Source organism: Ktedonobacter sp. SOSP1-85 (assembly GCF_016587415.1).
Lineage (GTDB): Bacteria > Chloroflexota > Ktedonobacteria > Ktedonobacterales > Ktedonobacteraceae > Ktedonobacter.
This window is the reverse complement of sequence record NZ_BNJI01000001.1, coordinates 6,040,262-6,097,932: the sequence shown is the minus strand read 5'-3', so window position 1 is coordinate 6,097,932 and position 57,671 is coordinate 6,040,262. Positions and strand designations below refer to the sequence as shown.

Below are 57,671 nucleotides of genomic sequence, written 5' to 3'. Positions count from 1 at the left end.
CGCATAGCGTCCGGTGCCCGCCCCTACATCCAGCACCTCACTCTCGGGCGTAAGCACCTCACCCATTCGCAGCAGCAACGAGTTATCGGATTGAACTCGTTGGCTTGAGCGGTGATAGTTGCGCGCACGCCGATCCCAGAAGTCGGCACTGGAACGCCCCAGACGAGCATATGCCTCGTCCATCTGACGCGCCCTCGCCGTCAGGATCTCTTGCCAACGCGCAAGCGCCGTTTGCATTGTTTCTACCTCCCTGAGCGCTGAGCACAAGGCCTACAACGCGGTTACTCGCCAGCTGAAGCGGTCTGTGGCTCCTGGAGCTTGGATTGGAGACAGCTAAAGAACTGGTTGGTCATCTTCTCGGCGGTGCCATTGATCAGGCGCGCGCCGACACTGGCGATGGAGCCGCTAATTGTCACCTGAGCATTCCAGTCCATCTTCGTCTGGTTGGCATCGATGGCGCTGAGCTGCATATCGCCCGCGAGGTCGACCGCGCTGCCAGGTGCTTTGCCTCGTGCCTTGACAGCCATAAACTCGGGTTCGCGCTTCTCAGGGCGCGTGACATCCAGGTTAAACTTGGCCTTGACTGGTCCCACGCCGACCGCGATCAGGGCCTTCCAATGCTCGTCGCCCAACTGCTCCAGGCTCTGAAAGCCCGGCGCACAGCTCGCCACATTATTCACATCTAAGAGAAACGCCCACACCTTCTCAATAGGGGCAGCGATCGTTTGCGAGCCAGAAAACTGCATAGCACATTATCCTTTCCACAATTCCTACTTGTCACGCAAGCAAAGCGTCGTTACCATCATATCACATCAACGCTGGGACTAAAGAAGCATATCCAGAGAGGCTCCACTACTTCCTGGCGCATAACTATCCAGTCGTGTTATACATTCTTGCAGAATCCTCGTATAGATCGATGGCTCTGCTACCGCTGGCTGTGAAATGGGGATAACTGGTGTGTTTATGTGGTACAGTAAGAACAAGAACGACGATTACAGCAACAGAGGTAGGTCAGTGAGCCTGCGGGAAGAGAAGATTGCCCTCATTCAAGCGGGTGACTTTAATGAGTATCGCGGATTATACTCTCTCGAACGCTTAGGATCGGCCTCCATCGCCACAGGACCAGCAGGCAAACGTCTTATTCTGGTTCTGGGGAAAATTACCCGCCAAGTGTCTATCGAGCCGCGCCGTATCCAGCCAATTCAGGGAGAGGGAAAGTGATTGCGTGCTTCGAGGAAGTCTGAAGCGCGGCGACAGAACAGGCCAATCCATTCATTACGGACAATACCAGGCCTTATGAGGGGCCGAATAAAAGAAAGGGGTAGATCGATATCATGGCAAGTATAACTCAGTTGAAGCGCAGCAGCCCGGAAGCCGAGGGCATCCCCTCCTCGGCGGTCCTGGACTTCATCCGGGCGATTGAGCAACACACCCACCCGTTGGACGCGGTGCAGGGCTTCATGCTTCTGCGCCACGGGAACGTGGCGGCAGAGGGGTGGTGGACGCCCTATGGGCCCCAATCCCCGCACTCGCTCTACTCGCTGAGCAAGAGCTTCACCTCCACCGGCATCGGCCTGGCGGTAGCCGAGGGGTTGCTCACGGTGGATGACCCTGTCCTGAAGTTCTTCCCCGACGACTCCCCGGCGAACCCTAGCGAGAACCTGAAGGCTATGCGAGTGCGGCACCTGCTGTCCATGAACACCGGCCACAAGGAGGACACGTCCAGGCACGTGTTCGGAGGCGAAGACGACAACTGGCCCCGCACTTTCCTGTCGCTGCCCGTGGAGTACCAGCCCGGCACGTGGTTCGTCTACAACACCGCGGCCACCTACATGCTCTCGGCCATCATCACCAGACTGACGGGTGAGCCCCTGCTAGACTACCTGCGCACGCGCCTGTTCGACCCGCTGGGCATCGAGAACCCCACCTGGGAGACCGACCCGCGCGGCATCAACATCGGCGGGTCCGGCCTACACATCAAGACGGAAGACATCGCCCGCTTCGGCCAGATGTACCTGCAGAAGGGCAGCTGGCACGGCAGGCGCATCCTGCCGGAGGCGTGGGTCGCCGAGGCGACGAGCGCCCATTCCGACAACAGCAATACCCAGGCCAACCCCGACTGGACGGTCGGGTACGGCTACCAGTTCTGGCGCTGCCGGCACGACGGCTACCGCGGCGACGGCGCCTTCGGCCAATACTGCATCGTCATGCCTGAGCAGGACGCGGTGCTGGCCATCATCGGCGGCGTGCGGAACATGCAGGCTGTACTGGACAAGGTCTGGGAGCATCTGCTGCCCACCATGCAGCCGGAAGCGTTGCCCACCGACCCGCAAGCCTATGGTGGGTTGTATAACAAGCTGGAGGTCCTGTCGCTACCGTTACCGAAGGGGCAGCCCTCGTCACCCAAGGCAGAGCAATGGTGGGGAAAAACGTACAAGCTAGAGAGCAATGATCTGAAGATGGAGAGCGTCGCGATCAAGTTCGGCGACGAGCGCGGCACGCTCATAGTGAGCGACGAACGCGGCGAGCACCCGATGCAGGTCGGCTACGCCACATGGCTGAAAGGGACCACCGACATGCGCGGGCATGGCGACGAACCCGTCGCCGCGTGCGGCGCCTGGACGGCGGAAGACACCTACGAGGTGAGGATCTGTTATTACGAGGGCGTGTTCTGTCCGGTCTTCCGCTTCCACTACACGAGCGGCGAACTGCAACTGGAAGTGGAACCGAACGCATCCTGGGGCTCCACGACGGTCACGACGATCACCGGTCGCGTGTTCGGTTGAAGTAACCCTAAGATCCTTGCCAAAATAGGCAATAGGGATGTGAGTGAGCTTCGCAAGCTGGCCAGTGTTGCCAGCTTCGCGAGCTATCTTACCTCGATTATGGAGCTCTCTCCCGATGCGGTTACGGGAAAGCCCGACTTGCAAGCCTCGCTTCTGGTGGCCATTGCGGAGGTCAAGGAGTACAACCGAAAGCGTGGGCGCTCACCTGGGCGAGGTCTGGAAAAAGCGCCTCCTCAATGGATTCATCACCGCACTGAGGTTCGAGTACGCAAAGTAGCCCCTGATGCCTCCGGGCCAAAGGGGGTAGAGGATGGTAGAGAGTGCTTGCATCTCTGGTAGTCCATCCGGTGAGGATTGTCGTTCCCCTCACGAAGCAAAAGGACATGCCTTGTCTCGTGAAAACAAGTGGCTATTGACATCCTCCCCACGGCTCAAGCCGGGGGATTCCTCGAGTCACCTCGAGGGTTTCCTGCTTCGCTGAGTCTTGCCAGAACGAGACAAAACCCGTCCAGGTCTTACAGCCTCTCCACAGGCATTGAGGACCGTGAGCCCCACGGACCTAATATTCTTGGCTGCGTTGATATCGCGGTCGTGCTGCACAGCACACGCTGGACACGTCCACTGACGGACATCAAGCGCTAAGGAGTCAAGGAGGTGACCACACTCAAAACACCGCTTACTGGAGGGATACCACTTGTCAATTTTGACAAGATCTCGACCGTACCAGTCGGCTTTGTATTCCAGTTGGGTCACAAACTCACTCCATCCCACATCACTGATGGCTTTGCTGAGGGTTGGATGCTTGACCATGTTCTTGACCTGCCAACGACTCGACACATACCACTTGGTTCTCGTGTATGAGTCGGGTCGAAAGTTTCTGCAGGCGCGTCACGGCGGCGATCAGCGATGCGGGCATGAATGCGAGCTACCTTGAGACGTGCTTTGTCTCGGTTCTTCGAGCCTTTTTTCTTCCTGGCGTGCCGGCGTTGGGCTTTGGCCAGGTTCTTTTCATCCTTGTGAAAGAATTTGGGGTTGCCTACCACTTCACCGGTCGAGAGCACCACAAAGGACTTCAAGCCAAGGTCAGCTCCAATCGCCTGCTCATTGGCGGGTACATGCTCAATCTCGTCTTCCACAAGGATGCTGATGCGCGTAGCGATTGGCACAGTCTTTGGAGAGGGTCACACTCGAAGGGGGTGCGTCTTTTGGCAGAGGGCGCGACCAGCGTATATCAAGGGGCTCACTCATCTTGGCAAGTGTGATCGTTCCATTGTGCCAGGTAAAAGCGTTGGCGGTATAGGTGGCGGATTGCTTGTTGCGTTTTTTGTGGAAGGTGGGGTACTTGGCACGCCCTTCAAAGAAGTTGAGAAACGCTTTGTCCAGATGACGAAGAGCTTGCTGCAAGGGCACGCTAGAAACGGCATTCAACCAGTGCGTCTCTTCTTGCTTTTTCACGTCAGTCAACAGGAGACTCAACTCTTTGTAATAGAGTCGCTGATGGTCGTTGTAATAGGCATCGGTTTTCTTGCGCAATGCCCAGTTATAGACGCGCGCGACAGCACCCAAAGGTTTGAGCAAGGATCTGCTGTTGTTCTGGCGTGGGATACACGCGGTACTTGAAAGCGCGTTTCTGTTTCATAGGTTACATTATAGCAGTTATAGTGTAAAAATGCAACAATTTGCACTGCCCTATCCACCTCAAAAAAGGAGCGCGCCATTCATCCCCATGTTTGAAAACCTGTCTTTTACCCACATTTTACAATCAGATTTTGTGGAACAGCACAGGAGGCCAACTTCCCCCTGTTGAGTGTTTCACAAACACATGTATAGCGATCGACTTGCGAAGCCCCTCCAAAAAGATGTGGGTAAAAGACAGTGTTTGAAAACAGGGGCCTTCTGGCGCAGTTAGATAAACCACGAGAAATCACTAGACAATGTTATGCCGTTGGAACTATAGTATAAAGGACATCAAGAGCGATGTCCGATCCTTTGCCTATTCGGGTGCCCTCGCACACGTCAGTGCGGGACTCGGCGCTGAGACCCATAGAGAAGATGGTACCTGAACACTCGCGACTTCAGCGCCAAGCCCTGTTTGCCTTGCAGGATCCTCGAACGGATCGATCTCTCTGCTACTAGCGGCAAGTTGTGGCATATCAGGCATGATAACGTACTTGCAGGATCCTCGAACGGATCGATCTCTCTGCTACGTACTTTCTCGTGACCCTTGGCGATGATCTCTAAGCTTGCAGGATCCTCGAACGGATCGATCTCTCTGCTACAATACCGGCATGGAAGAAGAGATGAGAGAACGGTGGACTTGCAGGATCCTCGAACGGATCGATGTCACTGCTACTATTCGCAATGATGTGTCCCTTGAGCTTGTCATGGACTTGCAGGATCCTCGAACGGATCGATGTCACTGCTACTTGTACTCTGCAATATCCCCAGCGTGTACGATAAAGCCTTGCAGGATCCTCGAACGGATCGATGTCACTGCTACTTATCCCCGCTGGCACGTTTGGTAGTCTGCTTTTAGTCTTGCAGGATCCTCGAACGGATCGATGTCACTGCTACGCTGACATGCAAACGCGCTATAGCTATGGAGATAACTTGCAGGATCCTCGAACGGATCGATGTCACTGCTACATTGATACAGCCGGCGCCGCTGGCGGCATGGCTACAACTTGCAGGATCCTCGAACGGATCGATGTCACTGCTACGCAAGCTCCCTCCTATGAATGCAACTTAGAGGCGTTTGCTTGCAGGATCCTCTACCGGATCGATGTCACTGCTACATCGATGATGATGGCAGTGGTGCGGGCATGGTGGCACTCTTGCAGGATCCTCGAACGGATCGATGTCACTGCTACCTCATGCCAGAACCTGCCACGCCCAAACGACTTTTGCTTGCAGGATCCTCGAACGGATCGATGTCACTGCTACTGCTGTAATACGCCAGATCAGCGCCTGCCTTGTGACTTGCAGGATCCTCGAACGGATCGATGTCACTGCTACAGAAAGCTACAGGAAGTAACAACTGAAGTCTTCCATGACTTGCAGGATCCTCTACCGGATCGATGTCACTGCTACATCATTGCTGACACTGGCTATGAGTTCAAAAAGACATCTTGCAGGATCCTCTACCGGATCGATGTCACTGCTACCGCAGGGCTTCTGTCAGAAGATCATCGATGCTCCGGACTCTTGCAGGATCCTCGAACGGATCGATGTCACTGCTACGCTCAGCCAGGTACATGACACACTGACCAGTCACGCTTGCAGGATCCTCTACCGGATCGATGTCACTGCTACTATCCGTGGATAGAAGCTCGCAAGGGCAAGAATAGACACTTGCAGGATCCTCGAACGGATCGATGTCACTGCTACCCAGACGAGATGCGCCAGACAGCAGCACTTGCACACGCTTGCAGGATCCTCGAACGGATCGATGTCACTGCTACCAATTCAGGCGGTAGCCCGATCACATTTGCGACTACCCTTGCAGGATCCTCGAACGGATCGATATCACTGCTACGAATACCATCGATCAATACCATGCTGCAATGATCGGCTTGCAGGATCCTCGAACGGATCGATGTCACTGCTACACGAGTCAGGTGGCAATCCAAGCGCGGTGAACAATTCTTGCAGGATCCTCGAACGGATCGATGTCACTGCTACACAACATAACTCCCGTTCCGTTGTTTCCGCCTGTGATCTTGCAGGATCCTCGAACGGATCGATTTCTCTGCTACGAATACCATCGATCAATACCATGCTGCAATGATCGGACTTGCAGGATCCTCGAACGGATCGATGTCACTGCTACTGGACGCGGCGGCGCGCCACCTGCTCGCCAGCGCAAACTTGCAGGATCCTCGAACGGATCGATGTCACTGCTACTAGCAACTGGAAGCCTTAGCCCCTTGTGTGAAATGTGCTTGCAGGATCCTCGAACGGATCGATGTCACTGCTACCTTATCCTTATATTCTGCTCTAATTTGTGCAAGAACTTGCAGGATCCTCGAACGGATCGATTTCTCTGCTACATTATTTTAGGTACGCCTGACACCTTATCATTGGCGCCTTGCAGGATCCTCGAACGGATCGATGTCACTGCTACAGAACAAGATGCTCCGGACTCTTTTGTGTTTGGGGGCTTGCAGGATCCTCGAACGGATCGATGTCACTGCTACGGCAATTTAGATGAAGCTGGGCTGGCGCGTGTTGAGTCTTGCAGGATCCTCGAACGGATCGATGTCACTGCTACGTCTTGCATTGATCACCTTCCTTGACTGATCAGCCACTTGCAGGATCCTCGAACGGATCGATGTCACTGCTACTACTATCACGGTGCCCCTGGGGGCTTTTGTGAGCAGTGGCTTGCAGGATCCTCGAACGGATCGATGTCACTGCTACCCTGCCGCGTTCCGTGTCGCGTGTCTCTTCGCTGTCATGCTTGCAGGATCCTCGAACGGATCGATGTCACTGCTACAGAACAAGATGGTGGTCACGAGCGCGGTAAGATCAAAGGCCTTGCAGGATCCTCGAACGGATCGATGTCACTGCTACCCACCACTTATTGTTATGTTATTCAATACACCATCGAACTTGCAGGATCCTCGAACGGATCGATGTCACTGCTACGTTAATAGTAGCACTGTCGTTGCCTCAAACATGAATTGCTTGCAGGATCCTCGAACGGATCGATGTCACTGCTACCATATCATGCCCCCGTCGTTATCCCACGCGAAAATACTTGCAGGATCCTCGAACGGATCGATGTCACTGCTACCCAATGGTGTCCTGGCCTGCATCCTTCTATGTGGACCTCTTGCAGGATCCTCGAACGGATCGATGTCACTGCTACCCGGGATGAGGTCTACAACGCTGAGACCGAGCGCAACTTGCAGGATCCTCGAACGGATCGATGTCACTGCTACAGATTATGGAGATGGCAGTGAATACCGCACTTGGGACTTGCAGGATCCTCGAACGGATCGATGTCACTGCTACAGTGATGGCATCGACTGAAGATGAATTTGGCTGATCCTTGCAGGATCCTCGAACGGATCGATGTCACTGCTACAAAGCGGTGCGCTCAAGAATGGTCTCCAGTTCCTGGTCTTGCAGGATCCTCGAACGGATCGATGTCACTGCTACGTCTCTGCGTTGCCATTGTCTTCGCTGTTCTTGTTGGCCTTGCAGGATCCTCGAACGGATCGATGTCACTGCTACGTTGGACAAACAGCGGTACATCCGCCAGCGCCTTCGTCTTGCAGGATCCTCGAACGGATCGATGTCACTGCTACCATTTTCCAGCCCACGGTAGCAGGCCCGCCACCGATCTTGCAGGATCCTCGAACGGATCGATGTCACTGCTACGCTATCCCCTATCCTTTGTCCAGCTCTACATACGACTTGCAGGATCCTCGAACGGATCGATGTCACTGCTACCTTGAGTTACTTCTACTCCGTTTTTGGCCGTGAGAACTCTTGCAGGATCCTCGAACGGATCGATGTCACTGCTACCGCGGGTTGGGAAATGGGAGTGGCTGGTGTGTTTTCATATTTTATTGGTTTTGGGCCGTTTGCTGAATGCCTCAGGGCTTCGGTTTTGTTCGATGTACCTCTGCTAGTATAGCATATCTGGTGTGTTTTCGAAAATCGTTTTTTGTCCAAAAAGTAGGGGGATTTTCGGACGCCTTTTGCCCGTTTATTATTTTATAACTTATTTTTCAGGTGTCTTTTATGGCATATCAGGGCCAGGTTGGCCCTCTTTTGCTTTGAGGCTCGGGGGATTTTCGGAGAAGGCTCGGGAAAGGGCAGAATTTATGGGGGTTGGGGAAGAGTGAGCTAGAGACGGTGGCTAAAAGTTTCATTCTCTCTTGCATGAAAAGATGCTTTTGCTTTTGGTTAAAGCATAGATTTGAAGATGAGGTAGCTATTCCTTCTGTAGCATATGGCAATTTTATAAGTGAAATTTTCCTTGCGACTTTTCCGCTGGTTTGGCGGAGACCAGGCTCTATACTACTTTCATAATCACAGCCTTTACCTGATTGGGCTGGATGAAGAGAAGGAACATCATGATCTGGTGGCAGGCTCTTTGGGCGAGACTAATTCCACACAGCTCATGCAGCAAGAGAGGAAGCGAGGTTTTCCCATATGGATCTGATCGTTGAAGGAAAAGGGCTTTTCATTGGCAAGCATCAGGGACGCGTTCGCGTCTACCGAGAACAGAAAATGGTTCAGGAAGCACCATTGATACATTTGAAACAGATTATGATTGTGGATAGCGGCGTTGGCATTTCAAGTGATGTGGTCAAGATGTGCAGTGAGGAGGGAATTCCGATCCATTATCTTAGCAGGCATGGACGAACTATTGCGGGACTCTATACTTCAGGCCTGGTGGGCACAATTCTTACGAGACGCGCGCAATTGCTGGCATACGACACACCGCAAGGAGTAATGGTTGGGAAGGCTTTCGTCAGCGGGAAGATCCAGAATCAGTTGAACTTGCTACGTTACTTCGCCAAGTCGCGCAAGGAGTCGGAGGCAGACTTTTTCCAGGTGACTCAGGCAGCGGCAGACACGCTCCGTGATCGCATGCTAGAGGTGGAAAGGCTCTCAGGCGAGACCATTCAAGAGATACGCGACCGTCTGCTTTCCGCTGAAGGACGAGCGGCACAGTGCTATTGGGGCTGTATCGCACGCATTCTTCCGGAAACTCTCCAGTGGCCTGGACGCGAAACGCAAGGCGCTAAGGACCTCTTTAACTCCTTGCTCAATTATGGTTATGGGGTTCTGTATGCACAGGTTGAACAGGCCATCCTCCTCGGAGGCCTCGATCCTTACGCTGGCTTTCTCCATGCTGATCGACCTGGCAAACCAAGCCTGGTACTCGATCTCATCGAAGAGTTCCGTCAATGTGTCGTCGACCGCACAGTGATTGGATTGATAAACAAGCATGTTCAACTTGAACAAGATGAGGAACGCCTCTTGACCGAAAGCACACGCCGTAAGCTTGCGGAAAAAGTGCTGGAGAGGCTTGACGGTAGCGCAGAGCTTTATGAAGGCAAACGCCAGGCGCTACGCTTCATTCTCCAGAACCAGGCTCGCCACCTCGCCAGCTTCTTGCGCGGTGATCGCGCATGCTACGATCCTTTTATTGCTGGCTGGTAAGGAAGAATGCCATGCGCTACCTACTCATCTACGATATCACGCATGATGGCACACGGAGCAAAATCGCCGATGTCTGCCTGGATTATGGCTTAAACCGCATCCAATATAGCGCCTTCCTGGGAGAGCTGACAGCGGCTCATCAGCGAGAACTCATGCTCAAAATACGTCAGCGCCTGGGAGAGCACGGAGCGAACATCCAGCTCTTTCCGCTCGACGACAAAGCATGGTCAGGGCGCAAGGCAATCGAACGCAAGGAGAAAAACTAACATGCAAGAAACATGGTTACTGGAGGTCACCGACCTCAAACAATACGTCTGCTGTCCCAGACTACTTTACTATCGCTACTGTCTGCCTGATGTCAGGCCCTTGACCTACTCTATGGAGGTAGGCATCCAGGGTCATCGCCAGGAGGAAGAGAAGGAACTTCGCCGCAGCCTGCAAAAATACCAGCTAGAACAGGGCGAGCGCTTATTCCACTTCTTCGCAGCCTCGGGAACCCTGGGCATCAAGGGGCTAATAGATATGGTCATCATCACCCCCTCTCAAGAAGCCATCATCGTCGACTATAAACATTCCGAACAGAAGGCCGGGCCACATTTCAAACTACAACTTGCCGCCTACGCGCTTCTGCTGGAAGAGAAACTACAGATACCTGTACAACGCGGTTTCCTCTACTCCATCCCACTACGCAAAGCCGAAGAAGTTTCCATCACGCCAGCCCTGCGCAAAAAGGTCAGCCAGGTCACCCAGGAGATTCATCACCTACTCGAAAAGGAAGATTTCCCGACCGCCACCAGAACACCGCGCCGCTGCCCATCCTGCGAATTCCGACGCTTCTGTAACGACATCGTGTAGGCGCCAGACTTCAAAAAACACAAAAGGACATCCATTATGATGCAACTTGTAATGGATGTCCTCTCGTTTAAAGCATGTCTATACACAGGATCCTCTAACGGATCGAAGGCTCTGCTACATCGTTGGCAACCATTGAACGGCGGGCACCGGACGCTCTTGCAGGATCCTCTAACGGATCGAAGGCTCTGCTACCAATCGCGCCATTCAGCATATCCCCATTCACCGTTGTTCTTGCAGGATCCTCGAACGGATCGATTTCTCTGCTACCAATACGGCCCAAGAGTACAGGCTGATCTGGCGAAAGACTTGCAGGATCCTCTCACGGATCGATTTCTCTGCTACCCACAGCCGCGTGCCACGGTCTAACCATGGCCGAGCTCTTGCAGGATCCTCGAACGGATCGATTTCTCTGCTACTTTCGAGCACATGATACCCCACTATAAGCGGGATGGGTCTTGCAGGATCCTCGAACGGATCGATTTCTCTGCTACGCCAAACCCGCACTTGCGGATTGCAACGATGTGGTATTCTTGCAGGATCCTCGAACGGATCGATTTCTCTGCTACTCCACCGCTGGGGCCTCATTGGCCCATTCCTCGATTATACTTGCAGGATCCTCGAACGGATCGATTTCTCTGCTACGGACACCGCCTGAATATACTCCACAAGGTCCGGGCGGCTTGCAGGATCCTCGAACGGATCGATTTCTCTGCTACTAATCGCGGTTATAGGATCATGCGGCAATTCAAAAACCCTTGCAGGATCCTCGAACGGATCGATTTCTCTGCTACGCCATACCGTCTTCCAATTTCGTAACACGTTGGATACTTGCAGGATCCTCGAACGGATCGATTTCTCTGCTACCCAGCGGCGTCCGTAGAGAGGCCAGACAAATCTTGCTTGCAGGATCCTCGAACGGATCGATTTCTCTGCTACAAGTTACCATCGTCCTCTGTCTCTCCTGTCTCCTGTTCTTGCAGGATCCTCGAACGGATCGATTTCTCTGCTACTCTGCTGAACTGGAAGAAGAAACTGAAGACACAGGCTTGCAGGATCCTCGAACGGATCGATTTCTCTGCTACAACAGCTTCAGGGGTACATATACATCCTGTGAACAATCTTGCAGGATCCTCGAACGGATCGATTTCTCTGCTACGATAACGTCACGTTTGGGCAGTTTTTCCATTGCAACTTGCAGGATCCTCGAACGGATCGATTTCTCTGCTACCTATATCGTTTGGCGTGTCCATTAGTAGCTGGAACACTTGCAGGATCCTCGAACGGATCGATTTCTCTGCTACGGTATGTGTACACCATTCTAAGACATGAAGCCCACACTTGCAGGATCCTCGAACGGATCGATTTCTCTGCTACCCAGTGCCTGCCGCAATGCGTACACTTCAGGGATAACTTGCAGGATCCTCGAACGGATCGATTTCTCTGCTACCTGCTCGATAACTGCTAGGCTTGTCGTGCTGATTGCGGCTTGCAGGATCCTCTCTCGGATCGATTTCTCTGCTACCTACTTCAATCTCTTCGCTCTCCTCATCATCGAAAAGCTTGCAGGATCCTCTCTCGGATCGATTTCTCTGCTACTCCGCTTTCTGAGAAAGCACGCCAATAGGCTGCACAACTTGCAGGATCCTCTCTCGGATCGATTTCTCTGCTACAAGGAAGAAAAGTTAGTAACGTACAGAAACTCAAGACTTGCAGGATCCTCGAACGGATCGATTTCTCTGCTACCTGGCCAGCTGGAAGAACTGGCTGGAGCCACGGGACTTGCAGGATCCTCTCTCGGATCGATTTCTCTGCTACCTTATCCTTTCTGCACAGCCTTGAGTACAGTTTGCCATCTTGCAGGATCCTCTCTCGGATCGATTTCTCTGCTACACGTTTGCGGAGATCGCGCCCCTGACTGGCCTGCAGATGCTTGCAGGATCCTCTCTCGGATCGATTTCTCTGCTACCTTATCCTTTCTGCACAGCCTTGAGTACAGTTTGCCATCTTGCAGGATCCTCTCTCGGATCGATTTCTCTGCTACACGTTTGCGGAGATCGCGCCCCTGACTGGCCTGCAGATGCTTGCAGGATCCTCTCTCGGATCGATTTCTCTGCTACTATATAGAGGTTGGCTTCATTGATTTTTAGCCAGCTGCTTGCAGGATCCTCTCTCGGATCGATTTCTCTGCTACCGCGGGCTGAGGAGTGGGGATAGTTGGTGTGTTTTCGTGTTTTATTGGTTTTGGGCCGTTTGCTGAATGCCTCAGGGTTTCGTTTTTGTTCAATATACCTCTGCTAGTATAGCATATCTGGTGCGTTTTCGAAAATCGTTTTTTGTCCAAAAAGTAGGGGGATTTTCGGACGCCTTTTGCATTTATTCTATTCTTTGTCCTGATTTTCAGGGCTGATTTACGTATTAAGAGGGCCATATTAATCCTGTTTTACTTTAGGATGAGGGCGATTTTCGAATGAGACCCAAAAAGAGCCAGATTTAAGAGGGGTCGGGAGGAAATCTTTATGCGTATTTCATGGTAGAGCTTTAGAATTGGCGCTATAATTGGACGGCATTATATGATTTGATATAACTTTATGCGTTCATGGGGAACCTGCCCGGGATATTTTTGCCGATCCGACAAAATTTGTTTTTTGGGCGGACTTTTCCGATGGTTTGGCGGTTTCAGGAATATATACTCTACTCATCACTTACAAAGGAGGTGGCATGGATGAATACCGAGGGGTGGAAGCGGTTGGACCGCATGCTCCATATTATCAAGCTCTTTCAAGTACCTGGCGGACGCTTTCGTACCAGGGAGATCGCTGAAAAGCTAGAGGTCAATGAGGATACGGCAAATAAGTATCTGCGCGACCTGAGCACGACGGGACTCCTGCCTATCGACAAGGATGGACATTACTGGTTCTTGCCGGAGAGGACGATACTGCCACAACTGGATATCTCTCTAAGCTATCCAGAAGCGGTCGCGCTCTACCTGGCAGGCCGACTCCTGGCGCAGACGCAGGATGAGCAAAACTGGCATGTCTCAATGGCCCTCAAGAAGCTGGTAGATGCGCTGCCCACAGCACTACGCGAGCGCCAGGAACTGTTGCGCGCACTTCTGTACTTTGACGAGGAGCAGCGCGTGGATAAGTCGCAGGTCTTCTTCGCGCTCGCCAGCGGGTGGGTGCTACAGCGACGCGTGCGCCTCTACTATGAGCCGCCGCAGAGTAGGAGCTTCGAGTGCTACTTCGATCCCTATCTGCTGGAGCCATCAGCAATTGGGCGCACGATCTATGCCCTGGGCTATAGCAGCATAGGTGAGAACCTGCGCACTTATAAGCTGGAGCGCATCGCACGCGCGGAACTCACCAGTGAGTCCTTTACGATTCCGGATAATTTTGATGGGGCCGCGAAGTTGCGCCAGGCCTGGACAGTGATGTATGGCGATGAGGAGCCAGTCAAGGTTCGCCTGCGCTTCCATGAGCGGGTAGCAAAACGCGTGCGCGAGACAAAATGGCATCCCACCGAGGAGGTGATGACAACACGCGATGGCTGCGTATGGAGCGCCTTGATCGGCGATACGCTGGAGATAGAACCGTGGATTCGCGGCTGGGGCAGCGACTGTGAGGTGCTGGAGCCGCCAGCGCTACGCGAAAGCGTCATCCAGCATGTACGTCGCTCCATGCAGATGTATGGCCTGGCCCTGCCCGAGGTACACAATCCCGGCACTTTTAACCCTAACCTGTTTCGCAAGAAGGAGTAAGCATGATGCTTGAGCTCTATCCATATCAACAGGAGATATTACAGGCCATGGCCAATGGGGAGAATGTTATCCTGGTCGTGCCAACAGGCGGTGGTAAGACGCTTGCGGCCAGTCTCCCCTTTCTACAAAACCTGGCCTTTAAGCATGGTTTGCTACCGACCAAAGCGCTCTATGCCGTCCCGACGCGCTCACTGGCAACCCAGTTTCTCAAGCTCTGCAAAGATTGGCTGGAAGAGCTGGATCCCGACCTGGTCGCCGAACTGAAGGAGCGCTATGCCTACTTTGGGCGCGATCTCTTCTCTATTCAGACAGGTGAGTCGCCAGAGGATCCACAATTTGAGTCGGTACTGACAGCCTGCACCATCGATCAGTTGCTAGCGAGCGCACTTGGCGTTCCCTACAGTGTCGATAGCTCACGCGCCAACATCAACGTAGGAGCCATCTGTAGTTCCTACCTCATCCTGGATGAGCCACATCTCTATCCAGTCGCGGAAGATGGCCGCAGCTACAAGGGTGGCTTTACAACCTGTGTGGAGCTACTGCGCCAGCTCAAAGATACGACACGCTTTGTTTTTATGAGCGCAACCATGTCGAATCCCCTGGTCGAGCAACTCGCCCAGATGTTTGGGGCCAGAGTCATTACGGTGAATGAGCAAGAGCTGGCCCTGCTCAACAGGGAACGTGAGCGCATCTTCGAGCGCTGCCTGGAACCCATGAGTAGCGAGCATATCCTTGCTAGTCACAAGCGCTGCTCCCTGGTGGTGTGCAACACTGTTCAGCGGGCGCAGGAAACTTTCCTGAAGCTTGATGAGGCCATCCAACAGGCGGGACTGGATATCGAGCTACGCCTGCTGCATAGTCGCTTTACCGATGATGATCGCAAAAACCAGGGCGATGAGCTCTCGCAGTTGCTCGGCAAAGAGCAGTGGCACGGTGACCTTTACCAGGGAGAGCGGAGTGTGATTGTTGTCGCGACGCAAGTCGTCGAAGTGGGACTGGACATCTCAGTTGAGACACTGCATACCGAGATCGCGCCCGCCAATAGCTTAGTTCAGCGTGCGGGGCGGTGCGCCAGGTTCGAACGGCAGCATGGACGTGTTGTGGTCTACCCCCTACCCCTGGACGAAGAGGGGCAGACGCTCTCCAGCCTGCCATATCCCGCCATACTCTGCGACCATACCTGGCAGGCCCTGGCCCAGTTCGAGGGGCGCCCCCTGGGCTTTCGCGAAGAACAGGACCTGGTTGACCAGGTACATACTGTTGGCGACCTGGAGCTCCTCAAAAGCTACGAGGAGCATCGCAATGATTTACGCGAAGCCATTACAGAGAGCCTGCGTACACACGAACGTGGCAACGTGGCGGCCTTGATTCGCGACATCACCCAGGTCCAGCTCCTCATTCATAACGATCCAGATGAGGCAATCAAGAGCGAGCCCTGGCGCTGGCAAACATTTGGCATTCATCCCGGACAGTTGCTGGGCAAACACTGGCAGCGCTTACGAGAGAAACAGGCAGAGGTTGGCCTGGAATGGCTCTGCAAACAGGCAGTCCCCGAGAAAACGGAGAAAAAAGAGGAAGAAGAAGAGAAGGATAGCCGCCAGCCGGCAACCTATACATGGGACCCAATCAGCACACCAGAGTTAATCCCCACTGCGCTGATTATCGCCATGCCTGAGCAGCTTGTAACCTATGACCAGACCCTTGGCCTCGTGTTCCTGGATGGTCGGCTAAAACTTCCAGAGGTGTGGGAAAAACGCCTGGCGGAGCAACACTACCAGAGCATGCTTTGCGAGCGTCGGACCACCGGAAACAAAGGCGAACCCACGCGTATACAGAGCTATGAGCAGCATATTGAGGGGCTGGCCGATGCCTACCATTATGTCATCTACCATGAACTGGCCTATATCATGCACCGCCTGGAACGGTTAATGGACCTGGAAGCCGGGACCATTGATCATGCCATCCAGATTGCCATCGCGACCCATGATCTGGGCAAGCTTGATCAAAAATGGCAGCTCTGGGCCAGGAACTGGCAACGCCTGCTCCTGGAGAAAACGCACTGGGGGGCGCACTATCAAGAACCAGCAAAGAATACCTTCCTCGCCAAGACAGATTATGATTGGCGCTCAAAGGAGCAGAAAAAATGGCAGAGAGAGGTACCGGGCAAACGCCCTCATCATGCCTGCGAAAGCGTGATGCTTGGCCGCAGCCTGATCCTCGATAGCCTGGCTGTCAATCGGGTGGACCACCCCAACCTGCCCGTGGCTCGCGCCATCTGCACCGCCATCGCCCATCATCACACGCCAAAGGCTCACACCTATGGCACAACCCACATTCATCCAGCCGCCAGGACCGCGATCGAGAAGGCCATCCACGCGGTAAGGCGCGACCAAACCTGGCATTACAACCTGGAGAAACTAAAGTTCGTGCTGGAGCAGGGAGGGGATCTCAATCCCGAGAATGTCCGCGACAAGGGCATCTGTACGCAGCCCAACGTCATGGCAGATGATGCCAGGCAGCTTGAAACCTGGTTGGTATTCGTAATAGTGCGCGCCCTACGCCTGGCAGACCAGCGAGCCGATCGCTACGCGCCACTAAAGCCATGATATGTTTACATTCACCAATACATGAGTTATAATCCCGAAACTATTGCATTTACAGCAGGTGATGATTATGCACACGTTCTGGGTCAATAAGATCAGTGGGACCGCCGCCGATACGCAGCTCGCGCTTGGTCTGGCAGACCTCCTACAAGAGGTCTTGCGGAAAATAGGTAAGCCTAACGGTCAACTTATCATCCATAACAAAGGAGATACGTTTGAGCTATCTCTGAACAGCGAGTTACGTGAAGAGGAGCTTATCAACGACCAGATTATTCCCTTCCTTGAGCCGCTGATCTCCCCGAAGCAGGATGAGCGCCAGGGAAAGAAGGGCCGCGTTTTACGCAATGGCTTTGAGTACGACAAGGAACGCGAGAAGCAGAAGCTATTGAGCGCGCAGCTTAAAGCGCTTCCACCAGCTTTACGCACACCGGATGCGCGTCGCCGCCATGAGCCAGAGCTAGAGCAGGTGCTTAGTGCGGGGCCACGCAAAGAGTTAGGACATTACCAGGCCATCAATATGCTCAAGGTTCCTGATACCTTCAACGAGATCGTGTTTCGCTGGCAGAGTCTCACAGTTCAGCAACAATGGCTGGCTATTGGCCTGCTCTACAGGCTCTTCTCCCAGCGCGAGAACGACGTTACAGGAGCGATCAAAGCCTGGGAGAAGCTGGCAAAGGAGCAGCACATAGAAGGCAAGGCGCTGGTGACCGCGGTACAGGTAATCAACCCAACAGCAGGGAAAGGCGCCAATACCAGCAAAAGCAGTCGACTCAATAGTGGAGGGCTGGACAGCTTCTGGCTCCTTGAGTTGCTCAAGTTCAAGGGCTTTATGCTGGGGGCCGCACCATACATTATCAAGGGCAGCAAGGATCGCAAGACGTATGTGATCGCGCCACAGAGGGTCGAGCTAGATACCCTCAAGGACATGATGAACCAGTTTCGCGCCATCTGCTGGTCCAGCACCGCTATCAAGCAGGACGTTCTCGCCTCTCTGCGCCTGGCCCAGGTCATGGTAGACCATCAGGAGCAAGAATTTACCAGCAGGCAGGGGCTTGAGGACTGGGAGCCAACGCCCATTACCAGTATCGCCCAGGGCCTGGATGTAGCCTTCTACAAGGATATGGGTAGCGCGCACGCGGTCATGAATGTCGCCACGATCAACGTACCAAATTGGTTTCCTGAGCTAAAGACACTGGCACAAATTCAACAGGCAGAGCTGCTACTTGAGGAACATATTCGTATCATCAGGCGCATCGAGGGTCCTCAGGGGAAGGAGAGCAATGAGGAGATCGACCTCCTGCGCACCTATCGCGACTTTCTCTCAGGGCATGACCTGCGCACCTTCTGGCAATTCGCCGCGCTCTATGGTTGCTACCTGTTCCGCAAACGCGAGCGCGAGAAAGACGTCAAACGCTGGCTCCCGCAATTAACGAAGAAAGGCTTGGATATACTCGTCATGAACCATCAGCACACGAGCAAGAGCAAGAGTTTAAGCACTATTCTGGCAACGCCTGGCTTTCAAAACATCGCCTCGGCCATCCGCGAGGCTACTGTCAGAGCGCAGCGTCGCCGCAGCCAGGAGAACGATAACAGGTATGAGGTTCGCTATGGCCTGGGCCAGGATTTAATGCGCAAGGCGCGCTATCGCGAGGAGTTTATGGCCGCTCTCAGCGAGTTTCTCTTTCTCTACAACGCCGAAACGGCGCGCGAGGAAGAGAAGCAGGCGAAGAAGAAGGGTAGTCGCCTCTCCAGCGAAGACTATAAGAACAACAAACTCCGCTATCCAGTAACAACAACAGATGTAGAGCAGCTCGGCGATCTGCTTGATACTTATTCTCCCGAGTTGATCGCCTCGATGCTGGTCGCCTATGGTTATGCACGCCTGGATACCTTCAAAAAGGAAGAGGCCCAAAACGAGGTTACATCAGACGACGTCGCAAATGATACCAACACTTCAGAAGAAGAATAAGAAACGACAAGAGAAGGAGTAAACATACAAATGGCAAACGAAAATAAGGCCCTGGTCTCACTCTCTATTGCCGCGCGCATGACGCTCAACGTCCACAGCCTCAACAACGAGGGCGGCGAGGGCAACCAGATCCAGACGCGTATGGTCGATATCGTTGGCGAGGATAATGTGCTCCATAACGTCAATGCTATCTCCGGCGATATGCTCAAGCACGTCTTGATGGAACATTACTACCGTCGCGCCAAAGAGGACCAGGTCAATCTCTGCGCCAGTTGCCAGCGCCTCAACGTCAACCGCATCAATGGTGATGACGCCTTTCTAAAGGAAACAAAGGGCATTCGCGATGCCGACTTTATCGATCAGATGCTGCAACGCTGTGCCATGGATGATATTGGGGGCATCCTGGTCACGGAGGAGAAACGCTCGGTTCCACGTAAGTCTATCTGTGAATTCGGTTGGGTCGTCGCGCTCCCAGAGATCTCACGCACTGAGAGTTACTTTCACGTCAAATACGTATCCGAGCGCGGCGAGAAGCAACGCAATGAAGATGCCAATGATCAGGAGAAAACGGGGGCGAATCGTGGGCAGAACATCTTCTATCGCCCGGCCTCCAGCGGCGTGTATGCCTTTGTCTGCCACCTGGAGCTGGGGCGCATCGGCTATAACGATATCACCCAACAATATGCCATCAAGGATGAGAAGGAGCGCCAGAAGCGCGCAGCGTTGCTGCTGGAGAGTGTGATGTATTCCTTTCTAGAACTTAATGGCGCGATGCGCTCAACCCAGTTGCCACACCTGGTCGCGCTCGAAGGCTTTATCTCCACAAGCAGCAGCGCCATTCCCGCGCCGCTTATCAGCCCTCTTGTTGGGGGCAGCGAGCAGCGCTTCGCCTACCGTGAGCAGGCTCAGGAGATCGCAACCGCTCTGAATGGTAAAAACAGCGGGCCTGTCCAACTCCATAACTTTGATACTCTGGGCCAGTTCGCGCAGCAGATGCGCACCTTGATTGATACGAGCACGCCACAGGCGCTCACATTCTAACATCTGGGAAGGAGCCATCCATGTGGATGATTGCACACTACCTGCCGGTCTCCTTCTTCTCGCTGCGACCAGCAAACGCAACCTCTTCGGGAGGCAAGACGCTCCTGATTCCAACGCCCTTCGCGCTGAAAATGGCATTGCTGGGTGCGGCCATCCGGACACGTGGTCTGGCAGAGGGGGAACACCTGTTCCCCTTCCTGCGTGACCTGGAACTCTACCTGGAGCCACCCGAAGAAATGATCGTGGTCAAAAGCTTTAGCAAGATTCGCCGTGAGCTGAAGGACAAGAGTAACGCCGAAAAAGCCCAGAAGGCCCGCGAGAAAAAAGAGTATCCCATGCAGCCAACCATTGCCTATCGCGAGTACGTCAATTACAAGGGCAGCATGAGTCTGGCCTGCCAATTGTCGGACGACTCACCTCTCGCGCCGATTTTGCCCGAGCTATTGATGTGTATTAATTACCTTGGGAAGCGCGGGGGATTTCTTCAGATGCTGGAGAAGCCTTACGAAGCTCAAGCCCTTCCAGAGGGGCGCTTTATCCACCTGACAGCGGGGCAAATGCAGGATTTTGAGGTCAGCGGAACACTCCAGATGCTGGATGATTGCGGCCCCAGCCTGACCTTTCAGAAGGCCGACACCTATAACGAGGCCAGGATCGTTTTGCATAAGGACCGTATTCTGCGGCATATCGTTATTCCTTATGCGCCGACGCGCTCGTCTCGTAGCTATAGCTGGTATCAGCGCCTGGATGCTTCATATTAGTAAGAAAGAGGATTAGGATGCAGCCCATACTTCGATCCGCCACTCTCACGACGACTCATCTGCGCTTCCTGGTACGTGCTCAGACGCCACTTGAGCTAGATGCCCATAGCGGCTCCTCCATCCGAGGTAGTTTCTTCCATGCCATCCTGGACCAGTTCTGCACCAACAAGAGCGCGCCCTCATGTAGTGTGTGTATCCTCAATGAGGCCTGTCCTGTCAGCGCGATTGCTGCGCCCCTGCGCGAGGACAATACCTGGGGGCAGGACATCCCTCGCCCCTTCGTCATCACCCCGCCACTGGGAGGGATCAAGCGCTATCAGCCAGGGGAGTACTTCTCCTTCAGCATGACGCTCATCGGGAGCATCGTCAAACTCCTCCCCTATATCATGCTCTCCATCAAACAGATTGAGCGAGAGGGCCTGGGACGGCGCCTGGACGAGAACCGTGGCCAGCGAGGGCTTCTACGTGTCGAGCGCGTCGAGGCCTATCACCCCTTTACACAGGAACAGCAGATTATCTACGAAGCTGGCAACGTACGGGTAAACGCGCCCGTTGTCAGCGTCAAACCCGAAGACTATAAACAAAGAGCAGAGAGCCTGGACAAGCGGCGCGTAACCCTGCGCTTCATCACCCCAACGCGCCTTATCGACCAGGAACACCTCGTACAACGCGCCAGCTTCCGCCCGCTCGTGCGGCGCCTGCTCGAACGCGTCATTGCCCTGGAGAAGCACTATGGCAGCCAGGACCTCTCCCTCTCCAAGGAGGAGCGAGACACCGTAGCACAGCTAGCTGACCAGGTAACGTGTAGCGCCGACCACACCCACTGGGAAGAGCTCAGCAGCTACTCCAACCGTCAGAAGCGCTCGACACCAACCAGCGGCCTGATGGGTGTAGCCACCTTTGAAGGCCAGCTTGAGCCATTCCTCGAGCTCCTGGCCCTCGGCGAACTCCTCCACATCGGCAAAAATGTCGTCAAAGGCAACGGCTGGTACCAACTCACTAACTAATGAGAGGGGAAGGAGGCAGGAGCGGTGCGCGGGTCGCGCACCGCTCCTGCCTCCTTCCCCTCTCACTACAGGATCTTCATCCGAATCGATCACACTGCTACGTATCACCGCTGGCAAGAAAAGGCCGCGTATCTGCCACTTGCAGGATCTTCTCCCGGATTGCTCTCTCCATAGGCCACTTTTGGAGGAATCCTTGGCACCAAGGATTCCAACAGTTCCCATTGGGCATCTCTTAGATCGGATGGACAAGCATCCCGATCAAGTATTCTTGGCAGACGATGTTGGCTTCTTTTCACAGCTTTTGCCTCTTTTCTTGAACACTCCTTTCGCTTTTCTATCGGCTAGGTAGCGGTAATCAAACACTAACTAAGGCAAAAATAAGGTATATAAGCAAATGAGTCCTGTATTCCCTATTTAGACGGATAAGTTGCTTTAGCTCTTAGCTTTTCTTGGAATCGCCGGATAATCCTTGATGCGGCAACACCATCCAGATCAAGCACATATGCATCTTCAATTTTAATCAACTCTTGATCTTGAAGTACGTAAAGTGGCCCAAGATATAGCTTTTGTGCCATTATGCGCCCATCTTCGGAGACGGTTTGTGCATAGATGCGCTTTATGCGCTTTTCAGGATACTGCTTGAGCCAATACTCTCCAATAGCATCGATAACCTTGCTAATCAGTTCTGGATAATCGGGGTGAACTACGGCACTGTTAGCTAAAACACAGTATTCTCCTGGTTGATCATAGGTAAGTATCTCATCTGGTGTAATTTCCTTTTCGTCTCTCTTGCCAGTGAGAACATCTAGAATAACCGATTCAGGGAGCGGAATGAGGCCGATGTAAGCATAGCACGTCCTACGGTCTCTTGCGTCAAAAGCGGCCATAGAAATATAGGGATTCTTTCTTCTCCATGCCATGTAGACTTCGGCTTCAGCTAGATACATCTCATGGTAAACAGTCTGATCTAATGCAAGTGATGCCGGTATATCTGTCGGTTGTAGCCAATCAGTAATGACCTCCGGTTGCTTGTCTATGCGCGATAACCTTTTGAGTAGGGAATTTCTCATGGCTATCACACTTTGCACCCCGTATAAAGTCTTTCCGCTTTCATCCTCTTTCGTAGCGATTTCTTTTTTGCGCACACGATAATTGAAGGCGTTCTTATTGAGCGGCTTAAACAATTCTAATGCTCTGCTAAACGAGACAAAGGCATCCGTCTCTTCCTGGTGAGACCTTCTATTCACCTAATACTCTCCCCCTAATGAAATGTGACTATATTGTACCATCATCCATTTCAACGTCAACTAAATTAACCTTACACGCGTAGCTCTCATTATTTTTTGTTGACAAAGTTGAAATTTTGTTTATTTAGGTTGACAAATGAGGTTTACTATTGTACACTTCTCATAACGGATAGTTACAAACTTGAAAGGTAGTTCAATCTCATTGAGAGAAAGCAGGTGACAGCAAACAAGAAAAAACTGGCTCCCGTCTGCAAACGAGAGCCAGTGAGTGAGAACACACAAAAACCTTTGCCAAGTCCTGGAGTTCTCTGCGCTCAGCATAGCGCAGAGAGGCTCCGCAGTCAAGAAAGAGATGCTGAAGTATGTCTCAAAGAGCCTCAATGGCATTACACCCTGGCCATCTGATGGATGCACCAGTCACCGTTTCGAATCTTGCCTTCTTTCGTGGTGTCCAGGCAGGATACCAGGCTTACCAGAACGAGCCAACACCTCTGAATGAGCATGATCTCTATGAACACTTTGTTCATCGCCTGCTCGCCTTTCCCGATTCGACCTGTGAGAATACCGGTTGGGTCATTGGATGGGTCAAGGCCTTGCTGGAAACATCTTCGTCTTGTCACCAACCTCCCTCTGCTTCACGTGGCAAACGGTCTGAGGTCCCTGCACCCTATGGGGATAACTTTCTCCCTGTAATCCCCAATGATACCCAACGGCATAGCATCACTAACCCGTTTTGTTTTGTTCCTTCATGTCCTTGTCATGAAGACATGAACAACATTGCTGAAGTTGCTCAGTATGTCAACGACGGCCTTCTGACTCTAGATGAGGCAACCGACCATGTGAACGGAAGATATATCTAGCAGAGAAGCTCCTCTTGTTGCCTGCCAGGCAACAAGAGGAGCCAGAGGAGAAAAGCATGAAGCAGAATAGAATGAGTATCCCCCCTCACGAGACAGATGAAATGCAATGGCAAGACGCTTCACGTCAGCGTGTCGAAACCTCGTTTGGTCCTCACCCAGAAGACACCCCCAGGCTGACAGACGAGACGAAACACGCAGGTATTGATACCATCCTTCTCTGTGCTGAGCCAGCATTTCATAATGGCGTGCAGTCGGGAAGATGCGAATTTCTCGCCCTGGCTTTCGCCAAGCGCGAGATTGTCGCCCAGGATGTCGAGAACGCTTTGCAATGGGCGATGTACGATACCTTACGCCCAGCACTTTGGCGCTATGGCTATGTGTGCGGCTGGAACGAGGAATTCTATCAATACGCGATGCGTAAGCGAGAGGAACAAGCCAACACCTCGAAGCTAGCACGCGACGAGAGGAGGAAACGCTAATGCCCCCATCTCGCTATCATCCAAACCTTGAAACCGAGCAGCCGCCCACGCACAGAAATCGTGCTACTAGAGCGCCGAGAGAGGATAGAGACACTCAAGACCAGATCGACGAAGACGCCTTATATAACACACGCACCCATACCAGTGTGGTACGTCAAAACACCTATCAGCCAAACAAGGAGAACATGCAGGCAACACGCCGTGTCAGTGTGCATGTCCACAACCAACCCAGGCAACAGAGGCAGCACCAGCAACCGCCCCTCTTGCCCGTTGGGACACCTCTTCATGTACCCCGTTGGCCTGCGTATATAGGACTGGCAGGCGTGTTGATGGTTGGGGGATGGCTTGGTATTGGAATGGCAAGTCAAGGTGTGCAAGCGTGGCAAGACGACCTGCATTATGGGCGCCCCCGTACGTACCAGATCGACGCCGTTGTCGGCCATAACCACGATACGAGCGCAAACCCATCCCACTTCCTTGTGCTCAATCTGCATAGTCAGATTACCGTCATAGAAATGCCTGCAGGCGACCCGAGCAAAACACATGTGTATAAGACAGGCGTTGCATTGGTAGGAAGAGGGCAAGACATGATCCCCGCACAGGTAACATTCAGGGACCTGGACGGTGACGGCAAGCCAGACATGATTGTCACTGTTGGAGATCAAAGCATCGCCTTCAAGAACCAGAACGATGTGTTTAGCTCGACGCCCATGAAAGAGGTCAGATAGTGATTGTCATACCAGCGTATCCCATCCACACCAAGCAACCACTGCCACCCCAGGAAAGCGCCCCCAGGGGAACGCACCGAACCATACGTATGTTGACAGAGCGCGTCAATCAACTAATGGGTATCACCTTTAGCGGGGAGGATGAATATGTCGTTGTCTCGTGTTCCGAGAAGATCACAGCCACCCTTGCTCTGAACTTTCAAACGACATTCCAGGCAGAACGCCCCGTACAAGCAGTGTTAGTCTCCTATGGCAGAGTCAACACGTCAGGCGATGGCTACATCGTCATCCGTTGGCGTGGGACCATCCCAGAGAGCTTCTTTGACCAGCTCGACCAGCTGAACAAAGAGGTCCTTTTCTACACGGCTTTTAGCGCCGGACCCCTCGATACCTGTAAAGCACCGTGGGATGGCATCCCAAACGCTTAATGTCTCAGGGAAGAGTGTCATCACCGTCTACTCTTCCCCTTCCTGTTGGAGGGAACCCTATGCAAGACAATATACAGAACGACCTGGAGCAGATTCTACGCGAGCTTGACCAGCAGGACCAGCAGGCACACACGACAGACGATATCCCCCACATCGAAGCAAAACAGGAATACGATCATGAGCGCCGTTTGTATGATGTTGAGATCCATATTTACCCGAGAGAGGAGCCAGAGGAGCCAGCCAATACGGTTGACAGTCTTCCACCCATCGACCATGAGCCAGAGCCAGAAGAGAGAAGGCCGTTCCAGTGGGTGAGAGAGCACAGGTGCCCTCTTTTGGCTCTCAGCATCATCGTATGCTCTTGTGCGCTTGTTATGGGGTGTCTGCTGTACGCGTTGCCTCTCTGGACAGCGACCACGACGGTGACGCTTGTTCCAGTCACACGCACGATAGAAACCCATTTTACCGTCACGATCGGAAGCGCCGACCCGAACCACCGCCAGGTGCCAGGAAGGTTACTTCCCACCCTCACAATGAGCCAGGCGCGCACTGTTGCCACCACCGGGAAAGCCCACCAGGACGCGCAGGCTGCACATGGGTACATCACGTTTTACAATAGCGCGACCTATGCGCAGACCATCCCAGCAGGAACCCTTGTCACCGCAGCCAATGGGGTACAAGTGACAACCGACCAGGATATCACTGTAGGCGCGGTCAATTATCCCACGCTAGGGCAGGCGAGCGTCAGCGCTCATGCGATCCAGGCAGGACCAGCAGGCAATCTCAAGGTGGGTGCGATCTATGGCCCCTGCTGCCGCGTCAATATCTCCGCAGTGAACGGAGCCTTTAGTGGAGGACAGGACGCACGCGACTACCAGACTGTGACCCAACACGACATCGATACCGCAGGCACGAGCCTGAAAGCAAGCCTTGATCAGAGTACCACCGCAGCACTACAAACCCAGGCCCAAAGCACAGAAACGCTTGTCACCCCGCTACATTGTCAGCAGAAGACGAGCGCCGACCACCAGCCGGGAGAGGAGGCGGCAAGTGTGCATGTGGCCCTGGACGAGATATGTACAGGCATTGTGTACCAGACACAAGCCCTTCAAACACTCATCACCCAGGCACTCACGGCCCAGTCAAGGCAGCAGCTGGGAACCAGGTACACACCGAGTGGAGAGATGCACATCACCACCACGGCGCAAGGCGCAGCCACCGTCCAGGCGACTGGAACAAGCATCTGGATATACCAGTTCTCGCAGACCGAGCAGGAGCGCATGAAGGCCCGCATTGCAGGCAAGAGCCAGGTCCAGGCCAAGAGCCTGTTATTAGCACATACGGGCGTACAGTCTGCGTCTTTCTCCAACAATGCGACCCTTCCAGGTGCCCAGCATATTCGCTTTGTATTCATTACCTATTGAGGCAGGAGAGAATATGCTGATAAGCAAGAAAATCAGGCTTGAAATAAGCCCGCGAGACGCCGCCACCCTGGAATTCATGCAGGGGAAGTGCCGGGGGTTGTACAATTGGTGGGTGATGCGTTTGCGGGATGGGGAGAAGTGGCCGGGGTGGGAAGAAGCGAAGAAGACCCTTCAACAGAGCAAGCAGTATGATGCTGAACTGCGCTTTGTTTATGGCAAGCTCTTGCAGGAAGTCTATTTCCGCTTAGATAGCGCAATGCAAGCCTTCCTTCGGCGGGTCAAGAACGGGGAAAAGCCCGGATTCCCGAGAGTGCGGGCACGGCATTGCTTTTTCACGCTCATCTACCCAGCCATGTACATCCAGGTGGAGGGGCTGTCTCTCCGGCTTCCAACGGGGGGCAAAGGCAAGAACAAGCGGTATCCCGACGTCGTCGCAAAATTGACGGAAGAAGCCCCAACCGGCTACAGAGATGTAGCAATATCCAGAGATGGGTGTGGACACTACTACGCATCGTTTGTCCACAGTAAAAAAGAAGAAACCATTGAGCACAATGGTGTGCTTGCGCTCGACTTAGGTGTGAAGACGCTGGCAACGGGTGCGAGCGACCAGGGCCGCTTCTATCACATTGGCGGGTTCAAGGGCAACAGGTGGTACAATCGCCAACTGGACAAAATCCGCTCAAAGCGAGATCGCTGCAAGAAGGGATCTCGTCGATATAAGCACTTGAGTAAGGTCTACAAGCGCGTTTCACAGCAGAAACGCAACAAACAACAGGACTGTCTGCACAAAGCAAGCCATCTCATCGCGCACACACTGGTTGAGAGAACCGTGGTGATCGGTGACCTTTCCCAACGGCAGATGGTCATGAAAGAGCATCGAGAGAGGAACAAATACCTGAATCGAGCGGTCTTCAACGATTGGGGGCTCTACAGCTTTGTTCAGATGTTGCTTTACAAGAGCTTACTTTATGGGAAAGAACTCATCATCATAGATGAACGTGATACGTCGAAAACCTGTAGTGGCTGTGGGCACAGGCAAGACATGCCACTCTGGAAACGAACCTATCACTGCAGTGAATGTGGACTCATCATGGATCGAGACGAAAACAGTGCCGTCAATATCTTGATGAGGTTCCTTGCCCGGCTTGGGCCACACACGGACGATTCCGTGCGGTGTGCGGACGTTTTCACCGCAATCGAAAATGTAGAACACATTTAGGAAAGCAGCATATGAATACTCAGTATACCAATACCATCCTTCTTATTCGCCATGGAGAAAATCTCGCAAATGTTACCGGGGAATTTTCCTATAAACGCGTTGACTACTCGCTGACGGCCAAGGGCGTGCTCCAGGCCCAACAAACTGCCACCCACTTACGCGATCAGCATATCGATGAATTCTTCTCTTCGCCCCTCAAACGCGCCCGTGAAACCGCCGAGATTATCGCTGAGCCACATCAGCTACCGGTAGCGCTCTATGAAGAGTTCCGCGAGGTCAATGTGGGTGATCTCGAGGATGCCGCGCCCACCGCTGAGAACTGGGATTACCATAACAGTATTGTCGCCGAGTGGTATCATGGGCGCCTCGATGCCAGCTTCCCCAATGGAGAGAGCTTCCTGACCCTGACCGAGCGCGGCAAACGAGGCCTGCATAAAGTGACCTGGGGCAAACAGGGACGTGTGATCGCCATAGCCGGACACGCGGCTATTTTTACCGCCCTCGTCTCGGCGATCTGTGGTCCCGAGAGCCTGGAAACCATTCGCAGAGGCAAAAAGCACAACTGCTCAATTAGCGAGATCGAACTCGCCACCAGTGAGCACGATGTCGTGGGCAGACTGGTACAGTGGGCGGCCTGCGCCCATCTCTCGGGCGAGGCCGCGAACTTCGTGCCTGCCGTTCCCGAGTTCAAGAAGCAGGCAGAAGAAATAATTCAGTAAAGAGTAGCACGACGCTGCTAAAGCACGCGTCTACATATGAGGTACGGGGGATATCGCGCCTTGATATGTAGACACGTGCTTTAGCAGCGTCGGTCGATAGCTAAAACGCCATCTTTCTGCACATCTCTTTAAACCTTATACTAGGCCAAAATCCGGCAAAAGACGGATTTGAGATAATTGGTCTCCGGCATCGCCAGGTTGGTAGGATGATCCACGCCATGGGTATAGGACTCCAGCAGTTGTACCGTGCGCTTCTGACGCTGGGCACTATTGGAGACGACCCCCAGCAGATCGTCCATACCAATCACGCCAGAGCATGAACAGGTCAATAGAATCCCGCCTGGACGCAAGACCTGCATGCCCAGGGTATTGAGGCGACGATAGGCTTTAAGCGCCTGCGTACGCGCACCCTGGTTCTTGGCGAAGGCCGGTGGGTCCAGTATAACCACGTCAAAGCGCTCCCCACGCTCTGCGGCCTGTTCCAGGTACTCAAACACATCCTCGGTATGAAACTCGTGCTTGCTGGCATCCAGGCCATTCAGGGCAAAATGCTGACGTGCCGCCTCAATAGCTGGAGCAGAGGCATCTACGCTCACCGTCTGTGTCGCTTCTGAGCTCAGGGCCGCATAGACTGAGAAGCCCCCGCTATAACTGAAGCAATTGAGCACGCGCCCACCTCGCGCATATTTGCGCAAGGCCTCACGCTTATCGCGCTGATCCAGGAAAAAGCCCGTTTTCTGTCCCCGCCAGGGATCAACAATGAAGCGCACGCCGTTCTCAACGATCTCGATCTGCTGGGGCACCTCTCCTGCTGCCACGCGTGGCTCCTCTATCTCCAGACCCTCGCGGCGACGTGCCTGGCTCTCGTTGCGCAAGAGAATTCCGCGTGCGCCCGTCTCCGCGAGCAAGGCTTCAAGCACCTGGGGCAGCAATCGATCCATACCTAGAGTATGCACCTGGGCAACCAGGATGTCGGCGTAGCGATCCACCACCAGGCCCGGCAGGCCATCTCCCTCCGAGTGAATCAGGCGATAGGCATTGGTCACACCCGGCACAAAGACCTTGCGCAGCTCCTGCGCCTCGCGCACACGCTTACGCAAAAAGTCACCATCGATAGACTCTGTGTTATCGCGTGTCAGGATACGGATCGCGATATCCGTCTGGGGATTATAGTAGCCGCGCGCCACAAACTGGCCTGTCGAGGACTTCACGTCCAACAGGTCGCCTGGCTCGACCCAGCGTGGTGGCTGCTGTAAGGCGCCAGAGAAGATCCAGAGATGGCCTCCAAGCAGGCTCTCATCACGATGGGGTTTTAAACTCGCTGTAGGATATTGCACAGATGACACTGGTAGAACTCGCTCTCTTATTTTATGTGTGGTATTAGTCTTGCTATTATCGCATACGCAGTGAAGTCGTTAAGTTGTAGGGTCCAAGCTGGCTTGGACTGAGAGGCCAGCAGGCCGATACCCAGACGTGGGGAGATCGCTTCGCTCGCAGTCCAAGCCAGCTTGGACCCTACAACCTTCTTCATTGGAACGAAGCATTCACGTAAAAAGGCATGAATTTGAAGGAGGACAATGCTCCTCCCCCAAATTCATGCCCATAATCGATTATGCATACAGGCTTTTTTTATTGGTTAACAGACTTTCGATGGAAAAGAAACCAGGACTATTGTTTGTTCAAGCGAATGGCTGCAATCAAAGGATCGGTATGATGCTCGGATTGACGAATCTCAGCTTTGCGCAGGTTGAAGGCGCTGTTGATAAGCGCGATATGCGTAAAGGCCTGGGGATAGTTCCCCAGCGCGCTGCTGGTATTGGCATCCACCTCTTCCGAGAAGAGTCCCAGGCGGCCAGCATATTTAAGCAAACGCTCAAAGAGCGAGCGCGCCTCGTCGACCCGGCCCTGCATGGCGAGATTATCCACCAGCCAGAAGGTACAAATGGTAAATGTCCCTTCGTGACCGGCGAGACCATCATGAGAGATATAGCGGAAAACAAAGCCATTCTCGTCCGTCAGGCCTTCAATGATACGGTCCACGGTTGAACGCATTCTCGGATCATCGGGCGGGATAAAGCCGATCAAGGGCAGCAAGAGATTGGAGGCATCCAGGGCAGTATCCCCATAAGATTGGGTGAACGCGCCGACGCTCGTGTTATAACCGTTGGCCAGGATGTCGGCACGAATCTGGTCTCGCACCATCAGCCAGCGCGGCAGGTCCGCTTCAAGGTTGAGTTGCTGCGCGGCACGAATGCCCCGGTCTAAAGCCACCCAGCACATCGCCTTGGAATAGACATAATGCCGGTCATCGCCACGGATCTCCCAGATGCCGCTATCGGGGTCCTGCCAGTGCGCACAGACATGCTCCACGAGGTCGCGCATTAGATTCCATAGCGGACCATCCAGTGTCTCGCCATAGCGCTCAAAGCTGCCCTGGCGCCGGTAGAGGTGGATACAGTCCAGCACCTCACCGAAGACATCCATCTGTCTCTGCCTGGCGGCCCCATTGCCAACGCGTACGGGGCTTGAACCGGCATAGCCCTCCAGGTGAGTCAGTTCTTGCTCGGCCAGGTCACGCTCGCCACGGATACCATACATAATTTGCAACGACTCGCCATCCGCGTATGTGAGGCGCCTGAGCCAGTGCGTAAAGGCGCGTGCCTCGTCGGTAAAACCAAGGACGTTCAGGGCATAGAGCGTAAAGGTCGCATCCCGCAGCCAGGTATAGCGGTAATCCCAGTTGCGTACCCCGCCCATATGCTCGGGCAGCGAGGTCGTGGGGGCCGCGACAATGGCTCCTGTGGGAGCATAGGTCATCATCTTTAAGGCCAACGCGCTCCGCTCCACCGCCTCGCGGTACGGCCCACGATAGTTGCAGGTCGAGAGCCACTCGCGCCAACAATGCAGGGTATGTGCCAGTTCAGAATCGAAATTGCGTTGGTGCAGTTCGCCCTCAACCAGTCTTCGCGTCGCCTGCATGTTGCGGCCCATACCCACCGCGAAGAGCAAGCGCTCGCCCTCTGAGAGTATCACGTTCAATACAACCGAAGGATGCCTATCTTCAGCGTCCTGTACGACATTGAGTGTTAAGGATGGATGCAGGTGTGCGCCAATAATAGCCAGGCCAACGTACTGGTTTCCACCTGAAACGAGAACACCTTTGTTCCCAGGAACCAGGCTGACCTCGCTGGGCGAGGCAGCATAATTTGGACTGACCTTGAGTGTCATGGTCACAGGCATCTCGCCATGTGTGCATTCGGCAATGCGCACCATGCAGTGGCATGAGCCATCTTCACGCGTCCAGGTATTATTATTCATCCCCTGATACGGCCAGGCGCGCAAGGTTTCTACCGGCATAAAGTCGGTCAGGAGTAGTTCGCCAATAGTACTGGTAAAACGGGTTTGTAAAACATTGCTACCTTTCAGGTAGCGCTGGGTCCCCGGCATAGGCTCGGAGGGGGCGATTTGAAAGTAGCCGCCATGCTCGTGATCAAGCAAACGACAGAAGATAGCTGGACTATCGAAGTCTGGCAGGCATCCCCAGTCAACTGACCCGTCGGGCGCGACCAACAAGGCTGAATGACAATCGCCAATGACTCCGTATGAATTAATTGGTAGATAAGTGCGATTGAATTCGGTCATCCCAACCATTTAGACTATACTTCCTAGAACTGTTCGGCGTTGAACTGTTCGCCAACATCCTTAAAATTCACTAAGTTTATTATTAGAAAGCCCTTAGAACTCCTGATTGGAGCCTTATATCAGGGTTAGACGCAGGACCCCGGAGAATAGTAACAGATTTTCCCATAAGTTTTTTTTATGGCTCATCACCCCCCCTGGCAAGTTGCTAAGGTCCGTCGTCATGCCTTCTCAAAACCAATGGTGACATATATAAAAATGACAAAAAATGATTATATATATGTCACCATATTTCACCCCTTTTTAGAGCCAGGCATGTATACTACTCGTATCAGTAATAACACCTGGACACTCTAATTTCTTCTCTAATAGAGCATATAGGAGGCCACATTTAGGAATCAAGGCATCTCCACGTTTTAATACTCTTCCACGTATCACTAAGGGAAGAAGTTACGCCAAAGATACCATAATTTGAGGAGTTTGTATGCAGATATTAGCACAAATGGTTCGCCATCCCGCGGGACGCATCGGCCTGACACTGGGTCTGACGCTCGGCGTTCTGGCAAGCTTGCGGGGCAATGCCAGTAAAATTCTGCTTTTCGCTGGCCTCTGCCATTTTCTCGCTGGTCGGACGGCGCGTACTTAAGATAGCAAGAAGCGATGTTTGCGGCTCTGCCAAAAACATCGCTTCTTGTTACCATCCCCCATCTTTCCTAGTCCTCGCGCCTGCGGCGCTCGCTTAGTAAGTAATGTAGGAATGGGCCCTGCTAGCCGAAGGCTAGCAGGGCCCATTCCTACATTACTTACTAGAAATACTGAGGGTCCAGGGTGTTCTCTTGTGTTGACTTTAGCGTGCGAGTTGTTCACAGGCATAGGTGATCAGGTAGAGGAGCTGGGCCAGGCCATCGGCAATGGGGGCTACAGGGACCCACTCCTCAAGTGTGTGGGCCTGCCTGCCTTGTGAGACGCCTACACATACGGCGGGTATCCCCTGACTCAAGGGTATATTGACGTCCGTACTGGAAGCTACGAGGCGGGGCTCAATCTCAATCCAACGCAGAGCCTCTTGCGCCAGGTGCACAAGCGGCGCGTCAGGCGCAATCTTTCCCGCTGGTCGCTCACCAAGGATGGTAATCACGCCCTGGAGTCCTTCGCCAGGCGCGGTCTTGACGATGGTTCGCACCTCGTCGGCAAGCCGGTCTAGCGCCAGCACATCCGTAGAGCGCATATCTAGCAGGGCCGAGGCACTGGCGGCAATTGTATTGACCGATGTACCTCCATCGATAACTCCCACGTTATAGGTAGTCTTGGGATCTTTTGGCACCTGGATCTCGGCGATCCGCGCGATAATACGCGCCAGGCCATGAATGGCGCTGGGGCGCCCAAAGGCGCCATAGGAATGGCCGCCAGGACCATTGACGGTAATGCGCCAGCGCAGCGAACCCACGGCTTCATTCACGATATACCCCAGGTTACCATCGATGGCGATCACGGCTCCCAGTTGCTGTTTATAACGCTCGACGGCCGCCCTGGCTCCACGCAAGTTGCCCAGGCCCTCCTCACCTACATTTGCGGCTGCCACGATATCGATGGATGTCTCCTGCTTGAGCAGATCAAGCATCTTGAGCAGCGTAAGCATAGAGGCCACGCTCAGGCTATTATCGCCAATACCAGGCCCATAGAGTACGTCACCCTCGCGACGAACGTTGAGCGGCGTGTCCTGGGGGAAGACCGTGTCCAGGTGCGCCAGCAGCAGCAAGACTGGGCCAGTCCCTCGACCACGTCGCACGTACACATTGCCGACTTCGTCATGCTCACAGCGATAACCACGCTCCTCAAACAGCCCGGTTACAAATGCGGCCCGTTGCTGCTCACTGCCGGTGGGGGCAGGCACCCTACAGATGCGCTGCGTGAGCGTGGCGACCTCTTCGACATATTCACGCGCCAGGCTTCGCATACGCTCCAGTTCGTCTTTTGAGAGTGTCATGAGTCCTCTACGCCTCCTTGAGCCATTGTGCGACCTCTGGCGCGAAGTAGGTGATGATCATGTCCGCGCCAGCACGCCGCAATCCTGTCAGTACCTCCATGATCACACGCCGCTCGTCAATCCAGCCCTGCTGGGCCGCGGCTTTGATCATAGAATATTCACCACTCACATTATAGACAGCAAGCGGCAAGTCGCAAGACTCACGCACCCGGTGAATGACGTCCATATAGGCCATCGCGGGCTTGACCATGACGATATCGGCACCTTCGCGAATATCCAGCTCCACTTCGCGCAGAGCCTCGCGAGCATTAGCCGGGTCCATCTGATATGAGCGCCGATCCCCAAATTGCGGAGTTGAACCCGCCGCCTCGCGGAAGGGACCAAAGAAGGCGGAGGCGAATTTGGCGGAATAGGCCATGATCGGAGTCTGCTTGTATCCTTGCTCATCGAGCACATGGCGCAAAGCTCCCACGCGTCCATCCATCATATCTGAAGGAGCAACAATATCCGCGCCCGCCTCGACATGCGAGGCCGCCATGCGCGCCAGGAGCTCCAGCGATTCGTCGTTGAGGACATCTCCATTATGGATGACGCCACAATGCCCATGGTCGGTATATTCGCAGAGACAGACATCCGTAATCACGAGCAGCTCGGGAACAGTGGCCTTGAGGAGGCGAATGGCCTGCTGGATAATGCCCTGCTCAGCATAGGCCTGCGAGCCAACGGCGTCCTTCTCCGCGGGGATGCCAAAGAGCAGGATCGCGGGAATGCCCAGTTGTACCAGGCGCTTCGCCTCTTGCTCCAGCAACCCCAGTGGCCACTGCACAATGCCAGGCATGGATGCGATGGGCTGCGGCTGCGTGATGCCTTCCGCAATAAAGATAGGATAGATTAACTGGCTGGTCTGCAAATGAGTCTCACGCACCATGGAGCGTAGCGCCTCGTTCTGGCGCGTCCGGCGCATGCGAACTATCGGAAAATTGGCTGTCATTATACCCAGGGCTCCCTTTTCTATGCTTGCTGACGTAATACGGTCTCGATGCTCTGCACCATCTCCTGCAACTGCGCCTCTTCTTGCGCTAGTGAGAGAAAGCAAGACTCAAACTGCGAGGGCGGCAGGTAGTAACCTCGCTCCAACATCTCCCAGAAGTAGCTGGCGAAGCGCTCGGTGCTGGCGCGTTTGGCATCCGCGTAGTTGTGAACTGGCTCGCGGGTAAAGTAGAGGCAGAACATGGCGCCGATACGTACTATTTGGCCATCAGTATTGGTATCGTGCAACACACGCGTGATGCCTTCGCCCAGGAGCTGGCTCTTCTGCTCTAATAGCTCATACTGGCCCGGCTTACGCAACTCTTTTAGAGTCGCGATACCTGCGGCCATCGCCAGGGGATTTCCCGAAAGTGTGCCCGCCTGGTACATAGGGCCCAGCGGCGCGACCACCTGCATAATTTCGCGTCGCCCACCATAGGCCCCTACAGGGAGACCACCGCCGATGATCTTGCCGAAGCAGGTCAGGTCAGGCGTGATCTGGACACGTTCCTGCATACCACCCAGCGCCACACGGAAACCTGTCATGACCTCGTCGAAGATCAGCAGAGCGCCATGCTTCGCAGTAAGCTCGCGGAGCAACTCCAGAAATCCTGGGACCGGAAGAACCAGGCCCATATTGGCCGCGACAGGCTCGACAATAACCGCGGCAATCTCATTGGCATACGTCTCAAAGACCTGCTTGATTGCTTCTTCATCATTATAGGGAACTGAGAGAGTATTGGCCGTGGTCTCGCTGGGCACACCGGGGCTATCGGGCAGGCCCAGCGTGGCCACACCCGAACCAGCCTGTACCAGCAGCATATCCGCGTGCCCATGGTAGCAACCGGTAAATTTGACGATCTTGCTGCGACCCGTGTAGGCACGTGCGACGCGGAGCGCGCTCATAGTGGCCTCGGTACCGGAATTGACGAAGCGGATCATCTCAACCGAGGGTACGCTCTCGATCACCAGGCGTGCCAATTCGGTCTCGGCCTGAGTTGGGGCGCCAAAGGTAAAGCCTCGTTTGCTGGCCTCAGTTACCGCCTCAAGCACGCTGGGATAGCCAAAGCCAAGAATCATCGGCCCCCAGGACTGAACAAAATCGAGATAGCGATTGCCGTCGGCATCATAGAGATAGGCGCCCTCGGCGCGCTCCAAAAAGACGGGCTCTCCGCCTACCCCACGAAAGGCACGCACCGGGCTATTGACGCCACCGGGCATGACCTGTTGTGCCTCCTGAAAGAGCGCACGCGACCTGGACAAATTGAGCTTGCGCTCACTCGCGCTCTGCTGACTCATGTTAACGTTCCTCTCTCTACACATGGGACGTGGTGTGGTAGTGTAACCCGCTACTTGCGTACGCGGCTACACTACCACACCACGTTCCCTTCTATTTCTATTCGTGTTCTACGCACCAATGGCGTCGAGGATCTGGTCGATCTCCTCCAGGACGCACATAAACATGGGGGTATCGCGCAGGGTGTACTGACTGGCCTCGGTCTCACGCAGCTCCTGCACCAGGTCGAGGAAATCAGCGATGCTATCCGACTCGAAAGCGACGACGAACTCCTGGTCATCGATACCGAAGGAATAGGTGGTGTTGAGTTTGATCTGCGGATATTTCAGACCCACACGAATATGCTCGTTCATCATGCGCTTGCGCTCTTCGAGCGAGAGCATATACCAGGGACGCGTCTTGACGAAGGGATATACAAAGAGGTACTTGCTATCCTCGGGCGAGATCACCAGGCGTGGATCGTGCGCGCCACGCGCATTTTTCCCCACATAGACCGAACGCTTGGTCATAGCCAGGAAGGCCTGCGCCTCGCGCAGGTAGGGACCCATTGGGCTACGACGAATCTGGCTGCTCAGCCAGCGCAGGTCCTCAGCCTCGTAAGTCGCGGTCCAGAGCATAAAGTCGCAGTCGGAGCGCACACCGTAGAGGCCATAACTACGGATCAACGCGCGCTCAGAGTAGGCATCAACAATGCGCTTAAGCTCGCGCTTGCCCTGCTCGCGTACCTCGGCGGGCAGCAATTGCCACTGCTGATCCAGTTTATAGAAGGTGAACCGTACCAGCTGGCGCGGCTGTTTGGGTTTGGGCTGAGCGGGCGCGGCTGCGGGAGCCGTCTCCTGCGTCTCGTGCTGCACCGGTTGTGTGATCTCAGTTGTCTGTTCTGCCATAACGTTTATTCCTCTATCATGAATTATTTCAGTAAAACGCGAAAATATAATTTACTCTAGTTTAGGCACTCACAGCGTGATTGATAGCCTCTACCAGGCCATCAATCGTAAAGGCCTGGGCCTCGATGTCGACGTGCAGACCCAGGTCGCGTGCGGTCTGGGATGTGATGGGGCCGATGCTGGCGATGCGCACGCCCGCGAGCAGTTCTGTAGCGTCCAGGCCTGCACCCTGCGCGCATGAATTGAGCCAGGACGCAAAGTTGCGCACCGTCGAGGAGCTGGTAAAGGTCAGGACGTCCAGTTCATGACGCTGTAGGCGACGCAGAATCTCGCGTCCCTGCTCATCATCACTCGCGACCGGCCTGGTATAATAGGCCGACACCTCATCTACCTGCGCGCCTGCCTGCTTCAATTCGACCACCAGCACTTTACGCGCCTCGGCGGCCCGCGCCAGCAGGATACGCTGACCCTGTAGAGAGAGCTCCTTTTGTCGCGCCCACTCGTGCATAGCCGTAATGACGCCCTCGGCCACATATTCGTCTGGCACGAGGTCCGCATGCAGGCCATAATCCTGCAAGGTCGCGGCTGTCGCCGGTCCAATGGTGGCAATGTGTAGCCCGGGCGAGACCTCACGTAAGCGCGCAGGTTCCAGGCTCAGGGCGCGCAGGCGTTGCATACAGATGGAGACACCATTCGCACTGGTCAGGATCAGCCAATCATAGGCCAGGGACTGCTCAGCAGCATACAGGCGGTGTAGCGCGGCATCGAGCTGGCTCCAGTCCTGGGGTGGCTCAATACGAATGGTGGGAAACTCAATAGGCAGCGCTCCCAGGGCACGCAGCCGCTCGCTAAAGGCTGACGCCTGTTCGCGTGTACGCGTAACCAGAATACGCTGGCCCTGTAGAGATTGAGTAGCTGCCTGCATCTCAGACATGTTGTTGCTCCTGCACACGACTCCCATCAAGCTCCGCGATAATATCGTGCGCGCCCTGCGCCAGCGCGATCTCAGCCAGTTCGATGCCTAGACGCTCGGCATTCTCCAGGAAGGCATATGCGTTCCAACCCGTCTCCTGCTGCACGAGAATCCGCCGCTGTCCATCCAGGCTCGTTACCAGTCCACGCAACACCAGGCGTTCATCAATGATATGGGCATGGGCCGCGACCGGGAGATAACACCCCGCACCCAGGCGACGCATAAACATGCGCTCGGCGCTCGTTGCGGCCTGGACGTTCTGATCCTGCAAAGGTGCCAGTAGCTCACGGAAAGCTGGCTCGTCGCGAATCTCCAGGCCCAGCGCGCCCTGCCCTGGCGCGGGCAGCATCTGCGCAACCGGGAAATAACTGAGCTTCCCCTCTAGCGTGGCTTGCAGGTCCAGGCGATGTAGTCCCGCCGCCGCCAGGATAATAGCGTCATACTCGCCCGCCTCAAGCTTACGCAGGCGTGTATCAACGTTCCCACGCAGCGAGAGGATCTCCGCGTTGGGGCAGAGATGACGAATCTGCGCGGTACGACGCAAACTACAGGTACCAATGCGGGGAGCGCGCCCAGGCGTTATCCCTTCCAGTGCACCCCGCGCCGAAATATGTAGGTCACCCTTTGAGACAAGCACATCGCGCACATCCTCGCGTGGTCCCGGCGTAAGCACACAGAGTCCCTCTGGCTGCGCGGTTGGCAGATCCTTCAGGCTATGCACCGCGATATCGATACGCCGCTCCTGAAGCGCGCTCTCAATCTCAGTGACAAAGACACCATCGCCACCAATGCGCGAGAGCGGCACACTCGTCACGCGGTCGCCCGTGGTGCGAATCTGCTCAATCGCGATTTCATGGTCTGGCCACTGCTGATGTATCCGCTCGATGATCCACTGCGTCTGTATCATGGCGAGCTTGCTGGCCCGTGTTCCTATCGTGATTCGTTTCATTCTCATCTTCCAAGGCAAAGAGATAACGCGTAGCTTCGGCGTAGACATGCCCCTGCCCAGCCGCTGCCGCGTCCTTCAAACGTAATGTAGGTGTATGCAAAACTTTATTGACAAGGCGATGGGTTAATTCTTGAATAGCCGCCACCTCTCGCTCCGAGAGCGAGGCGGAGAGTTGGCGGAGTGTACGAGCAAGTTCCTGCTGGCGCAGCAGTTCGACCTGCTTACGCAGGTCGCTGATCGTGCCAACTACGCTCAATGAGGAGAGCCAGCGTTCAAAGGCCTCGACCTCTTGTGCGATAATTGTGCGTACGTGCTCGGCCTCTTGCCAGCGCAAATGAATACCTCTGTCCACCTCAGACTGCAAATCATCTATATTATAAAGATGTACGCCAGGCAGGTCGACGACTCCGGGTTCGACATCGCGAGGAAGCGCGATATCAACTAGCAAGAGCGGGCGGCCATCACGCCTGACCATGACCTGCTGCATCATATCCAGAGTCATGAGAGCGCGGGGAGCTTTGGTAGAACTAATTACTACATCGGCATCTACCAGCGCGGGGAGCAGCTCAGCAAAGGTACGATGTTTCGCACCTATCGCCTCGACCAGTTCCGTGGCATGCTCATAGGTGCGATTGACAATCGTCAAATTATGCGCCCCGTTGTCATAGAGATTGCGCGCCGCCAGTTCACTCATCTGGCCCGAGCCAACCAATAAAACAGCCGCCTCCTCAAGCCTGGGAAAGAGATGGCGTGCTAGCTGCACGGCAACATGGCTAAGAGAGGCGGCGCTGCGGCTGATACCTGTCTCATTGCGCGCGCGTTTCCCGGTCGTGATTGCGGCACGAAAAAGCGCCGAGAGGATGGGGCCACTCAGACCCGCCCCCTGCGCAATCTCCAGCGCGTCTACGACCTGCCCTTGAATCTGAGGTTCACCGGGAACGAGAGCGCGAAGACCACAAGCCACGCTAAAGAGGTGGTTTACGGCTTCCTGGCCGGTGAAAGTGTAGCAGTGCTCGAGGAGCTCCTCGCCTGCCACCTCCCGCGACTCACTTAATACACGCAATAAGTCGGCAATTCCTTGCTTTTTATCCTCACATACAGCGTAAAGCTCAATGCGGTTACAGGTTGAAATCAGCACACTCTCTTGTGAAATCTGGCGCGCCGCACTCAGGACCTGAGGAACCTGGCGCGCGGAGCATGAAAGACGCTCGCGCAACGCGATAGGTGCTGTCGTGTGATCGGCACCAACAACAACAATATCCATGCAAACCTCAAAAATCTCAAAAAATTTAAGTGTCTATGTAGATTTTAGCGAATTTCAGAAAATCGTCAAGTCCTATTAGCACTATCTCCTATCGGTAAAATCCCTTATTTTTTCTCAGGTGGGCGCCATCGACGTGACCCCCATCAAGCACGTGAAGCCTCTTGCTAGAGAGAGTGGAAGAGGTCAGTTGATCCTGTGGTGCTGGTGGGCAGCCCGCGGCTGCCCACCAGCACCACAGTAGCACCCAAAGCAAGCGCCACAGGCGCGAAAGGTCAAATCCCAAACTTGCACACTATATAACGAGTAACCATACAAGCAAGCCTATTTGCCTGGCAGAGACTAGGAAAGTCGACCCATTACCACTGACATTTATTGACAATGTTCTTTAAATTCGTTAAAAAATGCAGAAAGAGACATTTTTGCCTCTTTGTATATTTATTTTGTTGTTTAGTTTTTAGTGTGTTTTTAGCGCACAAGTAGGCTTTTGTATTTATGTTTGAAGAGAAAACACAACAGCAGACAACACCGGGTGGTAAGTTTGGTGGACGCAGTGGGACGTTTCGTCGCATGAGTTTCCAACTCTCCAAACAACAGGCAGAACACTTTGTCTTCCCTTGCCCCAGGTGCGGCGCCGAGCTTCCAGCCGATGATGCCACATGCCGGGCGTGTGGCTTCCACCCCCATCCCAGCCGACCGCTACCAGAGCTGTCTCCGGCGCCCGCCAGCCCTCATCCCGTTGATACGCCGGTTCCGGCTGAACCCACGGCGCAACCCATGGATCTTCACTCAACGCCGGAAGCGCAGACCCTGGCCTCACTCTTAGAACAACTCGCGCCCGTACGTAGCAATACGCCTCCGCCCTCAGGCATCCAGTGGCACATTCCAACAAGCGCATATCACGATGAGCTTCCTCCTTCCTCGATAAATCCGCATTCGCCCCTCTCTCCCCTACCAGAACCCAACTCATATGTATTTGGGACAAATCATGAGGCCGAGCTCAACGTCGCTACATCCGCACCTGCACATCTGCAAGCATATGATATGCTTCCCTTTCAACCTATCGACACGGCCTTCACGAACAACAGCCTGGATCAGGGAGCCAGCTTTGCCCCTCTCCCTTCAGCACCGCCAGAAGAGGGGGCAAGACTCATCTCTCACCAACAGGCGCCAATGGCCTTCCTGCTGGACACAGGAGAGAGATCAGACCCACTCTTTTCCCAGCCCGCCATGCCAGATGCAGCAATCAATCAAGCAGACGAGAGTGTGCTCGACGCACTTTCCTTCCCAGGCAGCATTCAGGCTAGCGTCTACAAGCAAAGGATGGCCTTCCCTCAGCTTCCCGAGACGCCTCAGCCATTTACACAGGCATCTCTCCTGCCCCACATGCCAGAGACATATCCGCCGACTCCTGCAAGCATGGATCTCTCTATCGCGGACCTGCCCACGGCGGTCATAGCCGTGCCAGACCTTGAGCAACAACCTTCGTTTAGCCTGAAGGCCGCCAGCGAGGCCACAGAGAAATGGCGACGGAGTTGGCTTGAGCGCCAACGAGCAGAGGCCGCGCCCGCCCTGGATGTTCCCCGTGGCCAGGCAAAAGTCCTCTCGCCCCTCTCCCTGCGCGAGAGTATTATGCGCCTACGCGCCGCTCGCTCCTCGCAAAGGCACACACCAGTACAGGACAAAGCGAAGTAAAAATTGAGCTACTGACATACGGCTGTCACACAGGGAGCACATACTGAAGCTAAGAACTTCACGACAATGGCAATGGAAAGGAAGTAGCCCATGACAACCATTCGCACAGAGCAACAACTGGTAACCTTGATCAATGTCTTCACGGTCGAACCAAAGCGCCAGCAGGAGCTTGTTGATTTTCTAGCTCATATCACGGCCACCATTATCAACAAGCAGCCTGGCTATATATCAGCGAACATTCACAAAAGCCTGGATGGTACAAAAGTCACCAACTATGCGCAATGGCGCAGCCAGGCCGAATTTGAAGCCATGCTCCGCAATCCCAAGGCTCGCGAGCATATGCAACAGGCCATGCACATCGCCACCAGGGCCGAGCCCACCCTCTACAAGGTCGCCTACATCGACCACGTCGAGGAACACACGCCACACGCATCAGGCATCTAACGCCTGGGAAAGGTTGGATGAAGGGAGACGACGCTCCGCTCGCTCCCTTCGCCCGCGAGCGCCATTGAGATCAAGTGCTGATGCGAACGTATCAAGCCTGCGGGTAGGTCATCAGGGGCAAAGAAACGCGCCTCGATGATCTCTCGCGCATCTAGCCTGCGCTCGCCTCCTACCAGGCGCCCCACGAAGCTCACTTCAAGGCGCAACTTATAGCCGCTTACCAGGCGCAAGACACGCTCGATCTCCACTTCATATCCCGTCTCCTCGCGCACCTCTCGGCAGACCGTCTCCTCAAGTGACTCGCCGTGTTCGGCGTAACCTCCTGGCAAGCCCCAGGACCCCTCTCGCCAGAAACGGTGGCGCAACAACAAGATCTGCCCCTGTTCATTAAAAATCACAGCTGAGGTGCCAACAATATATTTGTGATGCATAAACCAGAGGAGATACCACTGCAACGTCCCTATTTTCAGCAAATTCCATAGTCTGACCAAAACGGTATCCATCGCTCGTCTCCCTCGTAACCCGCCTGCACCTGCTTTCTTCTTGCGACATATTTGCGACAGGTACGCAACAGGTTTGTGATCCTTTTCAGGCTCTATCTTTGTATACTAACAACAAATGTATAGAACTTACATCTTCAAAGCAAACAAAGGCTGAGCTAGTAAATGTTCACCTTCAGCCCTCACTGTGACGACATGCTATTATGTAAACAACCTGGAAGGGGCCATTATAATGGATTTTACAACGCTTTTCTCTCTACATACACTTCAGAGCTTACTTGATTTCCTGGGTTATCCAGCGGTAACGCTTTTGATCCTGCTGGAGAGCGCTGGCCTTCCCCTACCTGGTGAAAGCATGGTCCTGCTCGCCTCCTTTTATGCGGCGACCAGCCACCAACTCCAACTGCCTCTTATTATGCTCTGCGCAGCCATAGGCGCGATTATTGGTGATAACATTGGATTCTTTATTGGCCGTACAGGAGGACGCCGCTTTGTCGAGCGTTTCGGCAAATACTTTTTCTTAAAGACCAGCCACCTGGAACATGCCGAGCGCTTCTTTGCGCGACATGGCGCAAAAACCGTCTTCTTTGGACGCTTCATTACCCTCCTACGCATCTGGGCAGCGTTCCTGGCCGGGATGAACCAGATGCCTTGGCGCACGTTTATGTTCTACAACGCGCTTGGCGGCATCACCTGGGCGCTCCTGATCGGGAGCCTGGGCTACCTTGGCGGGATCTTCTTCCAGGACCATTTTGACCAGGTAGAACAGGTGGTGAAGCTGATTGGCTGGGGTGGCCTGGGCGCTGTCATCGTCCTGGTACTTGGTACACTACTCTTCTTGCGCCTGCGCCGCACTCGCCAGCAGGAAGAGTCCACAAAGAACGAAAACCGCAACCCCTCACATGCGCTCTAGAGAAACATAAAAGCTATGCAAAGGGAGGTTGCGGGAACTTCCTGGCTATCTACTACTCGTCTGCCCTACGGAGTTGGCGTGAAGGGTTGACTCCCGGGCAACGCATACCGGCAATATACAGTATCATCGCTTCCTTCAGGGTTCTCATAACACGAAGAGTACGTATGAAGCATGAATGAGCCTATAATCATAAGAACCGCTATACTAAAGAGAAGCATCGCCCACGTCATCAGCTTCTTGCCTGCTTCCTTGCGTCGATAAGCAAAAAAAGCAAAGGCAAAAGCAAGTAAGCTCATAATACCAACCAGGAAAGAGCCAAGGAAGAGAGGTATCATCCCCTCCCCATTGAAGTCAAGATAGCCATGTCGAAAATCATCTGCACTTCCTGCTAACCACTCAAATGGGAGCTGATAGGCATTGCTCAATGAACACAAAGTAGAACAGAGTGTACAGAATATACCAAAACAGAGGGTCAAGATTAGAATAGCTTTAGATGCGCTTGCCAACTTCTTGTCTTGCATGCCTTCTCCTACAAATATAAGAAATTATATTTATCCTTCTCTACGTAGAAAAAAGCTCAAGGTTACAAAGAACGCGCCCTAGAAGCCGTATGATACGGTTTACGAAATTCAAAAAAACAAAAAGGCAGGAGGGACTTGCCGCCTTGCAAGGCCCTCCTACCACATGAGGGGGAACTCAGCGTAAAGGTACGATCCTCATATACGAAAGCTGGCTTAGCGCGCTCGCTCACGTTCCTGTCGCCAGGCCGCCTCGATGCACTGCTTCATCAGTATCACATTGGTCAATGGTCCGACCCCTCCAGGTACTGGAGTCAGCGCGCCAGCCACCTCGCTCACCGAGTCATAGTCTACATCACCCACAATTCCGCCCTCTGGACGCGCGTTGGTGCCAACGTCAATGACCGTTGCTCCAGGCCGAACCATCTCTGCCTTTACCATGGTAGGACGTCCAACAGCCGCAATCAGGATATCACTTTCACGCATCACTTCACTCAAATTCTGCGTGCGCGAATGACAGATCGTCACGGTCGCATTGCGCTGCAAGAGCATCAGAGCCAGCGGCTTGCCAACAACATTGCTGCGCCCCAGTATGACTACGCGCTTCCCCTCAATGGGCGTCTGAGTGCGCTCAAGAATCTCCACCACCGCCGCGGCGGTCGAGGGATACAAGCTGGGGAAGCCCAGCGCCAGGTTGCCAGCGCTCTGGAGGCTAATACCATCGATATCCTTCTCAGCCGCAAGCGTCTCAGCTACCAGGCGCTGGGAGAGATGCTCTGGCAGTGGCATCTGGACGATTACCCCATGCACTGCGGGATCACCATTCAGGTGCAAAAGTGCATCACGCAACTCCTCGGTCGTTGTCTCTGCGGGAAGCGCTTCCAGGCGCGCATCAACGCCCAATTCTTTGGCGATACGCAGGATAGCCTTGGTATAAACGCCCGATGCTGCGTCACCCTCCACGCGTACCACTACCAGGCCCGGCGCACGCTGATAGGTCTGCTGAAAGCGCTGCACCTCCTCTTTCAGTTCAGTTTTAATCTCCGCGCTCAGTTTCTTTCCATCAAGTATAGTTGCCGTCATGCTACTTCGCACCTCTCTCCTCAATTGCGCGATTAACTCCTAACGCCTCCTCAGTAATCTGTCCCAGCGCGCCATCCAGCCGTCCCTGCAACTCCTGAGCCTTGTCTGCATCCTTCAGGGAGGTAATGTTGACATTGACCATCCAGGCCGCCCCGTTCCCTGCGGCAAGGGCCAGCGACGTCGCGGTGGCGATGTCACTGAGCACATTTTTGTTGCCGATCTCGGCGACGCGCTTGCAACAGCGCACAAGCTCAAGCGCGCGCTCGACCATCTCAAGAGGCACCAGGGCCGCCTCGACAAGCGCACCCTGTACGGCCTGTTTGCGCGCCTCTTTCTCTTCGCTGGTCTCACGCGGCATCTTAAAGCAGCTTGAAAGCTTGCCATAGGCCTCGATGTCCAGGCGCATCAACTCCTGGAAGCGGGCGCGCAGGCTCTCGCCCTGTTCGATCAGGTCACCAATCTCCTGCTGGACCACTGTATAGTCGGCCTTGCCAACCGTGAGCCGCGCCACCATACACGCGAGGCTCGCGCCCATCGCTCCGGTCAGCGCCGAGGCGGAACCGCCACCTGGCGTAGGCTGCGCGGAGGCCAGGTCATCTAAATATTGCTGTAGTGTCTTGTCTAAATACATATGTTCTACCCTCATAGGTAATATAATATCTTATTCAACACTCGCTGGACTTGGAAATTTCCACCTTCCATTCTAGCATCGCGTTCCGCAAGCCGTCGAGGACGCATGACCACTGTCAGGCTCTCCAGTTCGCCACCATACGCCTCTATCCAGCAGTACTACCCAGCGCACACAAAATAGGAGGTACGTCGATAAGGGAATTTATACCCCCTCTTCCTCCATGATACCAACACAGGATACCCACCAGTTAAGAGTGATGTGCTAGTGGCATCAAGCCTTCTCCGGCAGCGAGTATATAATGCGCACACAACAGTTCGATATACAAAGCAACGCCCTCTCTGTCTCCAGAGAGGGCGTTCACGATAGTTTTTGGTCTGATCAAGCAAATGTGAGCAATCGCAGAAACACACCCTAATAGACGATGATATCGCTCCCTTTTTGCAAAGAGTTATAGAGCCATTGTGCGTCCTCCCTGGGGCCTCAATCCCGCTGGTGATGCTGCCATCAGCGGTATGTGCGCCCTCGATATGGGGCAGTTGCGCGTTCGGGCCAAAGACCGAACGCTGTGGGTTGCAGTAGATGAACGACCTATAATACGCCCCTGGATGCTCAGCCTGCTTGATGGTTTTGTAAAACAGTTCATAGGATACCTCGATATGCCCCTGGCCTGGTGGCAATGCATCGGATGCTAATGTGCCCTGTTCGAACGTGTAGTCAACCTGGAAGTGACCAGGCATGGTTGGCAGTCGGGTAAAACTCGAGGCGATATGAAACGAGCGTGCAAGCGAACCATTGGTATACACACGCGCGCTCTGCATGGCAAGCGAGACAACGATGACCGTTTTGTTGTTTAGCTTGAGACTGGAAAGCAGGTGCAGTTCACTTGCAGTAGGCTGGTTCAACGAGGGCTTGCTTTGCGCGGTCTGCTCAAATGCATGGTGTAGCTCAAGCTCCTGCTGGGTTAGGGTCGCAATATAGGTGTAGTCTGCGTCCGATTTGGCGATCTTCTCAAGGGCCTGAAGCCGTGTTACCAGCGCCTGGTAGCTGTAGTCGAGCTGGTAGGTCTTCCCATCAGTGGGATTCAGATAGGGATGCGCCTGCCCCCACATGCGCGTCTCCTTGTCCAATTGCTGTACAAGCGCCTGGGCCTGTTCTCTGGGGGATTGTATTGGAGCCGCCGTCAGCGTTGGGGTTGGCCATGGCGTAGCGGTCGTCTGCTGCGTGCTAGAGATGCTACTTCTTCCCGTCTGGAACATGTTGCTTATCGCAAGGCTGCTGCCAATGAGCAGGACAATGACGGCCGCGATAGCTATATAGCGCGTCAGTTTGATCCTCCGGCGCGGTTGTGGCGTGTAGTCTGACAAGGCACGAGAGCTATTTGGCACCAAACGCAAGTGTGGTTGCTCGCGCTGGGCAAGCCTCGCCTGGAAACGACTACGTACGCTCGCGATAGACCGCTCAATCTCGGCGTCTGAAAGTTCTTGCGTCTGCCGCTCGCGCCAGGCCACGCTCTCATGGAGAGCGAGAATAACCGCCTCGTTGCGTGGATCCTGCTCGGATTCTGTCTGGTCTGGCTGGTAATGATTATAGTCCGACATACTTCCCTGTCCCCCTTATCGATGTCCATAATAGGTGCGCAAGCGCTTCAAAGCTCTACTAATGGTCGTACGCACGAAGGCATCAGACTTATCAAGAATCTGCGCGATCTGGGTGCAACGCAGACCCTCAACGAAGCGCAGGTGAATAATTTCCTGCTGCGCCTGTGGCAAACGTGCCACCGCCTGGAAGAGACGCTCATAGGTTTCGTTGCGCTCGCTATACTGTTCTGGCGTCAGATCATCGTCTGCAATCTCGGCATCCGCTTCTAGCGGCTGAAGGGTAGTGCGTACCTGGCGTCGATAACGATCAATGACCTTATTGCGTGCCACGCGTTGCAGCCATGCCAGTTGCTGCTGCTCACTTTTCAGCGCGAGTTGTGCCTCGCTATCCGTCGCCGCGAGAAAGACGTCCAGCGTCAAGTCTTCCGCGTCCTGGCGATGCCCTACCTGCTGATAGATGTAGCGAAAAATATGGGTGGCATAACGATCAAACAGCGTGAGCGGGGCATGGCGCTGCCCCACGCCCGCGTCCGGTGATATCTGCATGAATCTCATCCTTGACAATAGAAGTGGGAGAATATTCTCTATGATTGTCATCGCAGAGAGCGCCAAAACGTAGCATCATTTTTAGGGTCTTTCTCTCGTACACCATCCTCCGGACCCCTTCGGAGCCGCCGGGCGATAAGATCGGCAGGAAGATTATGCTGGCTCAGCAACTAAACACGAAGTTCCCTCACAAGTATGCTATACTGTTAGGGAACTTTGCGTTTAGCAGTTAATAAACAAGGTTGATAAGAGAGAGATGCATGACGCGATCAACACCTACCATTGAGCAAAACACCCTTGTGACTCATGAAGGCGAGCAGGCGCTTGAGATCGCAGTTGGGTCGGCGGCGTGGTTTGAGTGGGTGGGAAGAGGGCGCTCGACGCTCTTTGCTTTTCATGCCCCAGAGGGCAGCTATACAGCACGCAAGGAGGGATCTGGCAGCGGGCGCGGTGGATGGTACTGGAAGGCGTATCGCAAGCACCAGGGCAAGCTGTATCGCGCGTACATGGGCAAAGGGGAGGATCTGACACTAGCGCGGCTTCAGGAGATCGCACAGGCGCTTTCATCAAGGATAGCAAGCGAGAAGAAAGCGAGTAAAGAAACCTCTGGGGCCAAACCTCTGGCTACACGCGGGGAAGGCTTGCATCAGGCGGCCACCCCGCTGCTGGAGACACGGCTACGGCCTCCGCGCCTACCAGCCCAACTGGTCGAGCGTGATCCTCTGCTGGCGCTGTTGGATGGCAGCCGACAGCAAAAGTTAACCCTCGTGCACGCTCCAGTTGGCTTTGGCAAGACCACGCTGGTCAGTCGCTGGCTCACGCGTCGCCAGGCGCAGGTTCCTCTGTTTGTGGCCTGGCTTTCGCTTGAAGCGGGTGATAACGATCCACTGCGCTTCTGGTCGACGCTGATCGCCGCCTGCCAGCTTTCTGACGCGCAAATCGGCCAGACGGCCCTGGAACAGCTCTCCCAGAGTACCCGACAACCTTTCACGCAGGCGCCATTGCAGGCGGCGCTCGCGTTTCTGCTCAACGATCTGAGCCGCTTTGTCCAGGAGGGCGTAGTGGTTTTAGAGGATTATCATCTGATTGAGCACGCTCAGATCCACGAAACGCTGGCCTTTTTCATCGAAAACCTGCCAGCCTCTCTCCATGTCATCATCCTGACACGCAGCCTACCACCGCTCCCACTGGTGCGCTGGCGCGCGCGTGGCGACCTGCTGGAGATCCAGACCTCCCAACTGCGTTTCTCCCTGGAGGAAATGGCGCTCTTTCTCCAGCAATTCCTCCAACAGGCACTCGCCGAGGAGTTCCTGCACACGCTCTATACGCAACTGGAGGGTTGGGCTGCTGGTCTGCGCCTGCTGGCCTTGAGCTTGCAAAGCCAGAGAACGCCCCAGGCAATCGAGGCTGCGCTCAAACAAATGAGCGCTGACTCCACGATTGAGCGCGCTCATCGCCCAATCCAGGAGTTTTTCCTGAGCGAAGTACTTGCCGCCCAGCCGGAGCCGCTCCAGCTCTTCTTGCTCCAGACTAGCCTGCTTGGTCGTCTGAGCGGCTCGCTGTGTGATGCGCTGACAGGCAGACATGATGGCGCCGAGTGGCTGGAGATGGTAGCGCGCAATGGCTTCTTTCTCGATGCACTGGACAGTGCGGGCGAGTGGTATCGCTATCACACCCTCTTCGCCGAGGCCATGCGAGCCGAGGCTGAGCGCCGTTTGGGAACTGGGACGCTGCGCGAACTGTCGGCACAGGCCAGCTCCTGGTATGAAGAACATGCTATGCTCGCGGAAGCCATCGAGGCCGCCCTGTTCGCGCAAGACTTCGAGCGAGCCGGGCGACTGATCGAACACCTCAACGAGCATGCCTACTCCAACGAGTACCATACCATGCGCCGCTGGCTGGAACAGCTACCACAAAACCTTCTAGCCGCGCACCCTGTCCTCTGCTTCCTCCTCGCCCAGGCGCGCATCTTCACCGAAAAGCAACCAGGCGGAGTCTGGCGCATCGAGCCAGCCGAAGACCTGCTCCAACTGGCGGAAAAGGGCTGGCGCGCGCAGGGAGACATGCTCCAGGTCGGCATTCTCTACGCCTTTCGCGCGACCTTTACCATCATTCATGGCTTTGTCACGACCGCTGTCGCCTACGCCCGCTCCGCACTCCTCCTCCTGCCTACCAGCCCTGAACAGGCATACCAGCAGCGGCCAGCGGAGTGGATCGAATGGCACTGCGGCTGCCTGCTCACGCTGGGCATGGAAGCCATGCAGACAGGCACCTTCGCCAGTGCCCGTCAACATCTCCTGGCAGGCTATACCCTCAGTCTGCGTGTCAAGGATCGTGTCTTCACCCGCGTCATCGGACGCATGCTGGGTGACGTGTCTCTCGAAATGGGCGAATTGCGCCAGGCCGACTCCTATTACCGGCAAGCATTGGCCGAACCTCCCTGGCCAAATGAGACCGGCGAGGATATTTTTCGCATACAAGTTGCGTGCGGATTCATGCGCATTGCCTACGCGTGGAACGAGCTTGACAGGGCGGAGCAACTGGCCCGCGAGGCATCTCATCAACACCACTCCCAGGGCGATTTCCCTGTGGGAGAGGAAGCCGTGCGCACGCAACTAGAACTCTTACAACTCCTCCTCCTGCGCGTGCGCGGGAAAGAGACCGAGGCACAGGCAACCCTCTCCGCGCTTATCGTACACCTACAAGCAGCCAGCCATACGCGTCAACTCGTCCCAGATGTCCTCCTCTGGCAAGCACACACACAGATTCGCGATGGTGCTCTCCAGGCCGCAGAACACACGCTTGACGAGCTCACCAGCTCTGGACAGGAGTTCACTCCACTGCAACAGCAATCAATCCACCTGCTCACGGCGCGCCTGCTCGTGGCCCGGGGCAAAGCAGAGACCGCTCTACCTCAGCTTATGCAGCTTCTCAGCCACGCTCAAGAGGGCCAACACATGTTGAGAATACTGGAAATTCAGCTCCTCATCGCGCTCGCCCATGCCTCCCTCAAACAGGTGCCAGAGAGTAACCAGCAATTCACCCTCGTCCTCGCACAGGCGCGCGGCGCGGGCTTTCTACGCCTCTTCCTTGATGAAGGCGAAGAAGTGGCGACCCTCCTGCGCGAACTCCTGCCTTCCCTTACAGAGAAAACCCTGCGCACCTGGACCCAGAGCATCCTCCACGCCTTCGCTCACCCCTTCTCTCCCCAGGCTAGCAGCCCGGACAGCACGCTGCTCGAACCACTCTCCACACAGGAACAGCGTGTGCTCGCCCTCCTCGCCGCCGGGCGTAGCAACCCCGAAATCGCCGAAGCGCTGATCATCTCCGTCAACACCGTCAAGGGCCACGTCAAAAACATCTACCGCAAACTCGACGTCAACAGCCGCATCGAAGCTAGCGCGGCCGCCAGTCGCCTGAAATTGATCTAACAATCCCCACTCACAACCACCCGCCCAACCACCCAGTCGGGCGGCGCGCGGCTCCTCCTTTGCCCACTATACTCTGGTCAGTGATGCGAAAGCACATCTGACAATTGATACTTCAAAGGAGTCATTATCATGAATACTGCGATAGAGACTACCAGCACAATACTTTCCCAGGATGGAACCACGATTAGCTACCTGAGCGTGGGCAGTGGGCCGGCAGTGATTGTGGTGCCTGGCGCGCTCTCGCTGGCCCGTGACTATACTGCCTTCGCGCGTGCTCTGGCCGAGCACTTCACCGTTCACACCATGGAACGACGTGGGCGCGGCCAGAGCGGACCACAGGGCAACGATTACAGTATTAAAAAAGAGTGCGAAGATGTACTCGCGCTGCAACGCCAGACCGGTGCGCATCTTCTCGTCGGCCATAGCTTTGGCGGACTTGTCGCCCTGGAATCCGCCCGCGGCAACCAGGTATTCACCAGAATAGCCGTCTACGATCCCGGTGTCTCCATCAATGGGTCCATCCCGGTAGCCTGGATACCGGGCTATGAAAAGAAGCTGGCCGAGAACAAGAAACTGGATGCCTTTGTCGAGTTTACCCTCGCCATGGGTCCGGAGTCCGCGCGCAAAACACCACCCTGGCTCATGAAACGCATGCTGCCGCTTTTCCTGAAGTCTCACGAGCTCCAGACCATCCTGAGCCTCCTCCAGGAAAATCTACGTGAACACAAAGAAGTAGCACGCCTGGACAACAGCTATGAAAATTACCGGGAAATAGCCGCGAGTGTCCTGCTCATGTATGGCAGCAAAGGACATATTCCGCAGGCGGACGCAAGCATGAAGCGACTCGCAGCAGTCTTCCCGCGCGCTGAAACGCGGGAATTTCCAGCCCTCGACCATTTCGGGCTCAACAAAACCGGCCCCCAGGAAGTCGCCAGGGCAGTCAGCGAATACTTTTTGTAGGACTGCTCTCAACGTCTGTGACGCTTCGCTGAGTCAGGGGATGTGACGCTTCGCCGGGTGAGGGGATGTGGTGCCGGGCTGGCTTCGCCAGCCCGGCACCACATCCCCTCACCCGGCGAGCCACGTAGTGGCGAGAATTCCCGAGGAGATACAACAAAACAATCATTTTTCCCTGGCATAGACCCAAAAAGCCCCGTCGCTCGTCTGTAGAGTGAGTCAAAAAAATAGAGAAGAAGGGGTAAGAATATGGGTATCACGCCTGGCGCTCTGGAGCATTTAGAGCGCGTTTATGATCTACTGATTGGCTATTATGGAGAACCAACCTGGGAGCCAGACCATGATCCCCTGGGCGGGCTGATAGGAACAATTCTCTCACAACACACCTCTGACATCAACTCAGGGCGTGCCTACCGCCAGTTAATAGAAAAATTCCCCACCTGGGAGGAGGTTCGCGACGCACCCACCCACGAGGTGGCCGAGGCCATCAAGAGTGGCGGCCTTGCGAATGTAAAAGCACCTCGCATTCAAAGTGCGCTACATACGCTCAGTGAGTGGCAGCAAGCGAAGGGGGATACGCGCTCACTTTCCGCCTTTCTGCAAGATGAACTCAAAGGGCAGCCACTGGAGGAAGCCTGGCGCTATCTCCAGCAGATGCCAGGCGTGGGACCCAAGACCGCGGCCTGTGTGCTTCTCTTTAATATGGGCCGACCTCTTATGCCCATTGATACCCACCTGCACCGCCTGACCCATCGCCTGGGCCTGATCGGTCCCAAGGTCAGCGCCGACCAGGCCCATACCATCTTCCTCAAAGCGCTCCCACCAGAATGGGCCTACACTTTGCATGTAAACCTGATCCGCCACGGGCGCACCATCTGCCATGCCCAGCGCCCTAAGTGTCCACAGTGTCCGCTGATCTCTGAATGCGCCTACGCGGGCAGCGTCAACCCAGAAGAAACAATGCTCCCCACAAAATAAGTTCTAGGCAAAAGAAACTGGGGAACCAGGCAGGACTGGTTCCCCAGTTTCTTTTGCCTAGAAGATTTTTTATCCAAACGTGGCCTGGATCGCCTCCGCGACCTGGCGCAGCTCGCGTGCAACCTGCATCAATACCAAGTCATTAGATGCGCTATTGATGCATTTGTGTTCGCCACGATCCGTGAGTTCGCGTGGTAGATACTGCAAGCCACCAAACTTCTCCCGCTTCCAGTCATCCACGGGCCGCAGTAAAATGGGAATCACACGCACTAATGGCGGATTGGCGCGCTGCATCGCCAGCTCTACCAGTTCATCTATTTCAGTGGTAAAAAAATTGGGGCTGAGCAGTAGAAGCGTCATATCTGCCTGCTCAAGCTGGGCGCGTACCTCCTGGCTCACGTCCTGACCTGGCGCAATCTCCTGGTTGTGCCAGGAGACTAAATCGCGGTTCTTTCGCAATAGTGCTGTATGAGTCAAAAGCGCTTCGCGCAACGCCAGGTCCCTTTTCGCGTTAGAGCAGATATCCACGATGCGCACCGGGCGCTTCCCTTTGGCCTGAGGCTCTCCACTAAGAGCCTGCTGCCAGCGCGTATTCTGATGCTGTTGCGCCTCCGTCAGTTCAGGCATCACCCCTAAAACGGTGCTCGCGGGTATGGCCCAGCCGCCGATCTCGCCCTGCGTACCTCGCCTCTGCTGCATCACCCCACATACGCCTCCGCTCCCTACGTGTATCAGAGGCGCACCGCTCAAGCCCGGCTGGGCCTGCCCTTCGCGTAGCTTCAATAAGTATCGCTGCTCATCAATCCAACTAAAACCTTCAAACTTAAAAGTCACCTCGCCCCCACCCTTGAAACGCAGTTCATCATACCCATAACCATAAAGCTCATCATGGGTATGCATCTGCTCAGGGCGCGCATCCAGGAAGACACAGGGATGATCCTCCGGTTCGATACGCAGCAAGGCCAGGTCGGGATACAACTCGCTCGCCTGGCGGTCCTTGAGAACCTGGATATTCTGGATAACATCACACTCATAACGTTCAATCTGGACCATTCCCAGGCTTTCGCCCTTACAATTGAAGGCCGAGATCGGTAGTCCTCGCCGCCGGGCCGCCTCTACCACGTGCGCACAGGTCAGGATACGCCCGGGTGCGACGAAAAAGCCTGTGCCACGGCCCCCTCCTTGCACAGAAAGGGAGACGGTACATGCGCGTAGCAGATTACGCAGAGCCTGTTGCATCGCCATTTATTGTGCCTTCCTACTTATCACCCGCGTCCTTCTCGGGCTCTTGCCGCTCCCACTCCAGCGTAATCTTCAAGTTCGCCTTGCCGGAACCCTTCACAAGGAGTGCCGAGATAGCGCCAGGCTCATAGCCCACCTCCAGGCCAAATTCGGCGCTGGCCTTGCTTGGCTTTACCTCGCTCCATACATTTACCAGGGCCTGCGAGATGCCCTTCACGGTCTTGACCACTTGCTCAAACGAAGGTAGACCTGGATCGGAGATATAGCGCTCCTCTCCCAGGATACCTCCGTTAAGCGGCATGGCCTCGATATAGATAATCGTCTCATCATCCAGGCGTACAGGTATTAACTTGCTCCGCTCGCCTCCCTGCATACTTGTTACATCTTCCATGTCCTCAAACTCCTCTCGAACAAGTTCCTAGCAACTTTTACGCCCTATTATACCCCACGCCCTGATGGTCCCTAAAAGTAAGAATGACTTTTAGCCAATTTTTGCAATTTTACTATCACGCAGAGCCAGGCGTATGCCCTGGATGGCCGCCTCAATATGCTCGTCTTCGATGCCATAATGCGTCACGGCTCGCACGCGGCCCGCGCCCGACTGACCCATCAACACGCCCTGCTCACGCGCAGCCTGGATAAAGCGCTGGGTTTCAGTGGCATCTAGCGTCGCGCCCTGCTGATCGCGCAGGCGGAAGATGACCATGTTGGTCACCGTCTTCTCTGGGGAGACCTCGACCTCTGGCATATCGGCCAGGGCCAGCGCCAGGCGCTTACAGCGCGCGTGGTCATCCGCCAGTCGCTCCACCATCTGCTCCAGGGCCACAATGCCCGCAGCGGCCAGAAAGCCAGCCTGGCGCATGCCACCACCCAGCAGTTTGCGCGTGCGAAGCGCGCGCCGAATAAAATCTTTACTACCTACCAGCAGCGATCCCACAGGCGCGCTCAGCCCCTTGGAGAGGCAGAACATCAGCGAGTCCACCGGCCGCGCCAGCTCACGCACTGGCTGGTCCAGGGCTACAGCGGCGTTAAAGAGACGCGCTCCATCCATATGCACAGGGATATTGTGCGCATGCGCGAGGTCCACAAGCGACGCAAGCTGCTCAACGGTCAGCACCGTCCCACCACAGCGGTTATGTGTATTCTCCACACAGATCAGCCCTGTGGGCGCGACATGCGGGTCCGCCAGGCCCGCGATCCCATCGCGTACCCGCTCCAGGTCCAGCATCCCCGAGGTATGCGTGGGCACGACATACATGGGCGAGCCACCCAGGGTCGAGGCCCCGCCCGCTTCATAGTGATAAATATGCGACTCATCACCCACCATCACCGCCTGCCCGCGCCCCGCATGCGTCAGCACAGCAATGGCATTGCCCATCGTCCCCGTTGGCACGAAAAGCGCCGCCTCTTTCCCCGTCATCTCAGCCGCCAGCTCTTGCAGGCGATGAATGGTAGGGTCTTCATCATATACATCATCGCCAACCTCGGCGCGGTACATCGCCTCGCGCATCTCCTGCGTCGGCTGGGTCACGGTATCACTACGCAAATCAACAAGCATTATTCTCTTGCTCCTCCAACTCTAGATAATGACATCATCCCCTAGTATATATCGATTCGCCAATCTTTGAAAAACAACTGGTCCTATTAATACCTGGCCCCTCCACACCCCCATTTATATGCTGTGGCGTGGTGCTGGGCGACCTGAGGTCGCCCAGCACCACGCCACAGCATATGAAAAAATTATGCGAAGCACCGCAGGTGCTGAGGAGTGTATAAAAGAGAGCACCTTGTTTGACAAGCAGAGAGACCAGGAGATAAGATCAAAGCAGAGTAATACCTCTTTTTGGCTATTTTGTACCTTACGATTGAGAGGAGCGGATCAATGACCCTCAAGGAGTTCTCAGGAGCTGTCGCGGTCGTCACAGGCGGCGCGAGCGGCATTGGCAAAGCAACGGCGCACGCCCTCTATGCCCGTGGATCACATATCGTCATCGCCGATATCAATGAGCAAGCCCTGGCGGCAACGGTGCAGGAGCTACTCGCCACCC

The 57,671-nt window shown here is 54.7% G+C and carries 48 protein-coding genes, 1 pseudogene and 2 CRISPR repeat arrays (2 of these 51 running past the window's edge); of the genes and pseudogenes, 27 read left to right on the top strand and 22 right to left on the bottom strand.

What is annotated here, in order from left to right; translation table 11 throughout:
• A protein-coding gene (locus KTE_RS25540; protein ID WP_201385976.1) for a bifunctional 2-polyprenyl-6-hydroxyphenol methylase/3-demethylubiquinol 3-O-methyltransferase UbiG crosses the window boundary here: on the bottom strand, positions 1 to 237 show its beginning. Its footprint begins 597 nt before the window's first position; 237 of the gene's 834 nt are visible here — the first part of the coding sequence; the start codon lies at positions 235 to 237; its stop codon lies beyond the left edge, outside the window.
• A gap of 44 nt (positions 238 to 281) precedes the next feature.
• Entirely contained in the window at positions 282 to 746 is a 465-nt protein-coding gene (locus KTE_RS25535) for a CoxG family protein (protein WP_201385974.1), read from the bottom strand.
• A gap of 268 nt (positions 747 to 1,014) precedes the next feature.
• On the opposite strand from KTE_RS25535, the gene KTE_RS25530 reads away from it, so the two are divergent.
• From KTE_RS25530 to KTE_RS25520, 3 genes are all read left to right on the top strand, one after another.
• Positions 1,015 to 1,221, top strand: coding sequence for a hypothetical protein (locus KTE_RS25530; protein WP_201385972.1), 207 nt, complete (start codon positions 1,015 to 1,017; stop codon positions 1,219 to 1,221).
• A 113-nt stretch (positions 1,222 to 1,334) separates the two neighbouring features.
• Positions 1,335 to 2,786 (top strand): serine hydrolase, encoded by a 1,452-nt coding sequence (locus KTE_RS25525; RefSeq protein WP_201385970.1) that lies wholly within the window; start codon positions 1,335 to 1,337, stop codon positions 2,784 to 2,786.
• 39 nt (positions 2,787 to 2,825) lie between these two features.
• A complete protein-coding gene (locus KTE_RS25520; protein WP_201385968.1) occupies positions 2,826 to 3,125 on the top strand; it encodes a hypothetical protein in 300 nt (99 codons plus the stop codon).
• 114 nt (positions 3,126 to 3,239) lie between these two features.
• Here KTE_RS25520 and KTE_RS25515 read toward each other — a convergent pair.
• Positions 3,240 to 4,425 (bottom strand): annotated as a pseudogene (locus KTE_RS25515) (RNA-guided endonuclease InsQ/TnpB family protein).
• Between the two features lie 457 nt (positions 4,426 to 4,882).
• Positions 4,883 to 8,318: a CRISPR direct-repeat array (repeat unit 37 nt; unit sequence CTTGCAGGATCCTCGAACGGATCGATGTCACTGCTAC).
• A gap of 633 nt (positions 8,319 to 8,951) precedes the next feature.
• Here KTE_RS25515 and cas1 point away from each other — a divergent pair.
• The 9 genes from cas1 to cas6 all read left to right on the top strand — a co-directional run bounded on the left by cas1 (position 8,952) and on the right by cas6 (position 21,961).
• Positions 8,952 to 9,968: a CRISPR-associated endonuclease Cas1 gene (gene cas1, locus KTE_RS25510; protein ID WP_201385966.1), complete on the top strand. Its 1,017-nt coding sequence runs from the start codon at positions 8,952 to 8,954 to the stop codon at positions 9,966 to 9,968.
• A gap of 11 nt (positions 9,969 to 9,979) precedes the next feature.
• Positions 9,980 to 10,234: a CRISPR-associated endonuclease Cas2 gene (cas2, locus tag KTE_RS25505; protein ID WP_201385960.1), complete on the top strand. Its 255-nt coding sequence runs from the start codon at positions 9,980 to 9,982 to the stop codon at positions 10,232 to 10,234.
• A 1-nt stretch (position 10,235) separates the two neighbouring features.
• Positions 10,236 to 10,823 (top strand): CRISPR-associated protein Cas4, encoded by a 588-nt coding sequence (gene cas4, locus KTE_RS25500; RefSeq protein WP_201385956.1) that lies wholly within the window; start codon positions 10,236 to 10,238, stop codon positions 10,821 to 10,823.
• Between the two features lie 81 nt (positions 10,824 to 10,904).
• Positions 10,905 to 13,014: a CRISPR direct-repeat array (repeat unit 37 nt; unit sequence CTTGCAGGATCCTCGAACGGATCGATTTCTCTGCTAC).
• A gap of 531 nt (positions 13,015 to 13,545) precedes the next feature.
• A complete protein-coding gene (locus tag KTE_RS25495; RefSeq protein WP_201385949.1) occupies positions 13,546 to 14,580 on the top strand; it encodes a YafY family protein in 1,035 nt (344 codons plus the stop codon).
• A gap of 2 nt (positions 14,581 to 14,582) precedes the next feature.
• The gene (gene cas3, locus KTE_RS25490) at positions 14,583 to 17,186 is read left to right on the top strand and encodes a CRISPR-associated helicase Cas3' (RefSeq protein WP_201385948.1); all 2,604 of its coding nucleotides are present in this window, start codon (positions 14,583 to 14,585) and stop codon (positions 17,184 to 17,186) included.
• Positions 17,187 to 17,253: 67 nt separating this feature from the next.
• On the top strand, positions 17,254 to 19,152 hold the full coding sequence (locus KTE_RS25485; RefSeq protein WP_201385943.1) for a hypothetical protein: 1,899 nt from the start codon (positions 17,254 to 17,256) through the stop codon (positions 19,150 to 19,152).
• Positions 19,153 to 19,182: 30 nt separating this feature from the next.
• On the top strand, positions 19,183 to 20,193 hold the full coding sequence (locus tag KTE_RS25480) for a DevR family CRISPR-associated autoregulator (RefSeq protein ID WP_201385942.1): 1,011 nt from the start codon (positions 19,183 to 19,185) through the stop codon (positions 20,191 to 20,193).
• 20 nt (positions 20,194 to 20,213) lie between these two features.
• Positions 20,214 to 20,954, top strand: coding sequence for a hypothetical protein (locus tag KTE_RS25475; protein ID WP_201385939.1), 741 nt, complete (start codon positions 20,214 to 20,216; stop codon positions 20,952 to 20,954).
• Between the two features lie 17 nt (positions 20,955 to 20,971).
• Positions 20,972 to 21,961 carry a CRISPR system precrRNA processing endoribonuclease RAMP protein Cas6 gene (gene cas6 / locus KTE_RS25470; RefSeq protein ID WP_201385936.1) on the top strand — a complete coding sequence of 330 codons (990 nt, stop codon included), beginning with the start codon at positions 20,972 to 20,974 and terminating at the stop codon, positions 21,959 to 21,961.
• A gap of 410 nt (positions 21,962 to 22,371) precedes the next feature.
• On the opposite strand, the gene KTE_RS25465 is transcribed toward cas6, so the two are convergent.
• Positions 22,372 to 23,208 carry a hypothetical protein gene (locus KTE_RS25465; RefSeq protein WP_201385934.1) on the bottom strand — a complete coding sequence of 279 codons (837 nt, stop codon included), beginning with the start codon at positions 23,206 to 23,208 and terminating at the stop codon, positions 22,372 to 22,374.
• Between the two features lie 380 nt (positions 23,209 to 23,588).
• Between KTE_RS25465 and KTE_RS25460 the strand changes: the two genes are divergently transcribed.
• From KTE_RS25460 to KTE_RS25430, 7 genes are read left to right on the top strand one after another with little or no spacing between them, the layout of a single operon-like run.
• Positions 23,589 to 24,068 (top strand): hypothetical protein, encoded by a 480-nt coding sequence (locus KTE_RS25460; protein WP_201385931.1) that lies wholly within the window; start codon positions 23,589 to 23,591, stop codon positions 24,066 to 24,068.
• Positions 24,069 to 24,124: 56 nt separating this feature from the next.
• Entirely contained in the window at positions 24,125 to 24,547 is a 423-nt protein-coding gene (locus tag KTE_RS25455) for a hypothetical protein (RefSeq protein WP_201385929.1), read from the top strand.
• Positions 24,547 to 25,275 carry a hypothetical protein gene (locus tag KTE_RS25450; RefSeq protein ID WP_201385927.1) on the top strand — a complete coding sequence of 243 codons (729 nt, stop codon included), beginning with the start codon at positions 24,547 to 24,549 and terminating at the stop codon, positions 25,273 to 25,275. The genes KTE_RS25455 and KTE_RS25450 overlap by 1 nt, the downstream gene beginning before the upstream one ends.
• On the top strand, positions 25,275 to 25,703 hold the full coding sequence (locus tag KTE_RS25445) for a hypothetical protein (protein ID WP_201385925.1): 429 nt from the start codon (positions 25,275 to 25,277) through the stop codon (positions 25,701 to 25,703). The genes KTE_RS25450 and KTE_RS25445 overlap by 1 nt, the downstream gene beginning before the upstream one ends.
• A gap of 59 nt (positions 25,704 to 25,762) precedes the next feature.
• On the top strand, positions 25,763 to 27,127 hold the full coding sequence (locus KTE_RS25440) for a hypothetical protein (protein ID WP_201385923.1): 1,365 nt from the start codon (positions 25,763 to 25,765) through the stop codon (positions 27,125 to 27,127).
• A gap of 13 nt (positions 27,128 to 27,140) precedes the next feature.
• The gene (locus KTE_RS25435; protein WP_201385921.1) at positions 27,141 to 28,346 is read left to right on the top strand and encodes an RNA-guided endonuclease TnpB family protein; all 1,206 of its coding nucleotides are present in this window, start codon (positions 27,141 to 27,143) and stop codon (positions 28,344 to 28,346) included.
• 11 nt (positions 28,347 to 28,357) lie between these two features.
• The gene (locus tag KTE_RS25430) at positions 28,358 to 29,065 is read left to right on the top strand and encodes a histidine phosphatase family protein (RefSeq protein ID WP_201385920.1); all 708 of its coding nucleotides are present in this window, start codon (positions 28,358 to 28,360) and stop codon (positions 29,063 to 29,065) included.
• Positions 29,066 to 29,205: 140 nt separating this feature from the next.
• Here the strand turns inward: KTE_RS25430 and KTE_RS25425 are convergent, their stop codons facing one another.
• Positions 29,206 to 30,411, bottom strand: coding sequence for a class I SAM-dependent rRNA methyltransferase (locus KTE_RS25425; RefSeq protein WP_201385919.1), 1,206 nt, complete (start codon positions 30,409 to 30,411; stop codon positions 29,206 to 29,208).
• 322 nt (positions 30,412 to 30,733) lie between these two features.
• Positions 30,734 to 32,716: a glycoside hydrolase family 15 protein gene (locus KTE_RS25420; RefSeq protein ID WP_201385916.1), complete on the bottom strand. Its 1,983-nt coding sequence runs from the start codon at positions 32,714 to 32,716 to the stop codon at positions 30,734 to 30,736.
• Between the two features lie 472 nt (positions 32,717 to 33,188).
• Between KTE_RS25420 and KTE_RS25415 the strand changes: the two genes are divergently transcribed.
• A complete protein-coding gene (locus KTE_RS25415; protein ID WP_201383518.1) occupies positions 33,189 to 33,350 on the top strand; it encodes a hypothetical protein in 162 nt (53 codons plus the stop codon).
• A 201-nt stretch (positions 33,351 to 33,551) separates the two neighbouring features.
• On the opposite strand, the gene KTE_RS25410 is transcribed toward KTE_RS25415, so the two are convergent.
• From KTE_RS25410 to hemA, 7 genes are all read right to left on the bottom strand, one after another.
• A complete protein-coding gene (locus KTE_RS25410; RefSeq protein ID WP_201385915.1) occupies positions 33,552 to 34,691 on the bottom strand; it encodes a M20/M25/M40 family metallo-hydrolase in 1,140 nt (379 codons plus the stop codon).
• Positions 34,692 to 34,698: 7 nt separating this feature from the next.
• Positions 34,699 to 35,682 (bottom strand): porphobilinogen synthase, encoded by a 984-nt coding sequence (gene hemB / locus KTE_RS25405; protein ID WP_201385909.1) that lies wholly within the window; start codon positions 35,680 to 35,682, stop codon positions 34,699 to 34,701.
• 20 nt (positions 35,683 to 35,702) lie between these two features.
• Positions 35,703 to 37,019 (bottom strand): glutamate-1-semialdehyde 2,1-aminomutase, encoded by a 1,317-nt coding sequence (gene hemL / locus KTE_RS25400; protein WP_201385908.1) that lies wholly within the window; start codon positions 37,017 to 37,019, stop codon positions 35,703 to 35,705.
• A gap of 108 nt (positions 37,020 to 37,127) precedes the next feature.
• Positions 37,128 to 37,904, bottom strand: a complete 777-nt coding sequence (locus KTE_RS25395; protein WP_201383526.1) for a chlorite dismutase family protein — start codon at positions 37,902 to 37,904, stop codon at positions 37,128 to 37,130.
• A gap of 61 nt (positions 37,905 to 37,965) precedes the next feature.
• Positions 37,966 to 38,838 carry a uroporphyrinogen-III synthase gene (locus tag KTE_RS25390; RefSeq protein ID WP_201385907.1) on the bottom strand — a complete coding sequence of 291 codons (873 nt, stop codon included), beginning with the start codon at positions 38,836 to 38,838 and terminating at the stop codon, positions 37,966 to 37,968.
• The gene (gene hemC / locus KTE_RS25385; RefSeq protein WP_201385906.1) at positions 38,831 to 39,784 is read right to left on the bottom strand and encodes a hydroxymethylbilane synthase; all 954 of its coding nucleotides are present in this window, start codon (positions 39,782 to 39,784) and stop codon (positions 38,831 to 38,833) included. Before hemC ends, KTE_RS25390 begins: the two co-directional genes overlap by 8 nt.
• Complete coding sequence (gene hemA / locus KTE_RS25380) at positions 39,729 to 41,090, bottom strand: glutamyl-tRNA reductase (RefSeq protein ID WP_201385904.1); 1,362 nt, start codon at positions 41,088 to 41,090, stop codon at positions 39,729 to 39,731. Before hemA ends, hemC begins: the two co-directional genes overlap by 56 nt.
• 492 nt (positions 41,091 to 41,582) lie before the next feature.
• Here hemA and KTE_RS25375 point away from each other — a divergent pair, with 492 nt between their 5' ends.
• Entirely contained in the window at positions 41,583 to 42,782 is a 1,200-nt protein-coding gene (locus tag KTE_RS25375) for a hypothetical protein (protein WP_201385902.1), read from the top strand.
• A gap of 90 nt (positions 42,783 to 42,872) precedes the next feature.
• A complete protein-coding gene (locus tag KTE_RS25370) occupies positions 42,873 to 43,226 on the top strand; it encodes an antibiotic biosynthesis monooxygenase (RefSeq protein WP_201385900.1) in 354 nt (117 codons plus the stop codon).
• Here the strand turns inward: KTE_RS25370 and KTE_RS25365 are convergent.
• Positions 43,223 to 43,729 (bottom strand): NUDIX domain-containing protein, encoded by a 507-nt coding sequence (locus KTE_RS25365; protein WP_201385899.1) that lies wholly within the window; start codon positions 43,727 to 43,729, stop codon positions 43,223 to 43,225. The two genes, KTE_RS25370 and KTE_RS25365, sit on opposite strands and share 4 nt — an antisense overlap.
• Before the next feature lie 229 nt (positions 43,730 to 43,958).
• On the opposite strand from KTE_RS25365, the gene KTE_RS25360 reads away from it, so the two are divergent.
• Complete coding sequence (locus tag KTE_RS25360) at positions 43,959 to 44,639, top strand: DedA family protein (RefSeq protein ID WP_201385898.1); 681 nt, start codon at positions 43,959 to 43,961, stop codon at positions 44,637 to 44,639.
• A 65-nt stretch (positions 44,640 to 44,704) separates the two neighbouring features.
• Here the strand turns inward: KTE_RS25360 and KTE_RS25355 are convergent, their stop codons facing one another.
• The 5 genes from KTE_RS25355 to KTE_RS25335 form a co-directional block, all read right to left on the bottom strand.
• Positions 44,705 to 45,160 (bottom strand): hypothetical protein, encoded by a 456-nt coding sequence (locus KTE_RS25355; RefSeq protein ID WP_201385897.1) that lies wholly within the window; start codon positions 45,158 to 45,160, stop codon positions 44,705 to 44,707.
• A 213-nt stretch (positions 45,161 to 45,373) separates the two neighbouring features.
• Complete coding sequence (locus tag KTE_RS25350; protein WP_201385896.1) at positions 45,374 to 46,240, bottom strand: bifunctional 5,10-methylenetetrahydrofolate dehydrogenase/5,10-methenyltetrahydrofolate cyclohydrolase; 867 nt, start codon at positions 46,238 to 46,240, stop codon at positions 45,374 to 45,376.
• Position 46,241: 1 nt separating this feature from the next.
• A complete protein-coding gene (locus KTE_RS25345) occupies positions 46,242 to 46,871 on the bottom strand; it encodes a cyclodeaminase/cyclohydrolase family protein (protein WP_201385895.1) in 630 nt (209 codons plus the stop codon).
• Positions 46,872 to 47,029: 158 nt separating this feature from the next.
• Positions 47,030 to 48,469, bottom strand: coding sequence for a L,D-transpeptidase (locus KTE_RS25340; protein ID WP_201385894.1), 1,440 nt, complete (start codon positions 48,467 to 48,469; stop codon positions 47,030 to 47,032).
• 15 nt (positions 48,470 to 48,484) lie between these two features.
• Positions 48,485 to 49,015, bottom strand: coding sequence for an RNA polymerase sigma factor (locus tag KTE_RS25335; protein WP_201385893.1), 531 nt, complete (start codon positions 49,013 to 49,015; stop codon positions 48,485 to 48,487).
• Positions 49,016 to 49,275: 260 nt separating this feature from the next.
• Between KTE_RS25335 and KTE_RS25330 the strand changes: the two genes are divergently transcribed.
• The 3 genes from KTE_RS25330 (at position 49,276) to nth (ending at position 54,381) form a co-directional block, all read left to right on the top strand.
• Positions 49,276 to 52,446 carry a LuxR C-terminal-related transcriptional regulator gene (locus tag KTE_RS25330; RefSeq protein WP_201385892.1) on the top strand — a complete coding sequence of 1,057 codons (3,171 nt, stop codon included), beginning with the start codon at positions 49,276 to 49,278 and terminating at the stop codon, positions 52,444 to 52,446.
• A 129-nt stretch (positions 52,447 to 52,575) separates the two neighbouring features.
• Entirely contained in the window at positions 52,576 to 53,406 is an 831-nt protein-coding gene (locus tag KTE_RS25325; RefSeq protein ID WP_201385891.1) for an alpha/beta fold hydrolase, read from the top strand.
• Between the two features lie 246 nt (positions 53,407 to 53,652).
• The gene (nth, locus tag KTE_RS25320; protein ID WP_201385890.1) at positions 53,653 to 54,381 is read left to right on the top strand and encodes an endonuclease III; all 729 of its coding nucleotides are present in this window, start codon (positions 53,653 to 53,655) and stop codon (positions 54,379 to 54,381) included.
• Between the two features lie 69 nt (positions 54,382 to 54,450).
• On the opposite strand, the gene KTE_RS25315 is transcribed toward nth, so the two are convergent.
• The 3 genes from KTE_RS25315 to ltaE form a co-directional block, all read right to left on the bottom strand.
• Complete coding sequence (locus KTE_RS25315) at positions 54,451 to 55,626, bottom strand: trypsin-like peptidase domain-containing protein (protein ID WP_201385889.1); 1,176 nt, start codon at positions 55,624 to 55,626, stop codon at positions 54,451 to 54,453.
• Between the two features lie 13 nt (positions 55,627 to 55,639).
• On the bottom strand, positions 55,640 to 56,014 hold the full coding sequence (locus KTE_RS25310; RefSeq protein WP_201385888.1) for a CU044_2847 family protein: 375 nt from the start codon (positions 56,012 to 56,014) through the stop codon (positions 55,640 to 55,642).
• Positions 56,015 to 56,104: 90 nt separating this feature from the next.
• On the bottom strand, positions 56,105 to 57,181 hold the full coding sequence (gene ltaE, locus KTE_RS25305) for a low-specificity L-threonine aldolase (RefSeq protein WP_201385886.1): 1,077 nt from the start codon (positions 57,179 to 57,181) through the stop codon (positions 56,105 to 56,107).
• A 324-nt stretch (positions 57,182 to 57,505) separates the two neighbouring features.
• Between ltaE and KTE_RS25300 the strand changes: the two genes are divergently transcribed.
• Positions 57,506 to 57,671 carry the beginning of an SDR family oxidoreductase gene (locus KTE_RS25300; protein WP_201385884.1) on the top strand. The gene runs 671 nt beyond the window's last position, so the window shows 166 of its 837 coding nt (coding positions 1-166); it begins with the start codon at positions 57,506 to 57,508; the stop codon falls past the right edge of the window.

Excerpts from the sequence above, each read along its gene's own strand:
- KTE_RS25410 (WP_201385915.1), bottom strand. The coding sequence starts at position 34,691 with ATGACACTCTCAAAAGACGAACTGGAGCGTATGCGAAGCCTGGCGCGT.
- cas2 (WP_201385960.1), top strand. The coding sequence starts at position 9,980 with ATGCGCTACCTACTCATCTACGATATCACGCATGATGGCACACGGAGC.
- KTE_RS25360 (WP_201385898.1), top strand. The coding sequence starts at position 43,959 with ATGGATTTTACAACGCTTTTCTCTCTACATACACTTCAGAGCTTACTT.
- KTE_RS25330 (WP_201385892.1), top strand. The coding sequence starts at position 49,276 with ATGACGCGATCAACACCTACCATTGAGCAAAACACCCTTGTGACTCAT.
- KTE_RS25325 (WP_201385891.1), top strand. The coding sequence starts at position 52,576 with ATGAATACTGCGATAGAGACTACCAGCACAATACTTTCCCAGGATGGA.
- KTE_RS25485 (WP_201385943.1), top strand. The coding sequence starts at position 17,254 with ATGCACACGTTCTGGGTCAATAAGATCAGTGGGACCGCCGCCGATACG.
- hemA (WP_201385904.1), bottom strand. The coding sequence starts at position 41,090 with ATGGATATTGTTGTTGTTGGTGCCGATCACACGACAGCACCTATCGCG.
- KTE_RS25350 (WP_201385896.1), bottom strand. The coding sequence starts at position 46,240 with ATGACGGCAACTATACTTGATGGAAAGAAACTGAGCGCGGAGATTAAA.
- nth (WP_201385890.1), top strand. The coding sequence starts at position 53,653 with ATGGGTATCACGCCTGGCGCTCTGGAGCATTTAGAGCGCGTTTATGAT.
- KTE_RS25480 (WP_201385942.1), top strand. The coding sequence starts at position 19,183 with ATGGCAAACGAAAATAAGGCCCTGGTCTCACTCTCTATTGCCGCGCGC.
- KTE_RS25370 (WP_201385900.1), top strand. The coding sequence starts at position 42,873 with ATGACAACCATTCGCACAGAGCAACAACTGGTAACCTTGATCAATGTC.
- KTE_RS25390 (WP_201385907.1), bottom strand. The coding sequence starts at position 38,838 with ATGTCTGAGATGCAGGCAGCTACTCAATCTCTACAGGGCCAGCGTATT.
- KTE_RS25450 (WP_201385927.1), top strand. The coding sequence starts at position 24,547 with ATGCCCCCATCTCGCTATCATCCAAACCTTGAAACCGAGCAGCCGCCC.
- cas6 (WP_201385936.1), top strand. The coding sequence starts at position 20,972 with ATGCAGCCCATACTTCGATCCGCCACTCTCACGACGACTCATCTGCGC.
- cas1 (WP_201385966.1), top strand. The coding sequence starts at position 8,952 with ATGGATCTGATCGTTGAAGGAAAAGGGCTTTTCATTGGCAAGCATCAG.
- KTE_RS25440 (WP_201385923.1), top strand. The coding sequence starts at position 25,763 with ATGCAAGACAATATACAGAACGACCTGGAGCAGATTCTACGCGAGCTT.
- hemB (WP_201385909.1), bottom strand. The coding sequence starts at position 35,682 with ATGACAGCCAATTTTCCGATAGTTCGCATGCGCCGGACGCGCCAGAAC.
- ltaE (WP_201385886.1), bottom strand. The coding sequence starts at position 57,181 with ATGCTTGTTGATTTGCGTAGTGATACCGTGACCCAGCCGACGCAGGAG.
- KTE_RS25310 (WP_201385888.1), bottom strand. The coding sequence starts at position 56,014 with ATGGAAGATGTAACAAGTATGCAGGGAGGCGAGCGGAGCAAGTTAATA.
- KTE_RS25345 (WP_201385895.1), bottom strand. The coding sequence starts at position 46,871 with ATGTATTTAGACAAGACACTACAGCAATATTTAGATGACCTGGCCTCC.
- KTE_RS25415 (WP_201383518.1), top strand. The coding sequence starts at position 33,189 with ATGCAGATATTAGCACAAATGGTTCGCCATCCCGCGGGACGCATCGGC.
- KTE_RS25495 (WP_201385949.1), top strand. The coding sequence starts at position 13,546 with ATGAATACCGAGGGGTGGAAGCGGTTGGACCGCATGCTCCATATTATC.
- KTE_RS25335 (WP_201385893.1), bottom strand. The coding sequence starts at position 49,015 with ATGCAGATATCACCGGACGCGGGCGTGGGGCAGCGCCATGCCCCGCTC.
- KTE_RS25340 (WP_201385894.1), bottom strand. The coding sequence starts at position 48,469 with ATGTCGGACTATAATCATTACCAGCCAGACCAGACAGAATCCGAGCAG.
- KTE_RS25315 (WP_201385889.1), bottom strand. The coding sequence starts at position 55,626 with ATGGCGATGCAACAGGCTCTGCGTAATCTGCTACGCGCATGTACCGTC.
- KTE_RS25525 (WP_201385970.1), top strand. The coding sequence starts at position 1,335 with ATGGCAAGTATAACTCAGTTGAAGCGCAGCAGCCCGGAAGCCGAGGGC.
- hemC (WP_201385906.1), bottom strand. The coding sequence starts at position 39,784 with ATGATACAGACGCAGTGGATCATCGAGCGGATACATCAGCAGTGGCCA.
- KTE_RS25430 (WP_201385920.1), top strand. The coding sequence starts at position 28,358 with ATGAATACTCAGTATACCAATACCATCCTTCTTATTCGCCATGGAGAA.
- KTE_RS25375 (WP_201385902.1), top strand. The coding sequence starts at position 41,583 with ATGTTTGAAGAGAAAACACAACAGCAGACAACACCGGGTGGTAAGTTT.
- KTE_RS25460 (WP_201385931.1), top strand. The coding sequence starts at position 23,589 with ATGGCATTACACCCTGGCCATCTGATGGATGCACCAGTCACCGTTTCG.
- KTE_RS25355 (WP_201385897.1), bottom strand. The coding sequence starts at position 45,160 with ATGCAAGACAAGAAGTTGGCAAGCGCATCTAAAGCTATTCTAATCTTG.
- KTE_RS25395 (WP_201383526.1), bottom strand. The coding sequence starts at position 37,904 with ATGGCAGAACAGACAACTGAGATCACACAACCGGTGCAGCACGAGACG.
- KTE_RS25435 (WP_201385921.1), top strand. The coding sequence starts at position 27,141 with ATGCTGATAAGCAAGAAAATCAGGCTTGAAATAAGCCCGCGAGACGCC.
- hemL (WP_201385908.1), bottom strand. The coding sequence starts at position 37,019 with ATGAGTCAGCAGAGCGCGAGTGAGCGCAAGCTCAATTTGTCCAGGTCG.
- KTE_RS25475 (WP_201385939.1), top strand. The coding sequence starts at position 20,214 with ATGTGGATGATTGCACACTACCTGCCGGTCTCCTTCTTCTCGCTGCGA.
- KTE_RS25420 (WP_201385916.1), bottom strand. The coding sequence starts at position 32,716 with ATGGTTGGGATGACCGAATTCAATCGCACTTATCTACCAATTAATTCA.
- cas3 (WP_201385948.1), top strand. The coding sequence starts at position 14,583 with ATGATGCTTGAGCTCTATCCATATCAACAGGAGATATTACAGGCCATG.
- KTE_RS25455 (WP_201385929.1), top strand. The coding sequence starts at position 24,125 with ATGAAGCAGAATAGAATGAGTATCCCCCCTCACGAGACAGATGAAATG.
- KTE_RS25365 (WP_201385899.1), bottom strand. The coding sequence starts at position 43,729 with ATGGATACCGTTTTGGTCAGACTATGGAATTTGCTGAAAATAGGGACG.
- KTE_RS25535 (WP_201385974.1), bottom strand. The coding sequence starts at position 746 with ATGCAGTTTTCTGGCTCGCAAACGATCGCTGCCCCTATTGAGAAGGTG.
- cas4 (WP_201385956.1), top strand. The coding sequence starts at position 10,236 with ATGCAAGAAACATGGTTACTGGAGGTCACCGACCTCAAACAATACGTC.